At 70.9% G+C, this 57671-nt stretch carries 29 protein-coding genes and 4 pseudogenes; 24 read left to right on the top strand and 9 right to left on the bottom strand.

Going from position 1 to position 57671, the window contains the following annotated elements; genetic code table 11:
* Window positions 1-79: 79 nt before the first annotated feature.
* From ACWD0Y_RS16240 to ACWD0Y_RS16250, 3 genes and pseudogenes are all read left to right on the top strand, one after another.
* Window positions 80-1339, top strand: a complete 1260-nt coding sequence (locus ACWD0Y_RS16240) for an MFS transporter (RefSeq protein ID WP_450260994.1) — start codon at window positions 80-82, stop codon at window positions 1337-1339.
* 90 nt (window positions 1340-1429) lie between these two features.
* A pseudogene (locus tag ACWD0Y_RS16245) lies at window positions 1430-1982 on the top strand (IS630 family transposase); the annotation flags it as partial.
* Window positions 1983-2154: 172 nt separating this feature from the next.
* Complete coding sequence (locus ACWD0Y_RS16250) at window positions 2155-2895, top strand: 3-keto-5-aminohexanoate cleavage protein (protein WP_450260995.1); 741 nt, start codon at window positions 2155-2157, stop codon at window positions 2893-2895.
* Window positions 2896-3462: 567 nt separating this feature from the next.
* Here the strand turns inward: ACWD0Y_RS16250 and ACWD0Y_RS16255 are convergent.
* Entirely contained in the window at window positions 3463-4293 is an 831-nt protein-coding gene (locus ACWD0Y_RS16255) for a MerR family transcriptional regulator (protein ID WP_450260996.1), read from the bottom strand.
* On the opposite strand from ACWD0Y_RS16255, the pseudogene ACWD0Y_RS16260 reads away from it, so the two are divergent.
* Window positions 4270-4499 (top strand): annotated as a pseudogene (locus tag ACWD0Y_RS16260) (acyl-CoA dehydrogenase family protein); the annotation flags it as partial. The gene ACWD0Y_RS16255 and the pseudogene ACWD0Y_RS16260 overlap by 24 nt on opposite strands.
* A 230-nt stretch (window positions 4500-4729) precedes the next feature.
* Here the strand turns inward: ACWD0Y_RS16260 and ACWD0Y_RS16265 are convergent.
* Entirely contained in the window at window positions 4730-6187 is a 1458-nt protein-coding gene (locus ACWD0Y_RS16265) for a helix-turn-helix domain-containing protein (RefSeq protein WP_450261034.1), read from the bottom strand.
* Window positions 6188-6821: 634 nt separating this feature from the next.
* On the opposite strand from ACWD0Y_RS16265, the gene ACWD0Y_RS16270 reads away from it, so the two are divergent.
* The 4 genes from ACWD0Y_RS16270 to ACWD0Y_RS16285 all read left to right on the top strand — a co-directional run bounded on the left by ACWD0Y_RS16270 (window position 6822) and on the right by ACWD0Y_RS16285 (window position 12327).
* Entirely contained in the window at window positions 6822-7178 is a 357-nt protein-coding gene (locus ACWD0Y_RS16270; protein WP_450260997.1) for a hypothetical protein, read from the top strand.
* A gap of 71 nt (window positions 7179-7249) precedes the next feature.
* Window positions 7250-8755: a PrsW family glutamic-type intramembrane protease gene (locus ACWD0Y_RS16275; protein ID WP_450260998.1), complete on the top strand. Its 1506-nt coding sequence runs from the start codon at window positions 7250-7252 to the stop codon at window positions 8753-8755.
* Window positions 8752-9246 carry a hypothetical protein gene (locus ACWD0Y_RS16280; protein ID WP_450260999.1) on the top strand — a complete coding sequence of 165 codons (495 nt, stop codon included), beginning with the start codon at window positions 8752-8754 and terminating at the stop codon, window positions 9244-9246. The genes ACWD0Y_RS16275 and ACWD0Y_RS16280 overlap by 4 nt, the downstream gene beginning before the upstream one ends.
* 618 nt (window positions 9247-9864) lie before the next feature.
* Window positions 9865-12327 (top strand): hypothetical protein, encoded by a 2463-nt coding sequence (locus ACWD0Y_RS16285; protein ID WP_450261000.1) that lies wholly within the window; start codon window positions 9865-9867, stop codon window positions 12325-12327.
* Window positions 12328-12820: 493 nt separating this feature from the next.
* On the opposite strand, the gene ACWD0Y_RS16290 is transcribed toward ACWD0Y_RS16285, so the two are convergent.
* Window positions 12821-13792, bottom strand: a complete 972-nt coding sequence (locus tag ACWD0Y_RS16290) for a pirin family protein (protein WP_450261035.1) — start codon at window positions 13790-13792, stop codon at window positions 12821-12823.
* 138 nt (window positions 13793-13930) lie between these two features.
* Between ACWD0Y_RS16290 and ACWD0Y_RS16295 the strand changes: the two genes are divergently transcribed.
* Complete coding sequence (locus ACWD0Y_RS16295) at window positions 13931-14419, top strand: carboxymuconolactone decarboxylase family protein (protein WP_450261001.1); 489 nt, start codon at window positions 13931-13933, stop codon at window positions 14417-14419.
* A gap of 177 nt (window positions 14420-14596) precedes the next feature.
* On the opposite strand, the gene ACWD0Y_RS16300 is transcribed toward ACWD0Y_RS16295, so the two are convergent.
* Both ACWD0Y_RS16300 and ACWD0Y_RS16305 read right to left on the bottom strand, forming a co-directional pair.
* Window positions 14597-15778: a low temperature requirement protein A gene (locus tag ACWD0Y_RS16300; RefSeq protein ID WP_450261002.1), complete on the bottom strand. Its 1182-nt coding sequence runs from the start codon at window positions 15776-15778 to the stop codon at window positions 14597-14599.
* Window positions 15775-17142 carry a dihydrolipoyl dehydrogenase family protein gene (locus ACWD0Y_RS16305; protein WP_450261003.1) on the bottom strand — a complete coding sequence of 456 codons (1368 nt, stop codon included), beginning with the start codon at window positions 17140-17142 and terminating at the stop codon, window positions 15775-15777. The genes ACWD0Y_RS16300 and ACWD0Y_RS16305 overlap by 4 nt, the downstream gene beginning before the upstream one ends.
* Window positions 17143-17329: 187 nt before the next feature.
* Here ACWD0Y_RS16305 and ACWD0Y_RS16310 point away from each other — a divergent pair.
* Window positions 17330-17656, top strand: a pseudogene (locus ACWD0Y_RS16310) (ferritin-like domain-containing protein); the annotation flags it as partial.
* 141 nt (window positions 17657-17797) lie between these two features.
* On the opposite strand, the gene ACWD0Y_RS16315 reads toward ACWD0Y_RS16310, so the two are convergent.
* A complete protein-coding gene (locus tag ACWD0Y_RS16315) occupies window positions 17798-18001 on the bottom strand; it encodes a hypothetical protein (protein WP_450261004.1) in 204 nt (67 codons plus the stop codon).
* Between the two features lie 162 nt (window positions 18002-18163).
* Here ACWD0Y_RS16315 and ACWD0Y_RS16320 point away from each other — a divergent pair, with 162 nt between their 5' ends.
* Window positions 18164-21091, top strand: coding sequence for an NACHT domain-containing protein (locus ACWD0Y_RS16320; protein WP_450261005.1), 2928 nt, complete (start codon window positions 18164-18166; stop codon window positions 21089-21091).
* A 192-nt stretch (window positions 21092-21283) separates the two neighbouring features.
* On the opposite strand, the gene ACWD0Y_RS16325 is transcribed toward ACWD0Y_RS16320, so the two are convergent.
* Together ACWD0Y_RS16325 and ACWD0Y_RS16330 are read right to left on the bottom strand one after the other, a co-directional pair.
* Complete coding sequence (locus ACWD0Y_RS16325; RefSeq protein ID WP_450261006.1) at window positions 21284-22228, bottom strand: hypothetical protein; 945 nt, start codon at window positions 22226-22228, stop codon at window positions 21284-21286.
* Between the two features lie 84 nt (window positions 22229-22312).
* Complete coding sequence (locus tag ACWD0Y_RS16330) at window positions 22313-24409, bottom strand: prolyl oligopeptidase family serine peptidase (RefSeq protein ID WP_450261007.1); 2097 nt, start codon at window positions 24407-24409, stop codon at window positions 22313-22315.
* A 150-nt stretch (window positions 24410-24559) separates the two neighbouring features.
* Between ACWD0Y_RS16330 and ACWD0Y_RS16335 the strand changes: the two genes are divergently transcribed.
* The 13 genes and pseudogenes from ACWD0Y_RS16335 to ACWD0Y_RS16395 all read left to right on the top strand — a co-directional run bounded on the left by ACWD0Y_RS16335 (window position 24560) and on the right by ACWD0Y_RS16395 (window position 56724).
* Window positions 24560-27298, top strand: coding sequence for a BTAD domain-containing putative transcriptional regulator (locus tag ACWD0Y_RS16335; protein ID WP_450261008.1), 2739 nt, complete (start codon window positions 24560-24562; stop codon window positions 27296-27298).
* 4 nt (window positions 27299-27302) lie between these two features.
* Complete coding sequence (locus tag ACWD0Y_RS16340; protein ID WP_450261009.1) at window positions 27303-27617, top strand: hypothetical protein; 315 nt, start codon at window positions 27303-27305, stop codon at window positions 27615-27617.
* 882 nt (window positions 27618-28499) lie between these two features.
* Entirely contained in the window at window positions 28500-34025 is a 5526-nt protein-coding gene (locus ACWD0Y_RS16345; RefSeq protein ID WP_450261010.1) for an amino acid adenylation domain-containing protein, read from the top strand.
* Between the two features lie 47 nt (window positions 34026-34072).
* Entirely contained in the window at window positions 34073-35074 is a 1002-nt protein-coding gene (gene gntD, locus ACWD0Y_RS16350) for a guanitoxin biosynthesis L-enduracididine beta-hydroxylase GntD (protein WP_450261011.1), read from the top strand.
* Window positions 35075-35152: 78 nt separating this feature from the next.
* Window positions 35153-36409 (top strand): ATP-grasp domain-containing protein, encoded by a 1257-nt coding sequence (locus tag ACWD0Y_RS16355; RefSeq protein ID WP_450261012.1) that lies wholly within the window; start codon window positions 35153-35155, stop codon window positions 36407-36409.
* A complete protein-coding gene (locus ACWD0Y_RS16360) occupies window positions 36406-38256 on the top strand; it encodes a hypothetical protein (RefSeq protein ID WP_450261013.1) in 1851 nt (616 codons plus the stop codon). Before ACWD0Y_RS16355 ends, ACWD0Y_RS16360 begins: the two co-directional genes overlap by 4 nt.
* Entirely contained in the window at window positions 38253-39527 is a 1275-nt protein-coding gene (locus ACWD0Y_RS16365) for an MFS transporter (protein WP_450261014.1), read from the top strand. Before ACWD0Y_RS16360 ends, ACWD0Y_RS16365 begins: the two co-directional genes overlap by 4 nt.
* 66 nt (window positions 39528-39593) lie before the next feature.
* Window positions 39594-41510: an amino acid adenylation domain-containing protein gene (locus ACWD0Y_RS16370; RefSeq protein ID WP_450261015.1), complete on the top strand. Its 1917-nt coding sequence runs from the start codon at window positions 39594-39596 to the stop codon at window positions 41508-41510.
* The gene (locus ACWD0Y_RS16375) at window positions 41497-47262 is read left to right on the top strand and encodes a MupA/Atu3671 family FMN-dependent luciferase-like monooxygenase (protein WP_450261016.1); all 5766 of its coding nucleotides are present in this window, start codon (window positions 41497-41499) and stop codon (window positions 47260-47262) included. Before ACWD0Y_RS16370 ends, ACWD0Y_RS16375 begins: the two co-directional genes overlap by 14 nt.
* 31 nt (window positions 47263-47293) lie before the next feature.
* Window positions 47294-54910, top strand: a pseudogene (locus tag ACWD0Y_RS16380) (amino acid adenylation domain-containing protein); the annotation flags it as partial.
* A 57-nt stretch (window positions 54911-54967) separates the two neighbouring features.
* A complete protein-coding gene (locus ACWD0Y_RS16385; protein WP_450261017.1) occupies window positions 54968-55189 on the top strand; it encodes an MbtH family protein in 222 nt (73 codons plus the stop codon).
* Between the two features lie 201 nt (window positions 55190-55390).
* Window positions 55391-56116 carry a DUF4232 domain-containing protein gene (locus tag ACWD0Y_RS16390; protein ID WP_450261018.1) on the top strand — a complete coding sequence of 242 codons (726 nt, stop codon included), beginning with the start codon at window positions 55391-55393 and terminating at the stop codon, window positions 56114-56116.
* A gap of 215 nt (window positions 56117-56331) precedes the next feature.
* Window positions 56332-56724: an anti-sigma factor antagonist gene (locus ACWD0Y_RS16395; protein WP_450261019.1), complete on the top strand. Its 393-nt coding sequence runs from the start codon at window positions 56332-56334 to the stop codon at window positions 56722-56724.
* Between the two features lie 12 nt (window positions 56725-56736).
* Here the strand turns inward: ACWD0Y_RS16395 and ACWD0Y_RS16400 are convergent, their stop codons facing one another.
* Window positions 56737-57480 carry a GAF and ANTAR domain-containing protein gene (locus tag ACWD0Y_RS16400; protein ID WP_450261020.1) on the bottom strand — a complete coding sequence of 248 codons (744 nt, stop codon included), beginning with the start codon at window positions 57478-57480 and terminating at the stop codon, window positions 56737-56739.
* Between the last annotated feature and the right edge of the window lie 191 nt (window positions 57481-57671).

Genomic DNA, 57671 nt, shown 5'->3' on the forward strand with positions numbered 1-57671 from the left:
CGCTGTCCGCCGAGCCCTTCCCCTTCTCCCAGTTCAGCGCCGACGCCACCGCGCTCTACCGGTACCGGGCGGAGCAGGCATGAGCAGCGAGACCAAGCACCCTGCGGCAGACGCCGCCTCTGGTCCGGCGCAGCGGCCCGCCGAAGCCGCGACGAACGCGGCGGTGAGCGCCGACGCCGTGCCGGGCGACTGGCGGATGACCCGCGTCCTGTGGCCGTTCATGCTCGCCTCGGCCGTGGGCCTGGTGCCTTTCACCATCTACAGCACCTTCCTCGTCCCCATCGCGGACACGGCCGACGGCAGCGTCGCCGCCCTGGGCCAACTGCGCGGCCTGGGCGGACTCGCCGCCCTGGCCGTGGGCATGGCGCTCGCACCGCTGATCGACCGCGTCCGCAAGGAATGGGCGGCCGCGGGCGGACTCGCCGTACTGGCGCTGTCAGCCGCCTTCGGCGCCACCGGCGAGTTCCTCCTGCTGACTGCCTTCTGCCTGCTGGTCGGCGCCGGTACCGCCGTGCTCAATCCGGCGCTGACGGCAGCCGCGGCCGACCGCTTCGACAACGACGCGGCCGCGGGCCGCGCGGCGACCCTCATCACCGCCACCCAGTCGCTCACCGCACTCCTCGCCGCGCCACTCGTGGCACTGCCCGCCCTGCTGTGGGGCTGGCAGGGCGACCTGTGGGCCATCGCCGCCATCGCCGCCGTACTGGCTCTGTACTTCGTCGTGCGAGGCCGCCGCTCCCAGCGCGCCGGGCACACAGCGGACCGGGACGCGGAGAAGGCGACGCGGCCGGGATACCTGGCGTCGTTCAAGTCGCTCGGCGCCCTGCCCGGGGTGGTCCCGCTCCTCTGCGTGGCCATGCTGAGAACGGCGGCGTTCATGGGGTATCTCGCGTACCTCGCCGCCTTCTACGACGAGCGCTTCGGCCTGGACCCCGGCCTCTTCGCCGGACGGCTGCTGAGCGCCGAGCGGCCGGCGGTCTCCAGTGAGCGGCTGATGACGCTGGGCCTGCTGGTGGCGCTGTCGGCTCTCGTAGGAGTCTTCTTCACCCACTCACTGTTCCTGGCGCTGCCGTTGACCGCACTCATCGGCGCAGGTCACGCGACGGTGGCCGCCTGCGTCACCACGCTGCTGGTGCGCTGCTGCGGCTCCCTGCGGGGCACGGCGCTGAGCCTCAACGCCGCCGGAATGAGCTTCGGCGTCTTCCTCGGCGCCGGCCTCGGTGGCGTCGGTCTCGCTGCCGGCGGGCATCCGGGCACCGCCGCGGCACTGGGGGCACTGACCCTCGCGGCGCTCGTCCTCGCCCGCGCGGTGGCACGCTCCGCCCCTGCCGGTGAGTGAAGAAGCCGCCAGTGCACCGGGGCGTCGACGCGGGAGCGAGCACCCGCCCTGGACTTCCGCACCGCCTGCCCCGCCGGGGCCTCCGCCTTCGTCCTCATCGGCCGCGAGGCGTTACGCCGCCTGCTCGCCCGCCGCGGGATCACCTTCCGGCGGACCAAGAGGTGGAAGGAGTCCCCGGGCCCCGGACGCGACGCCAAGCCCGACCGGGTCGAACACGTCATGGAGCTCTTCCGGGGCCGGGTGTTCGCGTCCGACGAGTTCGGTCCACTGGGCATCCGCCCGGCCCGGCGGTGCCCGGTCTCCGTGATCCTGGGCAACCGGTCGGCGCACAAGGGCGCCGGTATCCGCCGCTGGGCAAAGAAACACAACGTCGAACCGTGCTTGACTCCGGCCTGCGCTTCATGGGCCGACCCGGTCGAAGCCCACTTCGGACCGTTGCGTCGGTTCACCATCGCCGACTCCGACCACCCCCACCGCACTGTGCGGACCAGGACCCTGCACGTCTGTTGTCTGCGCCGGCGCAACGCCAACGCCCGCCACCGCGGACGTCCTGGCCGCCGAACGCAAGGGCCGCGTCCGCATCCGAAGCGAGAAAGGCATCCGCCGGGGCGGACGCCCCCTCACACTCACAACCGCAGCCTGAAAGCCTGCTCCCGAGCCTGCGGCGCGGAGATCAAGGGCCTTTGCCGAGGGCCGGGCCGAGCTCCCGCACCAGGGCGCGTATCGAGTCGTGATCGATCCGCGGGAGTCGCTCTCGCCCCGGGTCCGGTCGCCTGCCGGGAAACCTCTCCTGCGCGACCTGCGATGATGACGCCATGCTGCAGGTCTGTCTCAACGGCGCTCGTAGCCGCGCCGAGTGTTCTCAACTCCCGTTGACCGGCGACGAGCTGGCGGCGGCTGCCCGTGAGGCTGTCGCCGCCGGCGCCGAGGACATCCATCTGCACCCCAAGGACCGCGACGGCCGGGACACACTGGAAGCCGCCGCCGTCGCCGCCGCTGTCAGCGCGGTACGGGCCGGTGTCCCGGGTGTCTCCGTGGGGGTCACCACGGGCGCCTGGGCCACAGCGGACCCTCGGGCCCGTGCCGCGCAGGTCCGAGCCTGGACCGTGCTGCCCGACCACGCTTCCGTCAACTGGCACGAGGACGGCGCCGCCCATGTCGCCACTGCCCTGCTGGACCGGGGAATCGGGATCGAAGCCGGCATCTACTCCGGAACCACCGCGGCACAGCGGTTCCTGGACTGGCCCGAATCCCACCGAGTCCTGCGCGTCCTGGCCGAGATCACCGAGACCACCCCGCAGGCTGCGCTCCGTGCCGCAGCCGGCCTGCTGGACGAACTCGAATCGGCTGCCGCGCCGATCCTCCTGCACGGCGAAGAGGCCGCCGCCTGGCCCATCCTCCGACTCGCGGCCACTCGCCGCCTGGACACCCGCGTCGGTCTGGAAGACGTGCTCCACCTTCCCGATGGCACCGCCGCCCAGAGCAACGCCGCTCTCGTCCGCGTAGCACGCGAGACCATCCGGCGCGCAGGCTGGGCGCACTCTGACGAGTCGTGATCACGCGCTCCGCGTGAGGTCCTTGGTCCAGATCATGGAGGCGCGCAGACGGAGGCCGGTGCCGTGGCTGACAGACCTACTGCCCCTGGAGCTCTTCTTCGTTCGGTCGGCAACTTGGTCCTTCTCCTCGGGGATGACTGCTTTGACGCGGCGTTTGCGCAGGTGATCCCGGTTGCCGCGGGACAAGTAGACCTTGTCTCCGGCGACGGCGTCCGGATGGGCGCGGAAGCGGCCGACGGACCCGTACCTCGTTGAAGACGTCCTGGCCCAGCCAACCGTCCAGCAGCTCCACACCTTCAACTGCGAAGAGCCCCTTTCCCCTCACCGCGTCAGCTGCTGCGCCCGATCGCCTTGGCTTGGCTGCGCGCCCAGCTCGCAACAACCGCGCCGATGGCGAGGGCAACAAAGTGGACGGTGATGCCGGCCGCGAATCCGCCGGGCAACCAGCCGAGCAGGCCGGCGTTGCCGTGGTCGACGAGCTGACGGACCGCTCCCTGCCCCCCAGGACGAGGAGAGCCACACCGAGAACCTGAAAAGCGTCGTACTTCATGAGACGCCCTCCGAAGCTCAAGCCGTCGCTGCCACGGCAGAAGCGCCGCAAAGAGCGGTGGTGAACCAGGTGTAGACGGGAGCGAGTGCCGGTGATGCGGGCCATCCGTTGATCGTCGCCAGGAGCTGCCAGTAACGCTTGGCGTGGGGGTCAGCGGTCATCTGCAGGCGGGCGAGGAGCCAGCGGCGCAGATCGCCGTCGCCGGCACGCTCGAATGCGTGGCCGTAGAGACCGCTCAGTGAGTCGGTGAGGGGTGCGGTTTTGGCGGAGGCGGGGAGGATGCCGGCGGATGCAGCTTCGTCGATTCGATCACGCATCGCTTGGTCGAGGCCGTCGTGCAGGCCGTTGACGTCCTGCGGGGCAGGTTCTTCCGCCTGCTCCTCGGCTGTGCGCCGTACGGCGGTACGGAAGTCCGCGTTCTGGCAGAGTTCGGCGAGTTTCACCCAGGCTCCGACCTGTTCGGGCGTGGAATCGTCGGGGAGTTCGGGCAGGGCGGACCGCATCAGGCTCACGAACTCGGGGTTGGTTTCGAGGCCCTCGAAGGCGTCGTCGATGAAGTCGGACACCAGTCGGCGTTGTTCGGACTGGGAGAGCGTGGCGAGTCGGTGCATCAGGTCCATCTCCATGGTGGTGGGGCAGCCTCTGGCGACTGCGCGTAGCACTGCCCGGCGCAGGCGGAGGGTCTGAATCTGTACGTCCAGGGCGTCGGCGTGTGCTTCGGCGACTTCCGGTATGGATGCCTCCCGGTCGAGCACCTTGCGGACCGTCGTCAGGTCCAGCCCGAGATCACGCAGCGTGCGGGCCAGTTCCAGACGTGCGAGTGCGACGCCGCCGCCATCCGCACCCACGCCCGCTACGACGAGGCCACCAAGGAGTGGGTGCTCAACGGCACCAAGACTTGGGCCTGGTTCTCGGCGGCAAGGACACGCTCGACCAGCGCCTGGCCACGGCCCGCGAAGGCACCCGTGTCCGCGTCCCCGCCGCCATGGCCACCTTCGAGCTGCCCCGGCCCGGCATCGGCGCGATGGCCGTCGGTGTGCCAACAGCCGTATATCTCGGATACGGCATCGTGGATCCCTCTGGACTTGACGGTGTTGGAAACCTGCGGGTGGGCTCAGGTCATGGGCCACAGCCCGTGGTAGTGGCCCGGACCGTCAATGGTCCCCTTTACTGCGACAACCCGACCGAGCACGGGATGATCGGCTGCCCTTCGGCTTGAAGATCACTGCCGGGGACCCTGGCGACGTACAGACGGCCTGGATTGGAAAAATTTGATCTCGCCTCTCACTGGGCGAGGGCGCCCTCCGCCCAGCGGGCGGCCGCCGACTGGACGGGCGTGGTCCCAGCCAGGGCACGGAACTCTCGGTTGAGGTGGGCCTGGTCGTAAAAGCCGCAGGCGGCGGTCACCTCGCTGAGATCCGCGTCTCCGCGGCTGAGCAGCCGCACGGCACGGTCGAAGCGCAGCACCCGGGCGGACATCTTGGGCGTCAGCCCGATCTGCTGGGTAAAGCGCCGAACCAGGTGGCCATGACTCCAACCCACTTCGGCGGCGATCCGGCGGATCGGGATCGCCCCGGCCTCACGGGTCAACAGCCGCCAAGCATGGCTCACCTCGGGCGCGGGGTCCGGGCCCCGCTCAAGTCGGGCCAGCAACACGAAATCCAGCAGATCGAACCGGGCCGACCAGTCGCCGGTGGCCGCCAGTTGCTCCACCAGCACGCCGGCCTCGGGGCCTAGGACGTCACAAAGTTCGACCACCCTGTTGGTCAACTCGCTCATCGGCACGGCGAACAGTCGATAGGCGCCCAACGGTGTCAACTCAAGCCGGATCGCCTCCTGCCCGCCCGGATGATCACACACCCGGGGCCCGTCCTCCAGGCCCGCGATGAGCGAACCGATCACGCCGCTGGACGAGCTCACCTCATGCAGCTGACGGATCTGTGTGAACGGCTCCCCCAGACTGATCACCACGACAGCTCGGCCCGCGGGAACCAGCCGAACCCGATATGGCGAGGCCACGGCTTCCCCATAGCCCACATAGCTGTGCACGTACGGGCGTAACCCAGGGGGCCAAGGCCGGGTCACCCGCCACCATCCACCCACCCGAGTCATCTCGACCCCCCGACCGGCCGCACCCCTGCCTCCGGTACCCCGCATATCCCTCTTCCCTCCCGTGACGGCTACCGCCCAAGCACCAGCCCATACCTTAACGACCGGCACGCCACGGCCCATTCGGCACTTCCCGGCGGGACAACCACCTCTCCGGGGCACAGCCCAGCCGCAAAGCCGTTGGGTGCAGTTCCTGGCTCGTACAAGGTCTTCGTAGCCGGTGATCGTCCGGAGGTCGTCGTTCGCGGGTCGTTGGAAGCTTCGGCGGGAGTGAGCGACGAGGACGACGCGCTTGTGGAGCAATTGGATACCGGCCCGGCCCGTCATCTGGTACTTGACCAGCTTCAGGTCCGTGACCCGGCCCTCCGCCGCCCCTGAGCTGTGCGGAAGGGTGACTCCGGCCCGCACCGCGTCGAGGTCGTCGAGCAGACCGGCGGCATGGCGGGTGAGCTGGGCGATCCCGTCCACCTTGACCTGGGTGATCCGGCGGTCGAGCAGATCGCCGCGCTTCTTCACGAGGACGTCCGCGAAGGAACGGATGCGGTTGTGGTGAATGGTCAGCTCCGGGCAGCGTTCCCGCAGGGGCTTGAGGAAGATGTGCTGGTCCTCGTCGAGACGGTCCGGGCGGGACATCAGCAACCGGGAGACTGTGAAGGCGCTGCGGGCCGGTGCCGACGGGGGCAGACCGGCATCCAGAGCGTCGCGTTGAGTTGAGAGGACGCACGGAGCCGCGTGCGGCGACTTCCCAGAGCGGGCAGGCAGACGCGACCTCCTCGAAGTGATCACGCCCACGGCATGCGCGAGGAGCTCAACAGCTGGTCACACCAGGGCCTTGACCTGCACGAACCACGATGAAACTTCCTCGGTGCGAAGCGAGGTCAAATTTGTCCAAGCCAGGCCGTCCGCAGGTCGATAGGGTCCTGGCAGTGATCTTCGGGTGCAGGGTAATTGCCGGTCCGATGCCTGGTTGGCGCGCCCCTGGGAAGAGTGCGACCTGCGCGGTGGTGCAGGAGACGATCTTGCCTCTCGGGTGTGCTTGCCCCGCTGGCGCCTTGGTGTGAGTGGGGCGTGTGAGGCGATGGCCCCTATGCCACCCGGCAGGACATCGCCCGGGGAAAGGCGGGCAGGCGTGGCGGAGTACGGGGGCGTCGCCCGGTGTGGGCATGTTGTTGTGGCCGCCACCTCGTATCGATCCAAGTCCCTTGCTTCGTAGGGCCGTTGCGCGCCCCCGCGATCGGCGCGACAACCTTGATTCCAGGAGGCCGCCGTGACGTTTTCCGACAACGAGATCAGCGCGAACCCACCACCGCCACCCCGCCCCTACGTTCGACTGATGACCGCGATCGGTGCGATCGGGCTGGTGGCCGCGGTGGCCGGCGCGATCGTCGGGCTCACTACCGATCCCGCGTTCTCGCTGCCGGAGAGGATGCCGACACTGCCCTCGCGGCCGGGCACACCCGGCGGCTTCCCGACCGGATTTCCCACCGACCTTCCAACGGGTTTACCCACCGACATGCCTGACCTTCCGACGGACTTCCCCACCGACATGCCTGACCTTCCGACGAACTTCCCCACCGGATTCCCGACCGACATGCCCACCGACTGGCCCGGAGATACCCCATGACGACGGCCTTCCCACCAGTCACCCCACCGCCGGGACCGCCCCCGGGGTTCCCGCCGAAGCCTCCGTCGCGGATGCGCCGCCCGCGCGGCGTCGCGGCGGCGATCATGCTCGCCCTCATGCTCTCCGTGAGCTACGGCATCGCTCAGATCCTCTACTGGCAACAGCCCGAGATCACCTCGCCGTTGCCCTGGATGCGGGTATGGCTGCTGCCCGAGACGGAACCGTTCAAGGTAACCCGGGTGCTGCTCATCGTCGGGTGGGCGGTCACCACGCTCCTGGCTCTGGTGCTTGTGCTGAACCGGCGAGCGGCTTTGCCCTCCGCTCTCCTCACTGACCCGCCTCCCGGCCCTCCCCCCGCCGACCCCGTCGGCGGTAACGAGCGATCCCGCGCCCGCACCGTGCGTGCCTGTCAGTTAGGCATCCTGGGTGCCCTCGTGCTGCCCTACTCCTGGATGGCGCTGGACGCGCTCGTTGAGTACCCGCTCACGCTGCTTGTCTGTCTGCCGACGACGACCGCCGCGCTGCTGATCCTTCACCGGGTGCAGCTCTATCGCCGGATGCCCGTGCGGCTGTTGCTCATCGGGTTCGGTTGGGGTGTGCTTGTCGGCGACGGGTTCGGCTCGGTCATGGTCACCTGGTTTCAGCGGTACGCGGCCGGCTATCTCCTCGACTGGCAGTACCCGCGCGACATGATTCGCCGGCTCTACACCCTGCTCGCCCTCAACACCGGGCTCTTCTCCGAACTCGGCAAGGCGGTCGGAGTCGCGGTCCTGTTCCTCCTGTTCCGGCGCCACATCGACAACGTGGTGTCCGGCGTCGTCATCGGCGCGGCAGTCGGCCTCGGCGCCAACCTTCCCGAGACCGTCCGCTACATGGCCCTGATCGACCCCGGCCAGGAATCCACCCAGTTCTGGATGCGTCAGGTGGTGGGTCTGCCGGCGGCGCATGTGGCGTTCACGGCGGTGGTCGGCGCCGGATTCGGGGCGGCGCGCCAGCTTTCCGGGCGCCGCGACCGGCTGCTGGTCGCCGCCAGCGGCCTGGTCGCGGCGGTCGGCGGGCGCTTCGCAGCAGCCTCCATGGATCCCCAACTCGGCAAATGGAAAGAGGAGTTGTTCTCCGACAACCAGACGCTGATCCTGCTGCTCGGCGTGCCCCTCACCATGGTCCTCACCTCCGGCCTGTACGTCGTTGTGTACATGGTGATCCTGCGGCGTGGCCTCACGACACAGGCCGCCGAACTCGCCCCCGCCCTGCGCGCCGAGGCGGACACCGGCAGCGGCACGATCACCGCCCCGGAGGTCGAGTTGCTGCTCTCGCCACGTCGGCGCTTTCTGCTGGAACTACGTGTGTGGCGCCGCGACGGAACGGCGGGGCTGCGCCTGCTGACACGGCTCCATCAGGCACAGCTCGCCCTGGCCTGCGCGCGACCTTCCACTCCCGAGCTGCACCAACTTCGCCACCGGATATGTGCGTTGAAGGGGCTACCCAAGATCACCGATGCCCCCAGCACTCCCGGTGTCCCCTCGGCCGCCCCGGCACGGCCGGCCGTTCCACCGACGCAGGAGGTGCTGTCGTGACGCGCTTCCGGCGCTCCCAGGTTGCTGTACGACTCTCCGCCGTGGCCGCCGCTGCTGTGCTGTTCGTGCTCGGCGTCCCTGCGCCCGCGTCGGCGCAGTGCTCGAACCCCAACTTCCCCAGCAGCCGCGTGTTTCCCACCGACAAGTGCCCGGAGGGCGTCGCGACCACCGCCTCGGCCACGGTCTGGTGCCTGCTCGCCATCGCATTCGTGCTGTGGCTGGTGCTCGCACTGTCCCGGCACCGTCCCGGGACAAACGCCGATCTGGAGTTGATCGACGCGGTGTTCAGCCAAGTGGAGACAGACGGCGGGCCGGCAGCTCGGGGGGAAGCGGTCTCCGAGCCCACCCTCGCCCTCGGCCCGCGCACCGCGGCCACCGGGCACACCGCGACGCTTCCGGCACCCCCGTCCACCGCGCCGCTCGCCCCGCCCCCCGCGCCGCTGCGGGCACCACAGCCGCCATGGCCGCCGCAGCCACCCGAACGACCCTGATCACACGACCAGACGCCGTCACCGACCTCAGCCGGCGGCCACCGTCGCGCACACCCCTAAGGACATGATCCGTGTCGAGCAGTACCTGCGCACCCACCCGGCCCTCGACCGCCCCGACGACGATGCCATGATCGGGGAACTGCGGTGTGTCCCCGCTTCGGGGCACGAACTCGCCCTGGAGAAGCGGAGCTTCCCACGTGACGGCTTCGCGGTGGCGAATGCACCGTGCCGTGCTCTGGACTCGGTGGAAGCACACGGGGCGGCACGTGGTGGCCCCGGCGTACGTCTACCCGCCGACGAACATCCGCGTCCGGACGCACTCCGGCGCACAGCGGCCGGGGAGCCATGGTGTGGGACTAACCGTGTCCTCGCGCCGGCCCCTGGTCCTGTACCGGCTGCCCCCCTACGCTCCCACGCCCTTGCACACTGCCCGCCGTTTCCGGTGAGTCGGCGTGCGCATGGGGATCCGCCGGGATACACCGACGGTCCGCGTCAAGCACAGGTGCGAACGCGCCCGGAACCTCAACAGATATCGAATCGCTTCTCTGAAATGCCTCCACGGCAGCAGCTCCGGAGGCCGCACTCGACGGGGAGCACGGAGTGAATCGGGAGGGCACCATGACGTTGGCCGGCAGCCGCGCACGGCTCAGAGGACTGACGGCACTCGCACTGCTGCTTGCGGTGTTCTTCGGCACGGGGCAGCCGACGATCGCCGACGATCACCGGCCTCCGGGCGCGGCCGAGGGGCGCAATCTCTACGACGAGAACAAAGAGAGCCGCCGGTACGCGAATCTCCTCTTGGACCATCCGCTGCTGTCGCCGATCACCGAGCTGCGGATGGCCCTCAGCAACGTGCTGTTCACGGCAGGTATCGAAGCAGCACTGAAAGAAGGAAAAGGAAGGGAGGAGGCGCTGGCAGACGCGGAGCAGATGGGTGACGAGGCTTTCGTGGAGTTCAGAAACGGCGCTTCCGAATTGTTCGATCCACGGCAGATCAAGCTGAGCGAGAAGGACATCAACCAGCTCGCGAGCAAGAAGCTCACCGCCGACGCCAAGATGGCCTGGACGCTCAAGAGAGTGCCCTTCAAGGACGTCGCCCCGTTCCTCAACCCCGAGGTGAGGGCGGAGTTGGAGCAGGCCGGCGTGGAGCAATTGATAGCCCTGTCAGCCCTGAACATCCGGAAGAACCTGCATTCCGAGGACGTCATCGACAGCGTGAAGAAGGAGCTGGGCATCGATGCCCGGGCCCTCACCGGCACGTCAGAGCGTCAGCAGTGCGATGAGTGCGCGGGCCACTACTCCCCTGAGACGCCCACGTTCTTCGTCGGCGAGTACGACGCCAGCGTCAAGCAGATGGAGCAGTTGAACGCCAGAATTATCAAGATCGAAGAGCAGTACGGGAAACTCGGCCCGCAGGAAGTCCTCAGACGTCAGAAGCTGGAGATCGAAAAGTTCCAGGCCGATGTCAAACCGCGTAACAACAGCACGTCGTCCCTGCTGCGGCGCGAGCTGGACAAGACCCACGACATCATGAAGGCGCGGCGCGCGGGGATAGCGGACAAGGCCGCGACTCCCTTCACCACTCCCAAGGCCGGACCCAAGGGCACCCCCAAGAAGAGCTGCAGCAAGGGCGGCACCGGCTCACAAGCTCCCGGCGCCAATGCGCAAGGACTCCTGATCATGCCCGCGGCCCCTGCCAACCCGTGCCGGAACGAAGCGAACCAAGGCAAGGCCACCCCGTCCACGGGCCTGGTCGACGCACTGTCGCTCCCCGGGGCCGCGCCCGGCGGGATCGACTTCTCCAGCATGGAGTTGCGCTATCTGTCCGACCCCGGCGACGGCAGCGGACTGCAGTACTCGTTCAGCGCGGACCGCGACTTCATGAAGGGCGACCCGCGCACGTCCACCGGCCTGACCGCCGCCGACCAGGCTTCAGACGCCTTCTTCGTCTGGCTCGCCCTCAACCCCACCTCATTCTGGGTCAATCTCAATCCCGACGAACCGGACCGGATCGTCGACCACCGGCTCGGGCAGACAGACGCCGGGCGCATCATGCTCGAAGCCGATCTGCGGATGAAGAAGACCATTGGCAAACTCATCCATCCCAAATCCCGGACCGGACAAGAGTTCTGGGGCCGGGTCACAGGTGACTGCATGTCGTATCGCACCTGGATCCTCTCCGCCCCGGCCTCCGTACACCAGGACGGCGACGCGCTCTACATCCTCGACGCACCCCTCGATGTCCAGATGGAAACCATGTACATGGAGGCGCGCGGCAAGGCGGCAGCGGCCGGGTGCCCGAGGACGGACAAGGCCACCGAGGACCGGAACGAGGACTTGTTCCGCACCTTGATCTTGCCCAAGCTGAAGCATGCCATCAACCACGCACCGGAATATGCCGAACTGCGCCGTGTCTATCTCGCCCGCGTCGCTGCCGAGTGGTATCGAGAGCTGAGCCGATCCAAGGACACGGTCTACGGCGACCTTGTCGACAAGGGCGATGTCACCGGCTGGCAGACCGAGACCGATTGGAAGCCCACCGACACCTTCGACCGGTACGTCGACTCTTACTCCAAGGGCGAATTCAAAGTCACAGAGGAGGAGCAGCGCGGCGATGGCCGTGTCTACGTCCGTACGTATTCCTACGGCGGCGTCGATCTCTCCAAGATCGCCATGAGCAAGGTCTCGAACGACCGCTTCACGGCCGAGCACGCCACCCTCACCGAGGACATCGGCCGTTCACTGAAAGCGCCGTCCGCCGCGGGCGACGACACCGTGTGGCTTGGCGCGCCCACGCCACGCCAGGCCGCCGGGCTCGGACCGCCTGAAGATCCCCTGTCCACAGGCGAGGTGACGCTGCGCCTGCTTCCGGTGTCGCTGGCGTTGCTCGGCGTCCTGCTGTGGTGGCGCAGGCGGAGGCTCAACGCCCCCGGTGTCCCAAGCTCCCTGCGACTCGCGGCCACCGGCACCCACAGTCCCCCAGCCGCCCGGAGCGCCCCAGGTGCCCGCAATGGTCCAAGTCCGTTGCGTCGTGCGGCAGTTGCCAAACGATCACGCGAGAATCCGCACAACACCTCCTGATGATGTTGTCAGGCCACAGCTGTGGCCTGGACCTCCTCAAGGCGCAGAGAGCCGGAGTCCGTGAGATAGCGCGGCGGACGGGCCGGGCTTCTTCGAACCGCATCCGAGACGACTGACTTATTCCAACCCTGCACAGGAGCATCTCCGCGTACGCGGAGATGCTCCGCTCGACTGCGCGCCCGAGCAGGACCGCAAAAGACGCGATTTGCAACCTGTGTCAGGTGGTACGCCGCCGTACGCGGGTCTACGTCGGACCCTCGCGCTGGGAAGATCGCCGGTATATGCCAGATACCCGACCTGACACTCCCTCAGCAAAGTCAGCATTGAGTCAGCATTGGGTCTACCAAAGCCGCCTGCGTACGGCCACACCTTGGACTGCCGGTCACCTTTCACAGGAACCATGAACGACGCCGACCCCATGATTCCGTTTCGCGGCTGCCGGGGTCACGCCCCCTCTGCCACAGGGGCGCCCATCCAGGTCCATCAACGCAGTTCAGCGCACCTTTCCCCGCGGTTTCAGCGCCACCGTCGGGAGTTCGGGCGCGGGCAGGCGGTCGCCGGCGTAGCCGTGCACCTCGCCGAAGCGGGCGCCCTCCGTCCAGTCCTTCCGGGCCTGCACGATGTCCTCGTGGGACCGCCCGATGAAGTTCCACCACATGATGATTTCCTCCTCGAACGGAGTTCCGCCGAGCAGGACCGTCCGGGCGGTGTCGTCCGACTCGTTCGTCAGCGTCAGCCGGTCGGATCCGGTCGGGAGGCAGCCCAGTTCGGCCGGGCTCAGCACGGTGTCGGCCATGCGGACCCTCCCGTGGTCGACGAGAAGGCCGTGCTCGAAGGCGGGGTCCAGGGCGAGCGTGGCCGTCGCACCCGGATCGAGGACGATTTCGGCACCGAGCAGCGGGGTGAACGTCCGCACCGGTGAGACCGCTCCCGCGAGCGCGCCCAGGAAGACCCTGATCCCGGCCCCGCCGGTCCGTACAGGGGTGGGAACGTAGTGCTGGAAGTCCGGTTCCGTGTGCCGGTGCTCTTCGGGCAGCGCCACCCACAACTGCACACCGTGCAAGACGGTGGTCCGCTCGGTCGAGACCTCCGAGTGGCTGATCCCGTACCCGCCCGTCATGAGGTTCAGCTCGCCCGGCCGCACGAACGCGTGGCTGCCCAGGCTGTCGCGGTGCTCGATCTCCCCGCTGAACAGCCAGCTCACCGTCTGCAGGCCCGTGTGCGGATGCGGGGCGACGTCCATGCCACCCGTCTCGGCCACGTTGTCGGGGCCGTAGTGGTCGGCGAAGCACCAGGCTCCGATCAGCGTCCGGGCGCGCTGTGGCAGCGTACGGCGTACGGTCATCGCCCGCGGGCCGCCCAGCGGGACGTCACGCGGGGAGAGGACCTCGATCCCCGGCGCCCGGTCATCGCTCTCCGGCGCTCCGCAGCGCAACTCAGTGGGCCTCACTTCGACGTTGCTCACCGCGTACCGCCTCCCCATGAAAGGATGGTTGCAAGTTCAACATTACTGTTCTGAATCATAGGCTGACGAGCTCGGCCCGTACAGCGGCCCGTACAGCGGAACGCACAAGGCCGGAAGCGGCCTCGGAAGGAGTCCCCATTGAACAGTGACACCACGGACCTCACCGCCCGGCGCGTCTTCATAGACAAGCAGAGCCCGAAGGCCTATCACGCACTGGTGCAGACCTCTGAAGCGGTCCGCGCGGTCGCCGCCGGAGCCGGGCTCGACCGCGCTGTCGTGGAACTGATCAACGTGCGCGTGTCACAGGTCAACGGCTGCGCCTACTGTCTCAACGTACACACCGCGGCGGCGCTGCGCGCAGGCGAGAGCACGCAGCGGCTGGGGGTGCTGGCGGCCTGGCGGGACACCGAGCTGTTCACGCCGCGAGAGCGCGCGGCGCTCGCTCTGGCGGAGGCGACCACCACTCCCGCGAACGCCGTCGCGCAGGAGACCGCCTACGACACCGCCCGCCAGGTGCTGACCGACGACGAGGTGTCCGCGGTGATCTGGGTGGCGATCACCATCAACGCCTTCAACCGGCTCTCCATCATGAGCAAGCATCCCGTCCGCAGGGCCCCTCAGCAGTGACCCGGGCGCCGCGGGCAAGGCCCGTGGCGGCAGTTTCCCGGTGCGGGACGCAGGGCCCCGCCGTGCCCGGAGCAGGGGCGCGACGAGCTGTCGCGGCGCCGGGCCGGGCCGGGCCGGGCGGACGCACTCCCCGCAGAGGGGGCGTCCGCGCGGCTCGTCCGTTCCGGGCGGCCCTCCTCACCGGCGCCGCACCGCGACCACCGCGACAAGGCCCGCCAGGAGCACCCCGGCGGCGAGTGCCGGCGCGGGGGACCAGGCGGCCGACAGAACACCGGCCGCGGCGACCGGAAACGCGATGCGCTCGACCCGGCTCCTTTGGTGGGGCCGCAGGTGCACCGCCCAGACCGTGATCAGGAAGACGGCCGCCGGGACGGTGACGGCAGCGCCGGCAACCGTCGGCGAGGTACTGGTGTGATGCGTGAGGTGTTCGGCGTACGCGGCCAGGCCGGCGCCCTCGGCGGCCGCCGAGGCGAAGATCAGGTAATGGCCGTAGGCCCAGGTGAATCTCCTGCGGTGAAGCTGGTGGGTCGTGGCGAGCAGGGCGTGCGCGGGTCTGGCGAAGTACAGCCACCACATGGCGTAGGCCATGAGCAGTCCGCCGGCCGCCAGCGCGTACAGGGAACCGGTGCCGTGCTGCCGGCCGAAGGCGCTCTGGACCGCGATGGTGGTGGCCGCGACGGACTCGCCGAGGACGATGAGGGTGAACAGGCCGTAGCGCTCGGCGATGTGGTGCGGATGCCATGGCGTCATTCCGGCGGACTGCGCCCAGACGGGAACCGACACCTCGGCGGCGATCATCACCACGATGCCCGGCAACCGCGCGGGAGCGGGCAGGAGGAGCAATCCCACCCAGCCGATCTGGCACACCGACACCCCGGCGGCGAAGCGCAGGATCGTCTTCCGCCGGGCCCGGTCGGACAAGGCCGCGCGCAGCCACAGCGCGGCCAGCGCCGTACGCAGCACGACGTATCCGGCCGTGATGACGCGCAGGTCCCCGTCCTGGAACGCGCGGTGGACACCGGCGGCGAGGATGAGAGAGCCCGTGATCTGGGCCAGCACCGTCAGCCGGTACGGGATGTCGTCCGGGTCGTAGGCGGAGGCGAACCAGGTGAAGTTCATCCAGGCCCACCAGATGGTGAAGAAGACCAGCGCGAAGCGCAGCACACCGGTGGCGTAGTCGCCCTCCGCCAGTGTCTCGTGCAGGCTCCTGGACGCCTGGGCCACCGCGATGACGAAGCACAGGTCGGAGAAGAGTTCCAGCGAGGTGGCGGACCGGTGCGGTTCTCCGGGGTTGCGGCCCGCCATGGTGCGCCACCGCCGGGCGGCCGGATCGGCCTGGACGGCCGGGGAGCGGTTCAACGGAGGGCTCCCAGGGCCGCCTCGATCGTCCGGTGGAAGGTGGGATAGGTGTAGATCATGTGCTGGAGCCGGTCGACGGGTATCTCGGCGTGGACGGCCACGTTCAGGCCGTAGAGCACCTCGCCTCCCGCGGGCCCCGCCGAGGTCGCGCCGACCAGCACGCCCCGGTCGGCGTCCTCGACGAGTTTGACGAAGCCCTCGTTGCCCGGCCCGTGGATCCAGCCGCGTGTGGAGGAGGCGATGGGCAGCACGCTGGTACGCACCCACAGTCCCTGTTCCCGCGCCCGGCGTTCCGTGAGCCCCACGGCCCCGATCTCCGGGTCGGTGAACGTGACGCGGGGCAGCGCCCGGTAGTCGGCGTCGGGGCCGGGCTGCCCGAGGACGTCCCGGACGGCGATCTCCGCCTGGTACATCGACACGTGGGTGAAGGCGCCCCGGCCGGTGAGGTCGCCGACCGCCCACAGCCCCTCCCCGGCGCGCATCTGCCCGTTCGTGGGCACGGCCCCCGCCGTCGGATCGAGCCCCACCGTCTCGACCCCCAGCGCGGCCAGGGCGGCGTGGCGCCCGGTCGCCACCAGAAGCCGTTCGGCGCGCAACGGCTGCCCGTTCCCCTCCAGCCGTACGGTGAACGCGGCACCGTCATGGCCGACCTGCCGCGCCCGGGCGCCCACGAGGACGGTGACGCCGTCGGCCCGCAGGACCTCCGCCGCCAGCCGCCCCGCTTCCGGCTCCTCCTGCGCCAGCAGCCGGTCCTGTCCCTCGATCACCGTGACCGCGCAGGTGAAGCGGGCGAAGACCTGGGCGAGTTCGACGCCGATGGCGCCTCCACCGAGCACGATCACCGACGCCGGCAGCTCCTTGGCCGCCATGGCGTCCCGGCTGGTCCAGTACGGAGTTCCTTCGAGCCCCGGCACCGGAGGAATCCGGGGACGGGTGCCGGTGGCCAGCACGACACCCCGCCGGGCCTCGAACGTGCGGTCGCCGACCGTCACCCGGCGCGGTCCCGCGAGGCGGCCCGTCCCCCGGACGAGCCGACCGCCCTTGGCCGCGAACCGGTCGGCGGCGGCCTGGTCGTTCCAGTCGTCGGTGGCCTCGTCCCGGATACGCCGGGCGACCCCGCCCCAGTCCGGAGTCACGACCGCCTCACCGGCGAGGGCGGGGATCCGGCCGGCCTCGGCGAGCAGGTTTCCGGCCCGGATCATCATCTTGCTCGGCACGCATCCCCAGTACGGACACTCGCCCCCCACGAGCTCCGCCTCGACCCCCACCACGTCCAGTCCGGCCTCGGCCAGCGTGCCCGCGACGTACTCACCGCCCGGCCCCAGCCCGACGACCACCACATCCGCCTGCTCGTTCCTGCTCATACCGCTCCTCGTTCCGCCGGCCACCCGGGCGTGGACTGTCCTGCCGACGCTAGAGCGGCAGGACAACGGCTCGTGTCCGCCCACGCACGGGGGTTTGCCCGAGAGCGAACACCGGGGCGACGGGCCCGGGCGACGGGCACCGGGCACAGTGCGCTCGTGAGCACCACGGCATGCGCTGCGGGGCAAGGGGGAACAGCTCGGACGCGTCGACACCGTCGCCGAACGCGTCCAGTCCCTGGACGGCGTCGCAGTGGGAGACCCCCGGCACGTCGCGGAGATCACGTCGGTTCCACGGCCTCCGAACGGTGTCGAGGAGGTGCCGGCCATGCTGTCACGGCTGCTGGAGGCCCACGAAAGCATCCTCGTCGACGCCCACGACGACGCCGCCCGGGCCGCCGGACTGGGTGACGACGGCACCAACGGCCTGCTGGTGTCGCAGGTGATCAGGACCGGTGAGCTGCAGGCATGGTTCCTGGCCGAGCACTCGGTCGACACGCCGCTGGTCCGCGCCTGACACAGCACGGGATCCCACCGCCCGGTGCGAACGGGTCTTCCTGCCGGACGACGATTTCCCGAACCGGGCGGCCGGCCTGGGCTTGGTCCACCCATGTGTCTGCTCGGACAAGCGAGACGTGTGATCCAAACGGGGCGGCGTCTACTGCCCCGCCAAAAGGGCCAGTACGGCGGTCAGCAGTGCCACTGTCCCGGCGAACGCCACACCGGCACGCGTGAAGGCAGCCGGCACCGTCGCCCCGTCCAACCGGGCCAGCACACCGGCGACGCCCGCCACCAGCAGCCCCGTGAGAACAGTCGCCAGAAGAGCCAGCGCCAGCAACGTCCTCGCCGTCGTCAACGTCATCACAGATCCCCACTCCGGTCGCCGCGCAAGCCCGGGACGTCCGGGCCGTGGGTGCCACCTTCGCCGTTTCGGTGTGCGGCGGTGTTCGGCCGGTCCAAGATGAACGTCTGCGAACACTGCGAACTTCACGAGCACGGCGAACACCGTGGATGGGAGCCTGCGTTGACCAAGGAGGAAGCGCTGGAGCACCTGCGCGATCTCTTGAGCGATGCCCGCGCCAGACGCCGGATGACACTGACAGCGGTGGCCAGGCGTGCGCGACTGGGCAGAACCACGGTCAGCCAGGCCTTCAACGGCCGCAGCGTCCCCAGCGAAGACACTCTCGTCGCCCTCGCCGGTGCCCTCGGCCTGGACCCGGACGAACTGCTGAGGCTGCGGCGCACGTGCCTGGGCCCCACCCGGACCGCCCACACCGAGGGACTGTCGCCACAGGACATGGCATTCGAGGCTCGCTACCGCAAGTACCTGAAACTGCGTCACAGTTCGCTCACCGTCGTCGGCCTGGACCTGCGCGGCCCCGCCAAGGCCAGCTGGCCGCTGGACGCCGCGTACCTGAGCCTGGAGCTCGCCGAACGGGACCTCGGCTGGAGCTACAACGGCTACGCATCCGCCCAGCAGCGGGTCGAGCGGGCCGAACTGGCGCTCTCCGGCTCCCCGCGGACACTGATCAGGGGGCTGGCCGGCAGCGGCAAGACAACGCTGTTGCAGTGGCTCGCCTGCGCCACTGCGACCGGGCAGCTGCCCGGCCCGCTGGAGGAGCTGCACTCCTCGGTGGCCTTCCTTCTTCCCCTGCGCACCCTGGGGCGTCGCGGCGATCTGCCCACCCCTGCCGAGTACCTGTCGGCCGTCGGCTGCTCCTTCGCCGCCGCACAGCCGGAGGGCTGGGCGGACCGGGTACTGGCCTCGGGACGCGCTCTGATCCTTGTCGACGGCCTGGACGAGGTCCCGAAGGCCATGCGGGAACGGACCGGGCAGTGGCTGCGGGAACTGGTGGCGGCGTACGGCCGCTCAAGGATGGTGGTCACCACTCGCCCCAATGCGGTACCCGACTCCTGGCTGGGGGATGTGCGCTTCCGCGAACTCACCGTCCGGCCGATGAGCCGTACGGACGTGGGCATCTTCGTGACCCGCTGGCACGCGGCGGCGAAGGCCGGGGCCCCCAGCCGGGAGGTGCGGACACATCTGGAAGCGCTCGAGACCGCGTTGCGTGACAAGGTACGCGCCAAACGTGATCTCGCACTGCTCACGACCACCCCTTTGCTCTGCGCTCTGGTGTGCGCCCTGCACCGGGACCGGCGCGGGCAACTCCCCCATGACCGCATGGAGCTGTACGCCGCCGCGTTGTCGATGCTGTTGATCCGGCGCGACCAGGAACGCGAGGTGATCGCACCCGAGGGAATCGGGCTGAGCGAACGCGAGAGCATTCAGCTGCTGCAGAAACTGGCCTACTGGCTCATCCGTAACGGCCAGACGGAACTGGCCCGCACGACGGCGGAGTCGCTGATCGCCGAAGCCCTTCCCCTGATGCCGTCGGTCGGCGAGCAGGGCGACTCCCCGGCGATCCTCAACCACCTGCTGGTCCGCACCGGGCTGTTGCGCGCCCCGACGCTGGACACGGTGGACTTCGTGCACCGCACCTTCCAGGATTATCTGGGGGCGAAGGCGGCGGTGGAGGCAAAGGACCTTCCGCTGCTGGCCAACAACGCCCACGACGAGCAGTGGGAAGACGTCGTCCGCATGGCAGTGGCGCACGCGCGACCGGACGAACGCGCGGACCTCCTCGGCAGGATCATGGAACGTTCGGCCTCCGACCCGCAGAGCGGCACGCGGCTCTCGTTGCTGGCCCTGGCCTGTCTGCAGCACGCCACGGAGCTCTCGGCAACGGTCCGCTCGGAGATCCAGGCCAGGGCCGACGACCACATTCCGCCGCGGTCCCTGGCCGAGGCGGACGTCCTGGGCGAGGTGGGGCCGGTCGTACTGGACCTGCTGCCCGCTCCGGACGCCCTGGCCGAGGACGAGGTGCCGGCTGCCATCTGGGCTGCTCAACAGCTGGGCGGTGATACGGCACTGGCCTATCTCAAGGGGTTCAGCCGACTGCCTGCGACAGCAGTGAGCCACAGGCTCGCGCTCAACTGGTCCCGTTTCGACCCGCACGAGTACGTGTCCGAGGTCCTCGCGCCCCTTGCGGAGCCCTACGCCCTGATCCAGATCGACGACAGCCGCCAGGCCGAGGCCCTGCGCCCGCTGGACATCACCGGGGTCCACTTCAGGGGAGCTCACCCCCTCAAGGAGCTTCCCCGGTTTCACCACGCGCCCCGGATCACGTCCCTGGTGCTGGGCGGCGGCAGTACGATCGGCGATTTCAACTGGCTCTCCCGGTACCCGGAGCTGGAGGAGCTGACCCTCTACGGCCTGCCGGGCATCACCGACCTGGACGGTCTGCAAGGCACAAAGGTGACGCACCTGGGACTGGAGGACATGCACCCGCGCCTGGACATCACCGCGCTCGCCTGGCTGACCACCCTGCGCAGCCTGTCCCTCGACACCGCGCTGCCGCATTATCTCGACCTGGCGGGCCTGCTCGCCCGCCACGATCTCCGATCGCTGACCCTGGGGTTCCGGTTCACCGCCGATGAACCGCTGAAGGGGCTGTCCCGCTGGGCCGGGCTCACCCACCTGGGGCTGTCCGCACAACTGCTTGCCACTCATGCGATCGAGGTGGCGAGCCTGCCGGGGCTGACGAAGATCCAGCTGAACCGCGTCGACACACGGGACCGGGATCTGCACGAAGTGGCGCCCTTGAAGCGCGTCACCGACGTCTTCCTCACCCAGGTGGCAGGCGAGAGCCTGAGACTCGTCGCCCGCCTCTTCCCCGCCGCGCACACCGTCGCCGTCAGCTCCTCAGGCCACGGCCAGCAGGTGGACGTCTCTCCCATGGCCGCCGTCCCTGCCCTCCGCAGCCTCACCCTTTCGGGCTTCGCGCAGGTAACGGGCACCGACGCCCTCCCCGAGGGTGTCGTCCGGATCCGCCCCCGCCCCCGCTCCACCCGACCCTCGCGTCTCCCCAGTGCTGTTCGTACGCCGTCGTAGTCTCCGTCGCCCCGCGCGAAGCGGCCGTTCAGCGTTTCACCGCGGTCTTCGCGGTCTTCGCGGTCTTCGCGGTCTTCGCGGTCTGAAGCGACCAGACCTCTGGCCCCGGCTCGCCGAGCAGTGCACGGTCGACGAGCGCGTCCGTGTCTCCTCGGCGCCGTCACCGCCGCTGCTCCCGCCATCCGGCTCCGTTCACGAGGGGCGTGGACCAGCGGTGCTGATCGCTGCCGTCACGGCGTTCACCAGGCTGTCCGGCGCGGCCGCCTGCATCCAGCCGGTCCACTCGCCGGGGCCTCGCCGGGACCAGTGCTCCAGCGCGTCACCCCTCAGTTCCGCGAGGGCCTGTTCCCGGTCCACCGCCGGCGGCGCGAAGCTGCCGGCCGCCACGCGGACGTGCTCCTCCCAGCGGTCCTGCCAGCACTCCACCGTCCAGCCGGGCCAGCGGGAGGCCATCTCCCCGGCGTCCGCGACCCCGTTGAGCAGCCACCAGCCGACCTGTCGTCGCTCGGGATCGATATGGATCCCGGAGTCGGTGGCGACCGTGCACGCGCCGTGGACGGGTGCTCCCGCGAGCCGGTCCAGAAGGGCCGGCCCCTCGGCGATCGGGTGGTCGTTGACTGCGGACAGCAGATGGCACCGGTCCGTGCCGAGCGTGACGACCCGGACGAACGGGTCACAGCTCGCGAGCTCCTCGTCGTCGGGCCCCAGCACCGTCTCCGGATACACCGACCGATCGCGTGCCCGGACCTCCTCCGGATCCAGGCCGAGGTAGGCGCGCAGATCGGCCGGTCCGTTGTACGTCCAGCTCAGCTTCCAGCCCCGCCACACGTGGTGGAGCACTTCCCAGGTGACTGCGCGGTGGCGCATCTGTGTGACCGGCCCCTCCCCGGCGAAGAGGAGCAGCGTCTTGCGCCGCAGGTCGATCAGCGCACCCGCCTCACACGTACGGTCGTCGCGCCAATGCCCCCGCACCCGGGTGCGTGCGCGGATCAGGGGGAGGACGACGTCGGGCCCGGCAAGCAGGTCGAGGTCGAGGCCCACCGCTCCGAAGCGGGCCTCGTACACCTCATGAGCGCCGTCCTCCGGCACCACCACGAAAGTCGCCCAGTTGGCCATGCCGGAGATGGTCTCAGCCACCGGGCAGGCCGCCAAGGGAATATGGCAGCCGTCCGGTTCTCACCGGCTGGTCGCCGGGGCACGGCTCAGAGGCGGCAGGCCGCCTCACCGTCCAGGTGAGTCGCGTCCGGCCGGCCGGACCGGTGGTGCGAGGTGCTGCCACAGGAAGGTGTGCACCAGGGCTTCGTTGTGGGCCGACTGTTCGTTGTCGCTGGCGCCTGCGTGGCCGCCGCCGGTGTTCTCGTGGAGCAGGACCGGGTGGCCGAGTTCACGCAGCCGTGCGGCCGTTTTGCGGGCATGGCCGGGGTGGACGCGGTCGTCACGGGTGGAGGTCATCAGGAGGACCGGCGGGTATGTCCGGTCCGCGGTGAGCCGGTGGTAGGGGGAGAGCGCACGGAGGTGGGGGCGGTCGGCTTCGTTGTCCGGGTTGCCGTACTCGGCGATCCAGGACGCGCCGGCGAGGAGCTTGTGGAAGCGGAGCATGTCCAGCAGCGGTACCTGGGCGACGATCGCGCCGAACAGCTCCGGGCAGCGGGTGAGCATCGCGCCCATGAGCAGGCCGCCGTTGCTGCCCCCCGCGGCGCCCAGCATGCCCGGGGTGGTGATGCCCCGCGCGACGAGGTCCGCGGCGACGGCCGCGAAGTCCTCGAAGGCTCGCGGCCGGTCCGCGCCGAGTGCGGCCTGGTGCCAGTCCGGTCCGTACTCGCCGCCGCCCCGGATGTTCGCGATCACGTAGGTGCCGCCGCGCTCCAGCCACGCCCGGCCCGTCACCGCGCCGTAGAAGGGGGTGAGGGAGACCTCGAAGCCGCCGTAGCCGTAGAGCAGGGCGGGACCGGGGCCGGGGCCCGTGGGGCCGCGGCCGGGGCCGATCACGAAGTACGGCACCCGCGTGCCGTCCCGGGAGGTCGCGAAGAACTGCTCCACCGCCAGACCGTCCGTGTCGAAGCGGGCCGGAGCCTGCTTGAGGATCTCCGTGTCGGCGCCGATCTGCCCGCGGTAGAGGGTGGAGGGCTGCAAGAACCCCGACACATCCAGGAAATACTCGTCGGAGACGTCCGGGTCCGTGTCCACGACGGTGACCGCGGACAGCGTCGGAACGTCCGCGAGCGGCTTGCGCGCCCACCCTCCGCCGGAGACCGGGGTGAGGACCTCGATGTGGGTACTGACGTCGCGCATCGTCTCCAGGATCAGATGGCGGCGGGTCCACGAGTGCCCGGCCAGAGCCGTCCGCTCGTCCGGTGCGAACAGCACCTCGGCGGTGCGGTCGCCGGCCAGGAAGGCGTCGAAGCCGAACGCCAGCAGGGAGCCCGCCCGGTGTCCGAGCCAGTCGGACTTCAGGGTGACGATCAGATACTGGCGATGGGCGTAGGCGCGGGCGTCGTCGGGAACGTCGATCTTCACGAGCGTGGCGTCGGGGGCGAGGAGGTACACCTCGCTGCGGAAGAAGTCCAGCGAGCGGCCGACGAAGTCCCGCTCGAAACCGGGTGTGTCGTCGTGCTGGCCCCAGGCCGACACGTCTTCCGCCCCGGCCTCGAAGACCAGGGCGGCTTCCTCCAGCGGCGTAGCGCGCCGCCACCTGCGCACCGTGCGCGGATAGCCCGCGTCGGTCAGCGAGCCGGGCCCGCAGTCCGTGCCGACGAAGACGGTGTCGGCGTCGATCCACCCGATCCGCGTCTTCGCCTCCCCCACCTGGAACCCTCCCGCGACGAAAGTCCGGGTGACAAGGTCGAACTCGCGGACCACAACGGCATCACCACCGTCGCGCGACAGACACACCAGTGCCCGGTCGTAGTCGGGGCGGCGCACCCGCGCGCCGGCCCACACCCACTTCTCGTCCTCCGCTGCGGCGAGCGCGTCGACGTCGAGGAGGACCTCCCACTCGGGAGCGTCCTTGCGGTACTGCTCCAGCGTCGTACGCCGCCACACACCACGCACGTGGCCGGCGTCCCGCCAGAAGTTGTAAAGGAACGCTCCGCGACGGGTGGTGTAGGGGATACGGTCGGAAGCGTCCAGCACCTCCCGCAGACGCTCCTTCAGGGAAGCGAAGCCGGCGCCGGCGGCCAGCGCGGCCTCCGTCTCGGCGTTCCGCCCGGCCACCCACTCGAGCGCGGCCTCACTCTCAACGTCTTCCAGCCACAGGTACGGGTCGTCATCGATCACAAGCCGAATTGTGCAGGCCCAAAGCGCGCGGCGAGACCACATCCGCCAATGCCCGGACGTGCGTCCCCGGCAGGCCGGAAGACTGCCGGACGGCGGAGGGGCACGGCACCACCGGCGATCCCACGGGCACCCGGGACGCTCGCCCGCCCCTCCGGTAATCTGGCTCTTTGCCCCTCAGGAGGAGTTGTACCAGTGGAGTTCCGGCTGCTCGGAGCGGTTTCCGTCGCCACCGAGGCCGGTGAGCTGCCACTCGGTCCCGCCAAGCGGCGCAGCCTCCTCGCCGCTCTGCTGCTGAGGCCCAACTGCCCTGTGCCGGTGGACCAGCTGACGGAAACACTGTGGGATCACGAACCGCCTCCGCGCGCCCGCAGTGTCATCCAGGGGCACGTGTCGCGTCTGAGGGCTCTGCTCTCCGGTGCGGACGCCGAGATGTTCGGTGTCGAACTGGTCACGCAGAACGCGGCGTACGTCCTGCGGATGCCGGAGACCCTGCTGGACGCCCACCGCTTCGAGGAGCTGGTGACGCTGGCCCGCAGTCAGCGTGCGCCGGCCGACGCCGTGGCGATGTACCAGGAGGCGCTGTCGCTGTGGCAGGGGCCCGCGCTGACCGGCGCGTACCCGAGTCCGCCGCTGCAGGCCGCCGCGCACGCGCTGGAGGAACTGCGGCTGGCCTCGGTGGAATCGCTGGCCGCGGCCTACACGCGGTCGGGTGAGCACGCCCGGGCCGCTGCCGTGCTGCGCGCGGAGACCGGCGCCCATCCGATGCGCGAATCGCTGGCCGCCGCGCTCATGGGGGCGCTTCAGCGCGCGGGGCGCCGCTCGGAGGCGCTCGACTGGTTCCACCGCACCCGGCGGCTGCTCGCCGACGAACTGGGGGTCGATCCGGGGCCGGAGCTGGCGGACGCCTACGCAGTGGCGCTGCGCGGGGAAGGGTACGAGGCGGAGGAGGCCGCGGCCCCGGTGCCGCCGTCCGTGCCCGTCACCACCCACGCGCCGCCGGCCTCCCCCTCGTCCCCGGGCACGGTCGACCTGCTGCCGCGCATGCCGCGCGGCTTCCACGGACGCGCCGCCGAACTCGTCGCGCTGTCCCGGGCCGCCGCCGGCGAAGCACCCGTCTGCCTGGTCACCGGTCCCGCAGGAGTAGGCAAGACGGCGCTCGTGGTGCACTGGGCACACCGCAACCGCGCCGGGTTTCCCGGCGGCCTGCTCTACGCCGACCTGCGCGGCTTCAGCGATACGGGAGAGCCGACCCGCCTGGAGGTGCTGCGCGAGTTCCTGCTGGCGCTGGGGGTCGCGCCGCGCCGGATCCCGGAGTCGACGAACGGTGCGTCCGCGCTGTTCCGGTCCCTCACCGCCGACCGTCAGCTCCTTGTCGTACTCGACAACGCGCACGGCAGCGAGCAGGTCAGAGAGCTGCTGCCGGGTGGCACCCGGTGCGTCACCATGGTCACCAGCCGGTACCGGCTGCGCGGCCTGATCGCCTCTGATGCCGCCCGTCCCGTCCCCGTGGACGTACTCGAACCGGAGGACGGCACCGCCCTGCTCGCCGCGGTGCTCGGCAAGGAGCGGGTGCTCGCGGAGGCGGTGGCCGCCCGGCGTCTCGCCGAGTTGTGCGGCGGGCTTCCCCTCGCGCTCCGGGTGGCCGCCGCCCGGCTGGCGGACCAGCCGGACTGGTCCCTGAGCGCGATGAGCGCCGAACTGTCCGACGAGTCACGCCGGCTGGGCCTGCTGGACGTGGAGGACACGGGCGTACAGGCAGCGCTGCGGCTCACCGTGCGCCGGTTGCCCGACGACGTCGCCCACCACTTCGCACATCTCGGCCGCCACCCCGGCACGCACGTCGACCGGTATACGGCGGCGGCCCTGGCCGGTACGGACCCGGTCACGGCCGGGGCCGCGCTGGACCGGCTGGCCGCGGCACACCTCGTCACCCGGACCGCGCCGGGGCGCTGGACGCTGCACGATCTCGTACGGCTGTACGCGCGCGGCCTGGACGCCGGAGCCGACGCCCTCGTCCGGGTGCTCGACCACACCGTGGCCACCGCCCTGGCCGCGGCCGACGCGGCCGAGCCCGGCGACGAGTCGTGTTTCGCGCTGCCTGCGGACTTTCGTCCGCCGCGGGGGGTGAGGGAGTTCGCGGACCGTGACCAGGCCATGGCCTGGTATGCGGCTGAACGTGACGACCTGACCCTGGCGGCAGCCGCGGCGCACGCCGCCGGACTGCACAGCAGGACCTGGCGGATCGTCCTGGGGCTGTGGCCGCAGATGGTGTGGCGGGTCCTGGACGGCTGGACTCCCCTGCTGCAGACGGCGCTCGAGGCAGCACGGGCCGATGCCGACGCCCGCGCCGAGTCGCGGGTCCTCGCCCTGCTCGGATGGGTACTGACCGAAGAGGGCCGTACCGAGGAGGCGATGGTCCACCTGGAGGCCGCCCCCGCGCTCGCCGCCCGGGCCGGCGACCCGCGCGGCGAGGCGACCGCGCTGGTCAATCTCTCGCTGGCCCAAGCGGTGCTCGGCAGCCTGGAGGAGGCGGCCGAGGGGTGCGTGCAGGCGGCGGAACTGGCGCGCGGAGCCGGCGATCCCCACACCGAGCGGCTGGCCCTGCACCATCTCGCCCGGCACCGGCTGGAGGCCGGGCAATGGCAGTCGGCCCTCGACACGTCCGTCGCCGCACTTGCCCTCGGCACCTCCTCGGACGCCTCGCCGGCGTCCCGGGTGCTGCTGCTCACGGCGGCCGGGGAGGCGCTCCTGGGAATGGGGGACGAGGCCGAGGGCATCCGGCGCCTCGAGAGCGCGGCGCGCGAGGCGGAGTCGTTCGGCTACGACGAGGGCACGGTACGGGCGCTGGGCGCGCTGCTGCGGGTGTCGGCGGATGTGGGACTGCGCGCACGGTACGACACGGCGATGTTGCGGCTCATGGCCCAGACATGAGCTCGTGCCGCGACCCCGCGGTGTCAGCGGGACGTCAGCCGCACGCGAGCGGAACACCAGCGGGCCCGGCCAGAAGGACGCCATGGGCGGCACCACCCGGATCACGGTCCGGCCCGGTGGCAAGGTCTGCTCCGCCGTGAACCTCTTCGCCGACAGCGCGAAGACCCACACGTCGGTGCCCCTCTCCCCCGCCATGCGCGACCGGACCGGCGACACCGGTCCGGGCACCGAGCAGGACGCCTTCGACAGCCAGGGCGTGCCGTCGGAGTTCATCTGGTCCGAAGCCGACGTCATGAACTGGAACACCCTCAAGCCCTAAGACTTCTGATCGTCCGACAGATCCGGCCGGGGTCTCGGCAGGCAACCCGGCCGGCGGGTGGAAACCGGCCCGCATGCGGCCGATCACGGGCATCGTCCTGGCAGCCCTCACCTTTTACCGGCCTGCTTCACCTGGTCCGCTCCGCCTGGCCCGCTTCAACTGGTCTGCCCGGGATGACGGTGAAAGGTACTCGGTTCACAAAGGCCAGGGCCCCGGTCCTCTTCCAGGGGAACACCGAGCTGCGTTTGCGGCTTTTACCCTTAATCCTCCTCGCCGGATGATCATGATGCGGAGGCTCGCCCCTCATTTCGTAGCGCCGCATATCCGCCACCCCTGACGGCCCGGCCGATCCGTTCCGCCTCCGTCCCGCACCCCTCGGGAGGCTCGGTCACGCTCACGCCTCAGAACCTCCGGCCTCAAGCCCCACGACTGCGACCACAGGGAAGGAAACCCCCGACAAGCCGCCGAGCAGGCCATAAACGCCCTCCCCCGGATCCCGGCCCAGTCACGCACCCCATTCGCACACCTGCTTCCCAGCCGCAGCCGGCCCGTCGGGCCGGGCTCCTGCCGCCAGTACCAGCCGCTTGAAAACAGTCCGAAACAAGCCAACTGCTCACAGCCGCACGTGAGATGGCCCGCGTCGGAGCGCGGTAATTGATCATTGACCCACCCAGGGATGGCCTGTAGCGTCGGCGCGGTCCGGAAGTCGGAAATGGAAACCCCTTTTCCGACTTCATGCGCGGAGCCGGTAATTGCAGAGATGCATGACACCTTTTTTCCGGCTTGCTTTACCGGTACGGGGATATGAATTCCACTTCTCTTGCAGAGTCGTGTGCGGAAAAGCGTGCACCCGATACTCTTTCTTCGCTGGTCGAACAGCATGTGCTCGGTACTCCTGAGGCGATCGCCGTCGAATACCCGTGGGACGGCACCGCTCTGTCCTACCGGGAGCTGGGCTCCCGGGCCAATCGGCTGGCTGCCCACCTCGCCGCCTGCGGTGTGGCCCCCGGGGATCATGTCGTGGTGTGCCTGCCGCCGGGGGCCGACCTGGTCGTCGCCCTGCTGGCCGTGGTGCGGACAGGTGCCGCCTACGTCCCTGTGGATCCCGGTCACCCGGCGGACCGGCGGCGGCTCATCGTGCGTGACTGCGCCGCACGCGCCGTCGTGACACAGGCTGCGTACGCGGCGGACCACGACGGCCAGGACACGGTGAAAGTGGCCGTGGACACTCTGGCGTCACAGCTCGCCCGGCTGCCGTCCGTGACCCCCGCCTTCGCGCCCGGTCCGGCAGACGCCGCTTACGTCTGCTACACCTCGGGGACCACCGGGACGCCCAAGGGCGCCGTCATCCCGCACCGAGCCGTCCTCGATCTGGTGAACTCCACCGACTATGTGGAACTCTCTCCGCGGGACCGGGTGGCGCAGGCGGCCAACCCCGCGTTCGACGCGGTCACTTTCGAGATCTGGAGTGCCCTCACCGCCGGCGCTCGAGTGGTGGGGCTGCCCAAGGACGTGGTCGTCGATCCGCCCGCACTCGAACGTGCGGTGCGCGACCACGGCCTGACCGTGATGTTCCTGACCACCGCCCTGTTCAACCAGGTCGCGCAGGAACGCCCGGCGGCCTTTGCACCGCTGCGCGCCTTGCTGTTCGGCGGCGAGGCATGCGACCCGCGCAAAGTCCGGGCCGTGTTCGACGCCGCCCCACCACGTCGGCTGCTCCATGTGTACGGTCCCACCGAGGCCACCACCTTCGCCACCTGGCAGGAAGTCTCCCCGCCGGCCAAGGACGCGCGGACCGTCCCGATCGGCAGGCCCATCGGCGCCACCGTCGCCCATGTGCTCGACACTGCGGGCCGCCCGGTCGAGCCGGGCTCCGTAGGCGAACTCCACATCGGAGGCCCTTGCCTTGCGACAGGTTATCTGGGGCAACCCGACTTCACCGCCGAGCGCTTCATCGACAACCCCTACGGCGCCGAGGGCACCAAGCTGTACCGCACAGGAGACCGCGTCCTGTTGCTCGCCGACGGATCGATCGAATTCCAGGGGCGGGTCGACAACCAGATCAAGCTGCGCGGATTCCGCATCGAACTGGGCGAGATCGAGGCGGCCCTGACGTCGCACCCGAGTGTCGCCGACGCCGCGGTGTCGGTCCACGAGGCCGGGCAGGGCGACCGGCGACTGGTCGCGCACGTCGTCCCGGCCGCCACCGCGGCGAAGGCCGATGAGCAGGTCACCGAGTGGCAGGAGATCTACGAGGCCCTCTATGACGACGCCGCCTCGGTCGAGTTCGGCGAGAACTTCGCGGGCTGGAACAGCAGTTACGACCTCCTGCCGATTCCCTTGGAGGAGATGCGCGAGTGGCGCGCGGCCACCGTCGAGCGCATCCGGGAACTGCGGCCCTGCCGCGTCCTGGAGATCGGCGTCGGCACCGGGCTGCTCATGTCCCAGCTCGCACCGGAGTGCGAGGAATACTGGGGCACCGACTTCTCGGCGTCCGTCATTGACGCGCTCGGTGCTCAGACCGGGGCCGACCCACGGCTGCGCGGCAAAGTGACCCTGAGGCATCGGGCGGCCGACGACATACAGGGGCTGCCCAAGGGGCACTTCGACACAGTTGTCGTGAATTCCGTCATCCAGTACTTCCCGCATCTGGACTACCTGCGCACCGTTTTGCAGGGCGCCCTGTCCCTGCTCGCGCCGGGCGGCTCCCTGTTCCTGGGCGACCTGCGCAACCTGGACCTGTTGCGGTGCATGCAGGCCGGAGTCGTCGTCGCCCAGGGTGAGGACGGGCGGGACGCCGAGGACCTGCGCCGCCGCATGGAACAGCAGGTCCGGCTGGAGACCGAACTCCTCCTCTCTCCTGCCGTGTTCACCTCTCTGGCCGGTGAACTGCCCGGCGTGCAGTCGGTGGACGTGCGGGTCAAACGGGGTGTGCACCACAACGAGCTGACGCGCTACCGGTACGACGCCGTCCTGAGTACAGGAAGGCCCGTACTCGACGCCGAGGGCGCTCCGCGCATCGGCTGGGAGGACCTCACCAGCGGCATCGCGGACCTGGAGGCCCGGCTGCGGACCGGACGGCCGGAACTGCTGCGCGTGTCCTCGGTCCCCAACGGGCGCGTCCGCGACGAGTACGCGGCGATGCGAGAGCTGGACGCGGGAATCAACCCCCTGGTGGCGGGCCGCCCGCCGGTCTCTCCCGTCGAGGCACCGGATCCCGAGGAGCTGTGCGCTCTCGGCGAAAGACTCGGCTACCGTGCGATCACCACGTGGTCCGCGCACCCCAGCCACCTGGACGTCCTCTACATCCGCCCGCAGGCCGGCCGGGCGCCGGGGCCGCTCACATCCACCTGCGTCCTTCGGAGCGGGCCCGACCCGCTCCTGCACGCGAACACCCCGAACGCGTTCGACCGAACGGCCGACCTCGGCGCCACACTGCGTGGCTATCTGCAGGAACAGCTGCCGGACTACATGGTCCCCTCCGCCTTCATGGCCCTCGATGCCCTGCCGCTCAACGCGAACGGCAAGGTCGACCGCCGGGCTCTGCCCGCGCCGGTGTTCTCCGCCGCTTCCAGCACACCGCCGGGAACGCCGCTGGAGGAGCTGGTGCGCGACCTGTTCGCGGAGATCCTTGCGCTGCCCAAGGGCGAGGTGTCTGCGGAGTCGGACTTCTTCGCCATCGGCGGGCACTCGCTGGCCGCCGCCCGTCTGATCGCCCGGCTGCGCTCCACCCTGGGAGAGGATCCCGGGGCGCGCGCGCTGCACGAGGCGCCGACCCCCGCGCGGTTGGCTGCTCTCCTGGGCGATCCGCAGCTGCCCGCCGGTGCCATCGCGTCCGGCAGCGGGAACCACGTCCTGCCGCTGCACCTGAGCGGCACCCTGAACCGGGCCGCGCTTCGGGCCGCCCTGGACGACCTGGCCGGGCGCCACGTGATGCGGCTCGTCTCCGCCCCGGCGGTCGACGGCCCGGCGGTCGACGGCGACGGCCCGGCCGCGGTGACGGCCGAAGCGGATGTGCGGCAGGAGTTCCAGGCCGCACAGCACCGCCCGCTCGGCAACGGGGACGACCGGCCCTGGTCGGCGCGGCTGTTCACCACCGCTCCCGACGATCACCTGCTCGTCGTCGCCCTGCACCCGCGAACTGCCGACGCGTGGTCTCTTCCCGTCCTCGCGTCCGACCTCGCCACTGCCTACGCCGCACGTGTGAAGGGCGGAGCCCCCCTCTGGGAACCGATCGAGACGCCTGCCCCGGGTGAGGTCTGGTCGGAGCGAGCGCCGGCCGACGGCCCGGCCCCGACAGCGCTGCCCGGTACCACTGCGGTGGCGGGTGAGCCGTCGTTCGGCACCTGGCCCGCCGACATCGACGCCGACACCCACCGCCGGTTCGTCGAAGGCGCCGCGGAACACGGCACCACCTTGTTCATGCTGGTACAGGCAGGCGTGGTTGCTCTCCTGTCGCGCCTGGGTGCCGGGGACGACATCCTGCTGACCGGGCAGGTTCCGGCTCGCGGCAATCGGGCCCGTGCGGCGGTCGGCCCGTTCGACCGTCTGCTGCCCCTGCGCACCGACGTCTCCGAAGACCCCTCATTCCGTACCCTGCTGCGGCGGGTGCGCGACACCGGCCTCGCCGCGTACCGGAAGGCCGACGTACCCCAGGCCCCGCCCGGGGGCATCCTGCTTGCCGTGGCCCCGCACGCCGCGCCCGCCCAGGAGGCCGCGGGGCTCTCCCTCCGCACGGGCGAGACCTTGTGGGCCGATCCGGACGCCGAACTGAGAGTGGTGCTGACCGAACGGCAGTCCGCCACCGGCGCCCCGGCGGGCATCGGTGTCACCGTCACCTTCCGCCAGGACGTCGTCGAGCGTGACGCGGTGGCTTCCTTCACCGGGCAGCTGCTCACCCTGCTCGACGCCGGCCTCCACACGCCCGGCGTCCCCCTCAGCCGTCTCGCCCTGCAAACCGACGACGCTCTGGTGAACGCGCAGCGCGTGTGGAACGGACCCGCGGGCAACGCGGCGCCCGCCACCGTCTCCCAGCTCCTCGCCGAGCAGGTACGTCACCGGCCCGGGAGTCCTGCGCTTGTCCACGCCGGCCGGACGCTCACCTACGCCGAGCTCGACCTCCGCTCCCACCGCCTGGCCAGGCACCTGACCGGACATGGAGCGGAGCCGGGCACCGTCGTCGCCACGGCACTCGCCTCGCCCGTGGACTTCGCGGTCACGGCGCTGGCCGCCGTGAAAGCAGGCGCGGTCCTTCTTCCCCTTGCGGGCGACGCGGGCGACGGGGAGGTTCTGGAGCGGCTCGGCGCCGTACGGCCTGCGATGCTCCTCATCACGGACTTCGGCGCAGACGCCCCGGACCTCGCGGCCAAGGGCGTGACGACCCTGCGCATCGATGCCACTGCCGAAACGGCCGACGGCCCGGCCGAGGAACCGGTCAGCGGCCCCCTGCGCGACGAGGACCATGTTTCCGCCGCTGCTCCGGACGGCCCCGTCCTGCTGGCGCCGGCCGGTGTCGCCGAAGCGGGCCACACCCTCGTGGGCGGCCAGAGCATCGCCGCCCTGGCTGTGCACAACGGCACACGGCAGCCCGACACGCGTGCCGCCTGGCTGACCGGCAAGCGCCTTCCCGACGCGGACGCCGCCTTCGACCTTCTGTCGGCCCTGGCCTGCGGGCGCACTCTGCTGGTTCCCGACGCCGCCGACGTGACGGACCCGTCCGTACTGACCGACTGGCTGCGGCGCGCCGCGCCCGACGAGGTGTGGGCCCCCGCTGGGACGGCTGCCGCACTGCTGCCCGGTGCCACGGACGCAGAAGACGAACGGCCCGGTGTCCGTACCCTCCTGGTCCACACGGGGAGCGGCCGCCCGGGCCGGGCTCCCACCGGCCATGCCGCCGCGCCCGACGACTGTGTCCTGATCACCCGCGGAGGGGTGGCCGAGGCACGGCTTCTGACCCGGTCCGCGCCCGGCGCGAAGAGCCGTCCGCTGGGTGACCACCGGGTGTACGTGCTGGACGCCGCGTTCCGTCCGGTACCGCCCGGCGCCACCGGTGCCCTGTACGTGGCGGGCACGGGTGTCGCACACGGGTATCCCGGTCAGCCCGCTCTCACCGGTGAGCGTTTCGTTCCTGATCCGTTCGGAGCGCCCGGAAGCCGCATGTGGCGTGCCGCGGCCGGCGCACGCCGGGCCGACGACGGCAGCTGGCAGGCCCTCGGAGAGCCGTGGCCGGACGACCCGTTCGAGGACGAGTACATGACGTTCGTTGTCGTCACCGCCGAGGGCCGGCATGCCCTGTGGCCCGCCTCCGCCACTGTTCCCGAAGGCTGGCAGCTCGTGCACCCGGAGGACATCCGGGAGCTGTGCCTCGCTCGCATCGAAGAGCTGACGAAGGCCGACCGCCCCCTCTGACACCGATCCGCTTCCCCCCGCACGCTTCCCCTTTGTGAGGTAGCCCCATGTCCACGAACATGCCGGCCGCGGCCGGCCCCGACACAGCGCGGCAGCTCCACATACTCGACCTGTCCGATCAGGACGCCGCGGCCGCCCGCGCTTTGGCGGTCGCCTGCGCCAACGAGTTCAAGGCCCCCGACGACCAGCGCTTCCTGGACGAGGCGCCGGTGATCGCCCACGACCTGCCGCTCGCGGTGCGGCACCACGTCAACGCTGCCCGCCGTGACGAGTCGACGCACGCGACGATGATCCGCGGCAACATCGTCACGGACGAGGAGCTGGGCGAGACGCCTCAGCGCTGGAGCGAGGCCGACACCAAGTCGAGCGAGGCGTACGCCTGCCTGCTCGTGCTGTACTCGGCGCTTCTGGGAGACGTGATCGGGTGGCAGGCCCAGCAGGCCGGCCGTCTCGTCACGGACGTCCTGCCGAGCCGCGGGTACGAACGGAGCCTGGTGTCCGCCTCCAGCGAACTGGAGCTCGCCTGGCACACGGAGGACGCTTTCTCCCCTCACCGTGCCGACTGGGTCGGTCTGTTCGCGCTGCGCAACGGAGGCGTGCCCACCACGCTCTCCCACGTCGACGTCACCCGGTTGCCCTCCCGGTTCGCCCGGGTCCTCGCCGAGCCCAGGTTCACCGCCCTCCCCGACGCCTCCCACGAGTACGCCGACGACGCCCCCCAGGGCGAGCCCGTCGCCATCCTCGGCGGACACCCCGACTGCCCGGTGCTGCGGATCGACCGTGACTACTTCCAGGCACGGGAGGGAGACGCCGAAGCAGCGGAGGCCCTCGCATGGGTCGTCGAGCACCTGGACGGAAACCTGACCGACATCCCGATCCGCACCGGGGACGTCTGCTTCGTCGACAACCGCAACGTGGTGCACGGCCGCCGTGCCTTCCGTGCCGGCTTCGACGGCCGCGACCGGTGGCTCAAGCGCGTCAACATCGTCCGCGACCTGCGGCGCACCCGACCCGGGCGCATGGACGGTTCGACCCGGGTCATCGGCTGACCGCATCGGCCGGCTGCCCCCACACCACCTACCAGCAGCTGCGAACGGCCCTCGCACAGGCCGTAAGGAGAAAGCCCCATGACCACTTCTGCCACCGCACCGCGCCCGGACACCGCCCCCGCCGCGCGTCCTGCCGTCCTGCTGGTCGAGAGCCGTCGCTCCGCCTTCACCGAGAGCGTCCTCAACCGCACCGATGTCGACGTGGTGCTGCTTCGCTTCGACTCGGTGCCCCTCACCGACGCGTACGTGCGGCGTACTGCCGACATCCCCACGTTCACCCTGGCAACGGCCGAGCCCCTCGAGGACGAGGCGGCCCGCTACCTCGACTGGATACAAGGCACCTCTTCCGTGCCCCGGCACTTCTGCAATCCCAATGAGGCCCTCCAGGCGCAGGCGCAGCGCTTCGCCTCTCTGGTCGGACTGCCGCACCTCTCCGAGACGCAGGTCGCCTGGGTCCGCAACAAGATGACGATGAAAGACCGTTACGCGGAGCTGGGCATCCCGCACGCCGCCTACCGGCCGGTCACCGAAGCCGGTGACCTGGAGGAGTTCGCCGACACCCACGGATGGCCGGTGATCCTCAAGCCGATCGACTCCGACTCCTGCATCGGCACGTACCGGCTCGATTCGCCGGCCGACCTGGCCCCGCTGCTGCCGCTGGACCCCGCGCTCACGTGGATGGTCGAGCAGTACATCAGCGGACGTGAGTTCCAGCTGTGCGCCGTCGTGGCCCGTGGGACCGTCGTGGACGCCTATTTGTCCAAAAACCCCCGCCCGATCCTGGAAGTCCTGGACGGAGCGATCAACGCCAACATCACTTACGCCCCGTCGGAGGAACTGCCTTTCGACGCCAGGGCCCTCGCCCAGCGCCTCACCGACGGACTGGGCATTCCCTACGGCTATCTGCACGCCGAGTTCTTCCTCACCGAGGACGGTGACTTCTACATGAGCGAGGTCGCGGCCCGGCTCAGCGGCTGCGAGGTACCGATGAACCACGGGCTCGCCTACGGTTTCGACTTCCTGGGCGTCGTCCTGGACACCTACATCGACCGGGTCCCCGTGCCGGACTACACGCGCGACCGCGCGGTCGGGGACCTGTTGCTGCCCATCCGTCCGGGGAAGCTGCTGAGCATCACCGGCGAGGAGGAGCTGCGCCGCCTGCCGGGTGTACTCGACGCCCATGTGACCGCCCGGCCCGGGGACCTCCTCGACCCACCGCGCGCCTCGCACGCCAGCACCGGTTACGTCCACGTGGAGGGTGCCACGGCGGACGAGGTGGAGCAGCGGATGCGCGCGGTGCTCGACCGCTTCGAACTGGAGGTCGTGGAGGCATGAGGAATCCGGATGGCCCGACCTTCCTCGCCTGCGCGACGCTGCCCGCCTACGACGATGCCGTCACCCGGTGGCAGGCCGAAGGTGCCGGAGTCGTCCCTGTACCGGTCTGGACGGGCGAACGCCACGACCTGCTCGACAGCCTCGTCCTCGCCGAGCAGGTGTACGACGGACTGCGGCACCCCGCCCCCTCCGACTCCGGCCTGGTCATCGGCGCGCCGCTGCCCGCACCGCTCCAAACGCTCGTCGGACCACTGGCCCGTACCTGGGCCCGTGATGTCTCCGAGATGCCGGAGGCGGGTTCCGTGCTGATCGTCGGAACCTACGCGGAGTTGCGCGCCAGTGCCGTCCAGGACATCGTCGAGCGGTGCCACGAGCAGGGGCGGGACCTGTTCCTGCTCACCGGCCGGGATGTCCATACGCTCAGCTGGATGGTCGCCAAGCAGTACGGACGCGCCGTGCCGGAGGGCGCCGCCGGAGTGGTCTCGGAGCACGACACACGGCCGCCGGCACCCGGCGTCCTGTGGTTCGGTGCCGACGACGTGCGCCACGAAGACGTCCAGGAGTTCGCGCTCGGGCGCGTGTGGCGCCGGCTGCTGCTGCACGGCAACGGCAAGGACGACCAGCTGAACCTCGGGCAGTTCACCGTGTGCGGGCTGAGCCCCGTCGGCGAGCGGCGTCCGGACATGGCCGGACCGAAGTGCGCGTACGGGCTCGGCTGCCCCAAGCCGGAGGACAAGCTGATCCCGGCGCAGCGGCTGCGAGCCGCTGAACTGGTCCTGGCCAACTGCTTCAGCGGTCCTCTGAGCGACCACGCCATGTACGACCCGAAGTACGTCATCCTGCTCAACGCTCTGGACGGACCCGCCCAGACCGTTCTGGCGACGCTCACCGCCTGCGACGCCCAGCGACCGGAGATCCTCGCCTGGGTCGCGGCCGGCGTGTCCGGCGGCAGTGCGGCGCGGGTGATCAACGAGCGGCTGGCGGACATCAATCCGTACCCGGCCTTCGTCCAGGCCGGCCTGAGTTCCTACGGGCCGTCCGAGGCCGCCGAGCCTGCCGCGGACGATCCCGGCCCGCCGCTGCACACGGTCGGGGCCAGGCTGGGAGGGCTGCTGGACAGCGGCCTGCTGGCGGACTCGTACCCACTGCGGCCACGGCTGCGGAAACTGGCCGACTCCGTGCTGCGTGACGCTGTGCGCACCGTCGTACTGTCCACGCCCGACCACGGCGTGGCGGCCAGGGCGATCGCCGACGAGGTGAAGTCCCTCGACCTGGCCCTGGCCCACCGGTTCGCGAAACACCATGACGACCCGGTCCTCCAGTTCCCCACCTACTGGGGAGAGCGCAGCGTCGCCGAAGCGCCCGTGCCCGTCGAGCAGCCGTGCGCCTGCGGCCTGCCGGTACGCAGCTACGTGCGGCGCGGCCGGGTACCGGTGGTCGTCGACACGGTACAAGCGGTGTGCGCGCGCTGCGGGGACGTCGTCAACTCGTTCCTCGGCGCACCCGAACTGCTCGTCAAGGCCGAGCAGCACACCGCGCCCGGCAGCCGCCTCCACGTGGTGGTCGAAGCCGTCGCGGAACATGCGGGAACGATCAACATGGGCATCGTACTGCCGACTTACCTGCTCGCCTCGGTACAGCCGGTACTGCGCCGGGTGGAGGTGGACGCCGGTGAACGCGCCCACGCGGAGTTCACCGTTCAGACGGCCCCCGAAGCCGCGCCGCAGGCCTACTACTTCACCCCGTACGCGGTCCACGGCCTGGGGATCGCGACCCGGCGCGTGCACTTCACGCTGGCTCCCGCCCCGGACGTGACCGCCGGCTCTTCCGGCGAGGAGCTCCTGTGAGCCGCCTCTCCCCGGAGGGGTCGATCCTCGTCCCCCTGCGGCACCGCCCGTTCCGGCAGTTGGCGTCGGGACGTCTGCTGATGTACTTCGCCAACGCGATGGCACCGGTCGTGCTCGCCTTCGCCGTGCTCGACCTCACCGGGTCCAAGACGGACCTGGGCATCGTGGTGGGCGCCCGGTCGCTGGCGAATGTCGTGCTGCTGCTCCTGGCCGGGGTGATCGCCGACCGGGTGTCCCGCACGGCGATCCTGCAGGGCTCCGCGCTCGCCGCCGCGTGCGTGCAGGGCGCCATCGCGGTGAGCGTCCTCATGGACTTCACCACGATCCCGCTGCTGATCCTGCTCAGCGTCCTCAACGGTGCGCTGTCCGCGGTGTCGCTGCCGGCCTCGGCGGCGCTCACGCCACAGACCGTGCCCGCCAGTATGTTCCGCCCGGCGAACGCGCTCATGCGTCTGTCCCTCAACCTCGGCATGATCATCGGCGCGTCGCTCGGTGGCGTGATCGTGGCCGCGCTGGGCCCGGGCTGGGGCCTGGCCTGCAACGCGGTGGCGTTCCTCGGCGCGGCGTTTTGCTTCTTCGGCATCAAGCTCCCCAAGAACGCGGACAAACCGTCCGAGCGCTCGCATCCCCTGCGGGAACTCCGCGAGGGCTGGCAGGAGTTCACCGCCCGCACCTGGGTGTGGGTGGTGGTGCTGCAGTTCATGGTGGTCAACGCCGTCGTCGCCGGTGGCATCCAGGTCCTGGGGCCCGCGGTCGCCGACGAGACGTTCGGCCGTACCGGGTGGGGCCTGGTGCTCGCCGCCCAGATGGCCGGGGCGGTGGCCGGAGGGCTCATCGCCGCGCGCTCCAAGGCCCGGCACGCGTTGCGGATCGGCGTGGCCGTGGTGGCATTCGAAGCGATGCCGCTGGTGGTCCTCGCGGAGGCGCCGGGAGTGCTCCTCCTCAGCCTGGCCATGTTCGTCAACGGAGTCGCCCTGGAGCAGTTCGGCGTCGCCTGGGACGTTTCCCTCCAGGAGAACATCCCGGCCGACCGCCTGGCCCGCGTCTACTCCTACGACGCACTCGGATCGTTCGTCGCCCTGCCGATCGGAGAGATCGCCGCGGGGCCGGTGGCGGAAGAGGTGGGCGTCGAAACCACCCTCCTCGCGGGGGCGGCTCTGGTGGTGGTGACCACGGCAGCGGTCCTGTGCAGCCGGGACGTACGCCGCCTGACCACTGGCGGGCATCCGAAGCCGTCCGAGGAACGGGGCCAGGAGGAGGCGCGGGCCTGAGGGCCGGCGACCGCGCCGCGGCGCAACAGCACGACGACAGCCAGTGCGAGAGAACGAGGTCACGTCATGACAGAAACCTCATCACCGGGTTCCTCCGCCTGCGGGTTGCTGGAGTCGGTGCTCCGGTCGGCGCGGCGCACCCCGGAGGCGACCGCGGTGGTGTACGGCGACGAGGAACTCACCTACCGGCACCTGGTGGCGCGGGCAGGCCGCATGGCCGAGGGCCTGAGCCTGCGTGGACTGACGCGGGGTGACCGGGTCGGTGTGTGCCTGGCGCCGGGCACCGACCTGGTGACGGCTTTCTTGGCGATCGTGTGGGCGGGGTGCGCCTACGTGCCGCTGGACCCCGCGCACCCGCCGCGGCGTCGCGCGGAGCTGCTGCGGGACTGTGGGGCCCGGCTGCTGATCGGTGGCACGGGCACGGCCGGCGCCGGGGCCGAACCCGTCCCCGGAGGCCCCGGGGCGGTCTCCCCGGCCGCTCTTCTCGCGCGGGCCGGCAAGACACCGGAGCCGCCGCCTCCGGCCGGGTCGCCCGACGACATCGCCTACATCTGCTACACCTCCGGCACATCCGGCACCCCCAAGGGTGTGGCCGTCCCCCAGCGCGCCGTCACCGACCTGGTGACCGACACCGACTACATCGGCCTCGGCCCCCAAGACCGCGTGGCGCAGGCGTCCAACCCCGCGTTCGACGCGGCCACGTTCGAGGTGTGGGGCGCCCTGTGCAACGGTGCCCGCCTGGTGGGGCTGCCCAGGGACGTCGTGGTGGATCCGGACGCCCTGGCCGATGCGGTCAGGGACCGCGGGGTGAGCGTGCTGTTCCTCACCACCGCGCTGTTCCACCTCGTGGCGCTGGAACGGCCGGACGCCTTCGCGCCGCTGCGGACGCTCCTGGTCGGCGGCGAGGTGCTCGACGCACGCCGCGTACGCCACGTGCTCGCGCACCCGCCCGGCGCTCTGCTGAACGTGTACGGGCCCACAGAGACCACGACGTTCGCCACCTGGCACACGGTGGACCGTCTCGCCGAGGACGCTGCGACCGTCCCGATCGGGGTGCCGCTGCGCAGGATGCGCGCTCACGTCCTGGACGAGTACCTGCACGAGGTCCCCGCCGGCGTCACCGGTGAGCTGTACCTCGCCGGCCCCGGTCTGGCTCATGGGTACTGGGCTGCGCCGACGGCGACCGCGGAGCGGTTCGTGGCCGACCCGGCCGGGGCGGCGGGAGACCGGCTCTACCGCACCGGCGACCGGGTCCGCCGCAGCGCCGACGGGACGATCGGCTTCCGGGGCCGGACCGACCAGCAGATCAAGATCCGGGGCTTCCGCGTCGAACAGGGTGAGGTGGAAGCGGAGTTGTCCAGTCACCCCGAGGTCGCCTCCGCCGCCGTGGCCGTCGACCGCGGGCCGTCGGACGACCTCCGCCTGACCGCGTACGTCACCCCGGCCCCGGGCGCGGGACCGGACCTGGCCGGGCGTGTGTCGGACTGGCTGCGCGAGACCCTCCCCGGCTACGCCGTGCCCTCCGCGATCGTCCAGCTGGACCGCCTGCCGCTGACCGGCAACGGCAAGGTCGACCGTTCCGCGCTGCCGGCCGGGAAGGCCCTGCGGCCCGCACGGACGTCCGCCGCGCCGCGCACCGCGCTGGAGTCGGCGCTGGCCGTGCTGTGGGCGGAGCTGCTCGACGCCGACGAGGTGGGGGTGCATGACGACTTCTTCCAGCTGGGCGGTCACTCCCTGACGGTCAACCGGCTCCGGGTACTGATCACGCAGACCCTGGGCGTGGAATTGTCCCTGGCGGAAATCTTCGACACGAAGACGGTGGCGGAACAGGCCGCGGCTCTCACCCTGCGCGAGCCCGCCCCGGGAGCCCTGGAAACGGCGGCCGACGAGCTGCTCAGGGTCACGGCCCTCACCGACGAACAAGTCGCCGCCGAACTGGCCCACGGGGAAAGGCGACGGGGAGACTGCCATGACGCGACCTGAGCCCGGGAACAACCGTCTGTCCGCGAGCCGGCTCCAGCTGCTCGGCGCCACACTCACCGGACCGGACCCGGCCCCGGACTCCCCGCCGCTTCCGTCCGCCCCGCAGCCGGGGCCGGACGGCCCACCGCCGCGGCCGTTGTCCTTCGGACAGGAACGGCTGTGGCTGGAGCAGCAGCTGTACGACAACGCCTCGGGCTACCACGTGCAGTTCGCGGTACGGCTGCGCGGAGATCTGGACGTGGCCGCCCTGGCCGCCGCCCTGGACGGAACGGTCGCCCGGCACAGTGCCCTGCACAGCAGCTACCGGGCCGGCGACGACGGTGTTCCGGTCCAGTTCCGGAGCCCCGGCACCACGGTCGGGCTGCCGACCGCCGACGCCCGGGGACCGCAGGACGAACAGCGCCTGCTCGCCGTCCACGCGCAACCCGCCTTCGACCTCGGCGCCGCCCCGCCGCTGCGGGCCCTGCTCGTCCGGCACACCAGCAGTCACCACGTGCTGTCCCTGGTCGTCCACCACATCGCTTTCGACGGCTGGTCTGTCGGCGTCTTCCTCAGGGACCTCGCGGAGCTCTACGCGGCACGGACGACAGGCCGGCCCCCCGCTCTCCCCGACCGGGTCCTGCAGTACGACGACTTCGCGGTCCGGCAGCGGGAGCGGCACACCGGCGCCGCCCTGCGGCCCAGCCTGGACCACTGGCTCTCGGTGCTGCGCGGAGCCCCCGCGGCCATCACGCTTCACCCTGAGCGCCCACGGCCCGCCGTACCCTCCCACGGGGCGGTCAGCCGTCCGGTGCGGATCGACGGCCCCGTGTTCCAGTCCCTCAACGCGCTCGTCCGGCGCGAAGGCGCCACCGTGTTCATGGCCGTCCTGGCCGCGTACCGACTGCTGTTGTCCTACGAGTCTGGCCAGGACGACATCGTGGTGGGCACCCCCGTCGCGGGCCGGGACACGCCCGGCGCCGAAGACGCCGTCGGCTGCTTCATCAACCTCCTTCCCCTGCGCGGAGACCTCTCCGGACGCCCGTCCTTCCGCGACCTGCTGCTCCGGGCCCGCGACGACGTCCTGTCGGCCCTGGCCCACCAGGAGCTCCCGTTTCAGCGCATCGTTTCCGAACTGCGACCGCCCCGCCTCCCCGGCAGGCCGCCCCTGGTACAGACGCTGCTCACCGTCGACACCACCCCGTCGGCCGCGCCGTCCGCCTACGGCCTGACCTTCGAAACGGTCGACACTGCCGCCCGGACGGCGGTGTACGACGTCGAACTGGAGCTGCGCGCCGGACCGGCGGGGCTGACCGGGGCCCTCACCCTGGCCTCAGACGTGTTCGACGAGGACGACGCGGACCGGCTGGTACGGACCCTGGCCGCCGTGCTGGAGCACGCGCTGGCCGACCCGGACCGGCCGGTCGCCGCCCTCCCCCCTCTCCGGAAGGGAGAGCGGCGGCCGCCGGCGGAACGCGACGACGCGGCCGAGCACGGAGTCCTCTCCCCCGAGCGGGAGTTCGCCGGCCAGGCGGCGCGTACGCCCCTCGCCACCGCACTCGTCCACCGTGGCCGGCCGGTCACGTACGCGGAACTGGAGGACCGGTCCGACCGGCTCGCGGACGCGCTGCTCGCCCTGGGCACCGGCCCGGGAGACCGGGTGGCGGTGTGTCTGGACCGATCACCCGACCTGCCCGCCGCGCTGCTCGCGGTGCTCAAGACCGGAGCCGCGTACGTACCGGTCGATCCGTCCTATCCCGTCGACCGGGTGCGGTTCGTCCTGGCCGACGCTTCCGTCGCGGCGATCGTGACGGACGCGGCCGGCCGGGCCCGTGTGACGGGCCGCCCGGGCTGCCCGGTGGTCGACGTCGCGGACGTCGGCGATACGGCCGGCGTGCCCGCGGGCACGCCCCGGCCGGTCGCGGCCGCCCAGGACCTGGCCTACGTCATCCACACCTCCGGATCGACCGGTCGCCCCAAAGGCGTCATGGTCGAGCGCCGGCAGGTGGCCAACTTCTTCGCCGCCATGGACCGGCGCATCGGAGCGGCGGGACCCGACGACGTCTGGCTGTCCGTCACCAGCGTGTCGTTCGACATCTCGGTGCTGGAACTGCTCTGGACCCTCGCCCGCGGCTACACCGTCGTCCTCCACGGCGGGGGCGATGCGCCCCTGCTTCCCGTGCACCGCGGGCAGCGGAAGATGGATCTCAGCCTGTACTCGTTTCCCGCCGACGGCGCCGATGACGCCGACGCCGCTCACGGAGCCGGGGAACACTACCGGCTGCTGCTGGAGGCGGCCCGGTTCGCCGACGACCACGGACTCACCGCCGTATGGATGCCCGAACGGCACTTCCACCCCTTCGGCGGGGCCTACCCCAACCCTTCGGTCGCAGCGGCCGCCGTTGCCGCGATCACCCGGCGGGTCGGGATCCGGGCCGGCAGTGTGGTGGCGCCGCTGCACCATCCGGCGCGCATCGCCGAGGAGTGGGCGATGGTCGACGGACTGTCGGGCGGGCGGGTCGGGCTCTCCTTCGCCTCCGGCTGGCATCCCCGGGACTTCGTGCTGGCCCCCGGCCGCTTCGAGAACCGGCAGGAGACACTGCGCGGCACGCTGGAAACGGTGCGGCGGCTGTGGCGCGGAGAGACCGTCGGTTTTCCTCGCGGTACGGGCGGGACCACCGGGATCACCGTCCGTCCGCGCCCGGTGCAGCCCGAACTGCCGTGCTGGACGACCGCTTCGGGCAACCCTGACACCTTCCGCTCGGCAGGTGCGCTCGGCACCCACGTACTCACCCACCTGCTCGGCCAGGACGTCGACGGACTCGCCGACCGGATCGCCGCCTACCGGGCGGCCTGGCGGGAGAACAACGCGGGTCCGTCCGACGGCCACGTCACGCTCCTGCTGCACGGCTTCCTCGGCTCCGCCGACGACACCGTACAGAACCAGGCCCGTGAGCCGCTGTTGCGGTACCTGCGCACGTCCCAGCACCTGTCACGGACAACCGACGACCCGGCGACGGACGGCGGGGGCACCTCCGACGAGGCCGAAAGGGCCCTGCGGGAGAGCGTCGAACGCCACCTGTCGCACACCGGCCTGTTCGGCACGCCCGAGAGCTGCCTGCCGCTGGTGCGGCGACTGTCGGAGGCCGGCGTGGACGAGATAGCCGTCCTGATCGATTTCGGGCTCCCGACCGACACCGTCCTCACCGGCCTGCCCCACCTGGCCGAACTGCACCGCCTGGCGAACGCCGCCACGGGCGGGGCGGCGCCCGGGCCCTCCCCGGACGACGAGTCGGTCGCCGGACTCGTCGCCCGCCACGGCGTCACCCACCTCCAGTGCACGCCCTCCCTCGCGCGGCTACTGCTCGACGAGCCCGCCTCCAGGGCAGCGCTGGGGCGCCTGCGGCTGCTGGCCGTGGGCGGCGAGGCCCTGCCGCCCGCCCTGGCCGGCCGGCTGCGCGCCGCCGGGCCGGGCCGGCTGCTCAACATGTACGGACCGACCGAGGCCACGGTGTGGGCAACCACCGGCGAGGTCCTGGAGGCGGACGTGTCCGCCGGGACCGTCCCCCTCGGCACACCGGTCGCGAACACCCGGGCACACGTCCTGGACGCCGCGTTGCGTCCCGTCCCGCCCGGCCGTCCGGGCGAGCTCTACCTGGGCGGGGAGTGCGTAGCCCGCGGCTATCTGGACAGACCGGCGCTGAGCGCCGGCCGGTTCGTCGCGGATCCGTTCAACGTCGGGACCCGGCTCTACCGGACAGGCGACCTGGCCCGCCGGCGGGCCGACGGACGCCTGGAGTTCCTCGGCCGCGCAGACCAGCAAGTCAAGATCCACGGATTCCGGGTGGAGCCGGGCGAGATCGAGGCCGTGCTCGCCGAACACCCGTCGGTCTCGGCGTGTGCCGTCGTCGCCCGTGGACCGTCCGGCGAACAACGCCTGGCGGCGTATTACACCCGCGTCACCGGGGCGGCGCCGTCCAGTGCGAAGGAGCTCCGGGACCACCTCGCCGCACGCCTGCCGGCAGCTCTGGTACCGGCATCACTGCGGGAACTGGAGACGCTCCCGCTGACACCCGGCGGCAAGGCCGACCGGTCCGCGCTGCTCGGTCTCTTCCCCGGTCCCGCACGGGAGACCGGCGGCCCGCCGCCGGCCCCCGCCACCGGGCACGAACCGGCCCCGGCCGGGCGAGCCGCCACGGAGGAGGCCCTGGTGAAGGTCTTCGCCGACGTGCTGGGCATCGACGCGCTCGGAGCGCACGACGACTTCTTCCTCCACGGCGGTGACTCGATCCTCGCGATACGGGCCGTGGACCGGGCGGGCCGCCGGGGCCTGGTCATCACCCCGTCCCTGCTGCTGCGGAACCCCACCGCCGCCGGGCTGGCCCCGCACGCGCGGGCTGCCGTGCCCTCGCCCGCGGGCGGGCCGGGCGCCGGGCCCGTGACCGGGGTGGTCCCGCTCACCCCGATCCAGCGCTGGTTCACCGGCCAGAACCTGCCCGAGCCGTCCCACTACAACCACGCGATGCTGCTCGAGGCACCGAAACCGCTGCGGACCGACAGGCTCGCACGCGTCGCGCAGCACCTGCAGACCCACCACGACGCCCTGCGCACCCGGCTCGTTGAGCACAGTCCCGGCGGGTGGCGGCAGATCGTCCTCACCGCGGAGGAAGCCGGCCCGGTCCCCGTGGACCGGATCCCGCTCACCGGATCCGGCGGCCCGGACGACGCCGCCGTCGTCGAGGCGGCAGGCGCCCGGCTGCAGGCTCAGCTGTCCCTCCAGGACGGCCCGCTGATGCGACTGGTCCACTTCGACGGCCTCGGCAAGGTGCCGGACCGCCTGTTGCTGATCGTGCACCACCTGGTCGTGGACGGCATTTCCGGGCGGACCCTCCCGGAAGATCTCTGGTCCGCCTACCTCCAGGAGGAATCCGGCGAACCCGTCGTGCTCCCCCCGCGCACCGCCTCCTTCCAGTCGTGGGCGCGGGCGCTCACCGACTACGCCGGTTCGCCCGCTGTCGCGGCGGAGGCGGACTACTGGCTGGGCCTCCCCTGGCAGGACACCGGCCGTCTGCCGGTGGACCGGGTGCAGGCCGAGGACCGGGAAACCGACGAACGCTGCCTGGTGGTCCGGCTGGACCCGCGCCGGACCCACCGGCTGCTGCACGAGACCACCGGCAGCGGCCGCGCCCACATCGACGACGTACTGCTCACCGCGCTGGCAGGCGCCCTGGAGCGGTGGACGGGCCACCGCAGGACGCTGCTCGACCTCGAAGGCCACGGCCGCGAAGACCTGTTCGGCCTCGACGTCTCCCGGACGGTCGGCTGGTTCACCGCGCTGTACCCGGTCCTCCTCCCGGCCGGCCTCGGCACCGCGCCGGCCGACGTCGCCCGCACCGGAGACGTCCTGCGAGCCGTGCCGCACCGCGGAATCGGCCATGGTGTGCTGCGCTACTTGTCCGACGACCCGGATCTCAGGGCACGCCTGGCCGCCCTGCCGCAGCCCGAGGTGATCTTCAACTACCTCGGGCGGTTCGACGGCTCGCTCGGTCCTTTCCGTCTCCTGCGCGACCCGGTCGGACCGGACCGCGGGCCCGCCGGCCGGCGCAGCCACCGCCTGATGGTCAGTGGCGCGGTCGAGGCCGGCCGACTGCGCCTGGAATGGGCGTACAACCATCGCGTCCACCGGGCGGAAACGATTCGCGCGGTGGCCGAGGACTTCATGTCCCGTCTGTGTGAGGTGATCGAGAGTGGCGACAGCCGGCAGAAGCACTGATACGGAAAGCACCCCGGAGCCGCCGCGGACCTTGCACGAATCGTTCCGCGACCGAGCGGCAGAGCGGCCGTCGGCGGTCGCCGTGGGGTGCGGCGACGAGGTACTGACGTACGGGGAACTGGACGAACGCTCGGACCGGCTGGCAACGCTGCTCGCTTCGGCCGGCGCCGGGCCCGAACACCTTGTGGCGATCGCCCTGCCCCGGTCGGTGGATCTCGTCGTCGCCGTCCTCGCCGTGCTGAAGACCGGCGCCGGATACCTGCCCTTGGACCCGGAACTGCCGGACCGGCGGCTGGAGTTCATCCTCACCGACGCCCGGCCGGTGTGCACGGTCATCAGCACGCGGCTCGCCCGGGACCAGAACGCCGCCGCACGCGGCGGCCGGCTGGTCCTGATCGATGCCGACGCCACGAGGACCACTCCGGCGGACGGGACCTCCACCACGCCGTCCGTCCCCGCCCGGCCCGTCGCCCTGCCCGGCAACACCGCCTACGTCATCTACACCTCGGGGTCGACCGGTGCGCCCAAGGCGGTGGTCGTCACCCACCACAACGCGCTGCGCCTGTTCTCCGCCGCACAGCGCGCAATGGACTTCGGCCCGGACGACGTGTGGACGCTGTTCCACTCCTACGCCTTCGACTTCTCCGTGTGGGAGATCTGGGGAGCTCTGCTGCACGGAGGGAGGCTCGTCGTCGTGACGGCCGACACCGCGCGCTCACCCGCGGCCCTGCTCGGACTGCTCAAGAGCGAGGGGGTGACGGTCCTCAGCCAGACGCCTTCGGTGTTCCACGAACTCGCCCGTGAGGAACGGGCCCCGGGCGCGACGGCCCTCGCCCCGACCGTGCGGCGGGTGGTCTTCGGCGGGGAGAAACTGGACCCCGCGCTGCTCGGCGACTGGTTCGACCGCCATCCGCACGGCCCGGACCTTGTCAACATGTACGGCATCACCGAGACCACCGTCCACGTCACCCACCACGCCCTCGATGCCTCCGCGACCGTTCACGGCGCGCCCAGCACGATCGGTGCACCCCTGGACGACCTGCGGGTGCATCTGCTGGACGACCGGCTCCGTCCGGTGCCGGACGGCGTCACCGGCGAGTTGTACGTCGCCGGGCCCGGCCTGGCCCGCGGGTATCTGCGACGCGCCGGCCTCACGGCGTCCCGGTTCGTCGCCGAGCCCGCAGGACCGCCGGGCAGCCGCATGTACCGCACCGGTGATCTGGCACGCCGGGGCCGCGGCGGCGCACTGGAATTTCTGGGGCGGGCCGATCAGCAGGTCAAGATCCGGGGTTTCCGGATCGAACCCGGCGAGATCGAATCCGCCCTGGTCACCCATCCCGACGTGGAGTGGGCGGCGGTGACCGTCCGGGAGAACCACCTGGGCGACCGACGACTTGTCGGATACGTCGTACCGACCGACAGCCGGGACCGTGCGGCAGACCGGAGCCGTGCCGCAGACCAGGACCGTGCGGCGGACCGGTCCCACCGGATCGACGGCTGGCGGACGGTCTTCGACGCGGTCTACCAGGACATGGCGAAGCGCCCCTTCGGAAGCGACTTCAGCGGCTGGAACAGCGCCTACGACGGGCAGCCGATACCCGGGCCGGACATGGAGGAATGGCGGCGATCCACGGTCGAGCGCATCCGGTCCCTGCGGCCGCGGCGCGTCCTGGAGATCGGCGTCGGCAGCGGCCTGATCCTCTCCGAGGTCGCTCCGGAAAGTACCGCTTACTGGGGCACCGACCTGTCGCCCGAGGCGATCGGCGCACTGCGGCAGCACGTCGCCCGCACGCCGGGGCTGGCCGGCCGGGTCGAACTCGCCGTCCGGGCCGCCGACGACACCACCGGCCTGCCGTCCGGTTTCTTCGACACGGTCGTGCTCAACTCGGTGGTCCAGTTCTTCCCCGACGGGGACTACCTGGCCCAGGTACTGAGCCGCTGCGTGGACCTGTTGGCGCCCGGCGGGGCCGTGTTCGTCGGAGACGTGCGCAACATGCGGCTGCACCGCCTCCTCGCCACCGCGTCCGAGGCCCGTCGCGGGGGCGCCGGTCTTCCGGAGGACGTCCTGCGCGAATCCGTCGAGCGGGCGATGCGGACCGAGCAGGACCTGCTCGTCGCCCCCGAGTTCTTCACCGCGCTGGAGCAGGACGTCCCGGGTATCGGCAGTGTCGACCTGCGGATCAAACGGGCCCGGCACCACAACGAACTCAGCCGCTACCGCTATGACGTGGTGCTGCGCAAGCACAGGAGCGGCCACAGCCGTCCGGCCGCCTCGGAACCCGTGCTCCACTGGGGAAAGGACATCAGTGACGTCGAGGAGCTGACATCCCGGCTCGCCTCGGAGCGGCCCTCACGGCTGCGGCTCCGGGGTGTCCCCAATGCCCGTCTGGAGCAGGATCTCGCCGTTCTGCGACAGGTGTACGGGCAGCAGGACGACGGGCCGGCGACCGCTCACCGCGGGGTGGACCCCGAGCAGGTCGTCGAACTCGCCGAAGCCCTCGGCTATGCCACAGCCGCCACCTGGACGGCCGGCGCCGAGGACGGGAGGCTGGACGTGGTATGCGTCGCGTCACCGTCTCCCGGCGTGCCCGCGCAGGTCGGAGACGTCCGGCCCGCCGGGTCCGCGCAACGCCGAGGCGCGCGCGCCTCGGCGTACACCAACCGGCCCCAGGAGGCGTCCGGGGCGGCGGCGGCGCCGTCCGGGCTCCGGGAACACCTGCGCCGATGGCTGCCCGAGCCCCTGGTGCCCACCACGTTCGTAGTTCTCGACCGCGTCCCGCTGACCGCGAACGGCAAGGTCGACCGGGCCGCCCTGCCTGCCCCTGCCGGCCGTACCGGTGGCCGGGGAACCGCGCCGCGCACCCGCGAGGAACACGCGCTGTGCCGCGTCATGGAGGATCTGCTGGGCCTCACCGGCATCGGTGTCGACGAGGACTTCTTCGCCCTGGGCGGTCATTCCCTGCTGGCCACCCGGCTGATCGGCCGCGTCCGTGCCGAACTCGGTGCCGAGCTGACGATCAAGCAGGTTTTCGAAACCCCCACTGCGGCGGCCCTGGCCGTACGGCTCGGCGGCACCGGCCGTGTCCGGCCGCTGACCGCCGCCACCGTGCGGCCGGATGTGTTTCCGCTGTCCCATGCACAGCGTCGGCTCTGGTTCCTGCATCACTTGGACCCCGAGTCCCCCGTCTACAACGTGCCGTTGGTGTTCCGTCTGGGTGGGGAGGTGGACGAGGCGGCGCTGGGCAAGGCCCTGCTGGACGTGGTCGGCCGCCACGAAGCACTGCGGACCGTCTTCCCCGAACAGACAGGCATCCCGCAACAAGTGGTCCTGGAACCCCCCACCGACCTACCACTGCCCGTGACCGAAACCCCACCCGGCACACTCGAAGAAGCAATGGCGGCAACCGCCCGCCAACCCTTCGACCTCACCACCCAACCCGCCATACGCGCACACCTGTTCCGCCCCCAGAACCACGACCCCGCACTCCTGCTGGTCCTGCACCACATCACCTGCGACGGCTGGTCGGCCGACATCCTCTCCCGCGACCTCTCCCACGCCTACCACTGCCGCCGAACCCAGCACACCCCCCAGTGGCCGCCCCTGCCCGTGACCTACCGCGACTACACCCAATGGCACAACGAACTCCTCGGAGACCCCGACAACCCCCACAGCACCCACACCCGCCAACTCACCTACTGGACCACCACACTCCAAGGAGCACCCGCAGAACTCACCCTGCCCACCGACCACCCACGCCCCGCCCGCACCACCGGCCACGGCGACACCGTGCCCTTCACCCTGCCACCCCACACCCACACCCGACTCAGCCACCTGGCACAAGAAACCAACGCCACCGTATTCATGGTCCTCCACGCAGCCTGGGCCACCCTCCTCACCCGCCTCGGAGCAGGAACCGACCTCCCCATCGGAACAGCCGTAGCCGGACGCAACGACCACACCCTGGACCACCTCGTAGGACACTTCATCAACACCCTGGTCCTACGCACCAACACCAGCGGCAACCCCACCTTCCGACAACTCCTCCACCACACCCGCGAAACCGACCTGGCCGCCTACGCCCACCAAGACCTCCCCTTCTCCCACCTCGTCGCCGCCCTCAACCCACCCCGCACCCCCTCCCACCACCCCCTCTTCCAAACCATGATCTCCCTCCACCGGCCGAGCCCGTCCCGGTGGCCGGTGGAAACCGAACTGGCCGGACTCGGCATCGCCCGGTTCGACCTGTCCTTGGGCCTGACCGAGAGGGTGACAGCCGACTCCGAGGCCGCCGGGATCGACGGTGTCCTGGAGTACGCCACGGACCTGTTCACCCGGGAGACCGCCACAAGAATGGCCGCCGGACTGGAACAGCTCCTGGAGGCCGTGTGCTCCGATCCGGACCTGCGGATCGAGGAGATCCCCCTCCCCCCGGACGCGACGGTGCCGACGGGCGGCGGGGCATACACCACCGGCCCTGTCTCCCCGTCGGACAGCTCCGGTCCGGCCGGCGGTCCGGGCGCCACCGTCCACGGCTGCTTCGAGGAACAAGCGGCCAGGACACCGGACGCGGTGGCCGTCACCGGATCCGACGGCTCCCTGACGTACGAGCAGCTCGACGCACGTGCGCAGCGGCTGTCCCGTCTGCTGGCCGACCGCGGAGCCGGACCGGAGCACGTGGTGGCGCTGTCACTGCCGCGCTCGGCCGGACTTGTCGTCGCGCTGTTGGCGGTGCTGAAGGCCGGAGCCTCGTTCCTGTACATCGACCCCGCTCTGCCCGCCGCGCGTGTCCGGACGATGCTGGCCGACAGCCGCTCCGTGCTGCTGGTGTGCGCACTCGACACCCGTGTCCCGGTCCCGGCTGAGGCGTGTCCCCGGCTCGTCCTGGACGCCCCCGGGACTGAAGCCGAACTCGCACGGCAGCCCGGGGCCCGCCCGGATCCCACGGCCCGGCCCACACCGCTCGATGCCCGCCACCCGGCCACAGTCGTGTACACCTCCGGATCGACCGGCCGCCCCAAGGGCGTGGTCGTCACCCACGCGGCCCTGACCGGGCTTCTCCGGAGTCACCTGCGTCGGCGTATCCCGCCCGCCACGCCCGGGAAGCGGCTGACGGTGGCCCACACCGCCTCGTTCTCCTTCGACGCCTCCTGGGACCCGCTGCTGTGGATGTTCGCGGGCCACCACCTGCTGGTGTTCGACGAAGAAACCGTGCGTGACCCGGCCGCGTTGGCCGACCGCGTCGCTTCCGACCGGGTCGACGTCCTGGACACGACACCCTCGCATGCCCACCATCTGCTGGCAGCGGGTCTGCTGGACGCCGTACACCGGCCGTCCGTCATGGTCCTGGGCGGCGAACCGCTCCCCGCGCAACTCCGGGACACGCTGACCGGGTCCCACCTCACGGTGCACGACCTGTACGGTCCCACCGAAAGTACCGTCGACGCCTACGCCTGGTGTTCGGAGCCGGCCGGGCTGCCGCGAGGTGAGGTGGTGAACGGCACCGGGCTGCGCGTCCTGGACGACCGTATGCGCCCGGTGCCGCCGAATGCCTCCGGTGAGCTGTACCTGTCCGGGCCCGGGCTGGCGCGCGGCTACCTGCGGAGGTCCGCGCTGACCGCCCAGCGGTTCGTGGCCGATCCGGCCGGCCCTCCGGGTGCCCGCATGTACCGGACCGGTGACATGGCCCGGCTGACGGCGGACGGCACCCTGCACCTGCTGGGACGGAGCGACGACCAGCTGAAAATACGCGGTTTCCGGATCGAGCCGGGCGAGGTCGAAGCCGTCCTCGGGACGCACCCGGCCACCGGTCAGGCCGTGGTGGTCGCAGTACGGGACCGGGGCGAGGACCTCGGCCCGCGGTTGGTGGCGTATGTGACACCGTCGGACGCCGACCTGGACGCCCTGCGGGCACACTGCTCCGCCTTGCTGCCGTCGTACCTGGTGCCGGCCGTCTTCGTCCCTCTGGAACGGATGCCGCTGACCGCGAACGGCAAGATCGACCGGGCGGCCCTGCCCCCGCCAGGACGGGGACGGAACACGCCACCGGGGTTCCGCACCGCGCGGGAAGAAGTCGTGTGCGGTGTATTCGCCGACGTCCTCGGTCTGGACCGGGTGGAGCCCGAGGACGACTTCTTCGCCCTGGGCGGGCACTCGCTGCTGGCGACCCGGCTGGTCAGTCGGATCCGTACGGCGCTGGGCGGCGAACTGCCTCTTTCGAAGCTGTTCCTCACACCGACACCGCGTGCGCTGGCAGCCGACTCCGGCGAGACTCTCCGCCCGCGTCCGAGGTCGCGACCGTCGAAGCGTTCCGGGGGTGTTCCCCTGTCCCCGGCCCAGTTCCAGTTGTGGTTCCACAGCCAGATGAACAACGCTCCGACATACAACGTGCCGTTGGTGTTCCGTCTGGGTGGGGAGGTGGACGAGGCGGCGCTGGGCAAGGCCCTGCTGGACGTGGTCGGCCGCCACGAAGCACTGCGGACCGTCTTCCCCGAACAGACAGGCATCCCGCAACAAGTGGTCCTGGAACCCCCCACCGACCTACCACTGCCCGTGACCGAAACCCCACCCGGCACACTCGAAGAAGCAATGGCGGCAACCGCCCGCCAACCCTTCGACCTCACCACCCAACCCGCCATACGCGCACACCTGTTCCGCCCCCAGAACCACGACCCCGCACTCCTGCTGGTCCTGCACCACATCACCTGCGACGGCTGGTCGGCCGACATCCTCTCCCGCGACCTCTCCCACGCCTACCACTGCCGCCGAACCCAGCACACCCCCCAGTGGCCGCCCCTGCCCGTGACCTACCGCGACTACACCCAATGGCACAACGAACTCCTCGGAGACCCCGACAACCCCCACAGCACCCACACCCGCCAACTCACCTACTGGACCACCACACTCCAAGGAGCACCCGCAGAACTCACCCTGCCCACCGACCACCCACGCCCCGCCCGCACCACCGGCCACGGCGACACCGTGCCCTTCACCCTGCCACCCCACACCCACACCCGACTCAGCCACCTGGCACAAGAAACCAACGCCACCGTATTCATGGTCCTCCACGCAGCCTGGGCCACCCTCCTCACCCGCCTCGGAGCAGGAACCGACCTCCCCATCGGAACAGCCGTAGCCGGACGCAACGACCACACCCTGGACCACCTCGTAGGACACTTCATCAACACCCTGGTCCTACGCACCAACACCAGCGGCAACCCCACCTTCCGACAACTCCTCCACCACACCCGCGAAACCGACCTGGCCGCCTACGCCCACCAAGACCTCCCCTTCTCCCACCTCGTCGCCGCCCTCAACCCACCCCGCACCCCCTCCCACCACCCCCTCTTCCAAACCATGCTGTCCTTCCGCGACGTGGACGGGCCGTCTTCCACGCCGTCGGCGCTCAGCCGATGGGAGGGGGCGGTCTTCACCGGAACAGTCGTCTACGACCTGCAGATGGAGGTGACCGCGCGACGGAATCCCGGCAGCCGGACCTGTGTCCTGGAAGGAATCCTCAGTTACAGCACCGACCTGTTCGACCCGGGCACCGCAGAGCGGATCACCCGTGCCTACGCACACATCCTTGACACGGTCACCACCGACCCGTCTCTGCGCCTGAGTTCCATCCGGCTTCCCGCGGCAGGATGACGCCCTGCGCCGAACCATGCCGTATGTGCGGCAACGCAATGAACCGAGAGGACAGACATGAGCACCAACCCGTTCGACGACGAGCACGGACGCTTCTACGTACTGATCAATGACGAGGACCAGCACTCTCTGTGGCCCGCCTTCGCCGACGTGCCGGGCGGCTGGCGCGTTGCCTACGGTGAGGAGAGCCGCGCCGCTTGTCTGCAGTACGTCGAGGACCACTGGACCGACATGCGGCCTCGAAGCCTGCGCGAGGCCATGGATACGGACCGCACCTGACAGCACAGCCCCGGGGGCGACGGGCGGCTCGGGCGAACAACGCCGCAGGCGAGTCGGAGGAGAGCCCGGTGGCGGGCGGGGCGTCAGCGGGACATCAGCGGTACGTCAGCGCAACGGCAGGGCGGGGACCGAGGCTGTGAGCAGACCGGTTGTCCGCACAGGACATCGACCGCACCGACCGCATCACACGGGGAGCTTCACATGCGTACCTCCATCCGCCGCCCTGCCGTACTCGCCGCGACCGCCTTCGCCGCACTCAGCCTGACGCTCACCGCCTGCGGTGGCGGCGGCGGCGCGAAGGACGAGGGGGCCGCCGCGCCCGCCCCGGCCCCGAAGTCCGCTGACGCCGGCTCCCAGAAGAAGGACACCGCCGCCGACGGCCGGGCGGCGCAGGACCGGGCGGACACCGGCACCGCCGGTTCCGGCAGCTCGGGCTCCGGCTCCGCCGCCTCCACCACGCAGGCCGCTTCCAGCAAGAGGACCGGCACGAAGATTCCGGCCTGCACCGTCGACGACGTGAAGATCTCCGCGGCCGAACAGCCCGGCGTGCCCACCACGCACATCACGCTGACCGCGACGAACGTCTCGGGTCACGCCTGCACGCTGCTCCAGTACCCGCTGATCGCGTTCAGCGACCTGCCCCAGACCGCCAAGGACGTCCCGCCCGTCGCCAAGAGCAGGCCCGCTGCCCCCGTCGTGCTGAACGCCGGCGCCCCGGCCTACGCCGCCGTACGCATCAACAACGGTGGCGTCGACGAGCAGAACCACGCCGTCACCTCCTTCTCCGTGAACCTCTTCGCCACCGACGGCCCCGCCGAGGGCAGCGAGACCGTCACCGCGCCCAAGGGCGGCATCGCCGTCGACGACGCGGCCGCGAAGACCGGTTACTGGACGCCCGAACTGCGCAACGGCGCCGACGACTTCTGATCCGTCACCCCCGGGGACCGGCCCGGACGCACACACGGCGGCGCCCCGACCCCGGTCGGGGCGCCACTGAGGGCACGGACTGCTCCGCCGCCGAGGGGGCACGCGGGCGGGCGGGGCCAGATTGATCTCTTGCATCATCCTCCGCAGCAGGGGCACATGGGGATGAGACGGTCAGGAAGCGGCCCCTCCGACAGGCATGCTTCCTGGAGTCCACGTTGCTGTTTCCGTACTACCGCCTCGGCGTCGACCGTCTCGTGATCGAGATTCACGAGGTGATCGACTTCGGCGAGCAGGACGCCGCTGAAAGCGAGCTGCGTACGTTGATCTCGCGTTCCGGCGCCCGGATCGTGATTCTCGACGTGCACACGTCGCTGGTCACCGCTGCGGCTGTCAACGTGCTGCTGCGCGTTCGGCAGGTCGCCCGCCACGGAGGAGCCGTGCTGTCCGTGGTGGCGCGTCGGCCTCTGGCCCGCAAGGTGTTCCGCATCGCCGGTGTCTACCGGTTCCTGCTGGTGACCGCCACGTTGTCCGGCGCCGTAGCCTGCGCGCGCGGATGCCGTCCCGTCTCGAAGCAGCCGGCGCGGCGGGACCAAGGCGTCGGGGGGTGAACCCCCTGCGGCTCAGGGCCGGGGGCGCAGCTCGTCCTGGGCCGGCGGCCGGCCCGAGATATTGGTCAGGAGGTCGGCGCACAGGTCGCGCAGCTTGATGTTGCGGTGCTGGGAGGCGCTGCGCAGGATCGCGAAGGCGCGTTCGGCGGTGCACCGCTGCTGTCCCATGATCACGCCGATGGCCTGGTCGATGACGGTGCGGGACTTCAGCGCGGTCTGCAGGTGGTCGGCGAATTCCTGGGCGTCGCCGATCCGCTGCGCCAGCGCGATCCCTCCGGTGGCCTGCGCCGCCAGCGCGCGGAGGAAATCCATGTCAACGTCCGCCGACCCGTCCGGCTTGGCGAAGTACAGGTTCAGGGCACCGGCTGTGTGGGTGTGGGCCGCGATCGGCAGTGAGACGGAGGAACGGATGCCGCACGCCACGGCATAGGCCGGGTAGTCGCCCCAGCGCCGTTCGCCCATCATGTCGTCGACCAGGACTTCTTTCGCCGTGCGCAGCGACTGGAGGCACGGGCCGTCGTTCTGGCCGTACTGCTTCTCGTCCAGCTCCCCGGCCCTTGGGCCGGTGCTGGCCACGGTCAGGGGCCGGCCCCGGCGCTCCAGCGTGATGCCGACCCCGTCGGCGGCCGGGCTGCGCCGCAGAGCACTGTCGACAAGAGCCTGCAGGAACTCATCGACACTTTCGGCGTCGAGCAGCAAGCCGGTCAGGTCCGGTACGCCGAGGTCCGGTACGCCGGAGGGGGGTCCGTCAACCATGGTCGTTCCTCTTCCGGGCCGGCCGACCCGTGATCGGCCGTGAAAGCAGGGGTTTCCGGGGGCCACGGAACCCAACCCGAGGGTGATGCCTCCGGCACGTCACGGTCCGCCCTGCTCCGGCGGGGAGGCGAGGCGGGCGGCTCTCCCATTGTCGCAGCTTCCGGTGCGCACGAGGGGTTCGACCGCCCGGA

The sequence above is a fragment of the Streptomyces altiplanensis genome, assembly GCF_053591575.1.

Coding starts and splice junctions, on each gene's coding strand:
- ACWD0Y_RS16315 (WP_450261004.1), bottom strand. CDS start 18,001: ATGACGTTGACGACGGCGAGGACGTTGCTGGCGCTGGCTCTTCTGGCG.
- ACWD0Y_RS16285 (WP_450261000.1), top strand. CDS start 9,865: ATGACGTTGGCCGGCAGCCGCGCACGGCTCAGAGGACTGACGGCACTC.
- ACWD0Y_RS16240 (WP_450260994.1), top strand. CDS start 80: ATGAGCAGCGAGACCAAGCACCCTGCGGCAGACGCCGCCTCTGGTCCG.
- ACWD0Y_RS16375 (WP_450261016.1), top strand. CDS start 41,497: ATGACGCGACCTGAGCCCGGGAACAACCGTCTGTCCGCGAGCCGGCTC.
- ACWD0Y_RS16360 (WP_450261013.1), top strand. CDS start 36,406: ATGAGGAATCCGGATGGCCCGACCTTCCTCGCCTGCGCGACGCTGCCC.
- ACWD0Y_RS16275 (WP_450260998.1), top strand. CDS start 7,250: ATGCGCCGCCCGCGCGGCGTCGCGGCGGCGATCATGCTCGCCCTCATG.
- ACWD0Y_RS16330 (WP_450261007.1), bottom strand. CDS start 24,409: ATGTGGTCTCGCCGCGCGCTTTGGGCCTGCACAATTCGGCTTGTGATC.
- ACWD0Y_RS16385 (WP_450261017.1), top strand. CDS start 54,968: ATGAGCACCAACCCGTTCGACGACGAGCACGGACGCTTCTACGTACTG.
- ACWD0Y_RS16305 (WP_450261003.1), bottom strand. CDS start 17,142: ATGAGCAGGAACGAGCAGGCGGATGTGGTGGTCGTCGGGCTGGGGCCG.
- ACWD0Y_RS16265 (WP_450261034.1), bottom strand. CDS start 6,187: ATGTCCCGCCCGGACCGTCTCGACGAGGACCAGCACATCTTCCTCAAG.
- ACWD0Y_RS16390 (WP_450261018.1), top strand. CDS start 55,391: ATGCGTACCTCCATCCGCCGCCCTGCCGTACTCGCCGCGACCGCCTTC.
- ACWD0Y_RS16355 (WP_450261012.1), top strand. CDS start 35,153: ATGACCACTTCTGCCACCGCACCGCGCCCGGACACCGCCCCCGCCGCG.
- ACWD0Y_RS16370 (WP_450261015.1), top strand. CDS start 39,594: ATGACAGAAACCTCATCACCGGGTTCCTCCGCCTGCGGGTTGCTGGAG.
- gntD (WP_450261011.1), top strand. CDS start 34,073: ATGTCCACGAACATGCCGGCCGCGGCCGGCCCCGACACAGCGCGGCAG.
- ACWD0Y_RS16400 (WP_450261020.1), bottom strand. CDS start 57,480: ATGGTTGACGGACCCCCCTCCGGCGTACCGGACCTCGGCGTACCGGAC.
- ACWD0Y_RS16250 (WP_450260995.1), top strand. CDS start 2,155: ATGCTGCAGGTCTGTCTCAACGGCGCTCGTAGCCGCGCCGAGTGTTCT.